Annotated in this window: 52 protein-coding genes, 3 tRNA genes, 1 other RNA gene and 5 pseudogenes (1 of these 61 only partly in view); 39 read left to right on the top strand and 22 right to left on the bottom strand. The window is 69.0% G+C overall.

All coding sequences use genetic code 11. The features are described from left to right. The 3 genes in view from EVJ50_RS00295 to EVJ50_RS00285 are tightly spaced (at most 10 nt apart) and all read right to left on the bottom strand, a layout consistent with a single transcriptional unit that may run on beyond the window. On the bottom strand, positions 1-428 hold the 5' end (the start) of the coding sequence (locus EVJ50_RS00295; protein WP_225322986.1) for a glycosyltransferase family 39 protein. The gene continues 1,390 nt to the left of window position 1, outside the view; only the first 428 of its 1,818 coding nucleotides appear in the window; the start codon lies at positions 426-428; the stop codon falls past the left edge of the window. Positions 429-438: 10 nt separating this feature from the next. After that, positions 439-1,530, bottom strand: coding sequence for a glycosyltransferase (locus tag EVJ50_RS00290; protein ID WP_150881849.1), 1,092 nt, complete (start codon positions 1,528-1,530; stop codon positions 439-441). Then, entirely contained in the window at positions 1,527-2,543 is a 1,017-nt protein-coding gene (locus tag EVJ50_RS00285; protein WP_150881848.1) for a DMT family transporter, read from the bottom strand. The genes EVJ50_RS00290 and EVJ50_RS00285 overlap by 4 nt, the downstream gene beginning before the upstream one ends. Before the next feature lie 64 nt (positions 2,544-2,607). Here EVJ50_RS00285 and sppA point away from each other — a divergent pair, with 64 nt between their 5' ends. From sppA to EVJ50_RS00235, 11 genes and pseudogenes are all read left to right on the top strand, one after another. Further along, positions 2,608-3,420 (top strand): signal peptide peptidase SppA, encoded by an 813-nt coding sequence (gene sppA / locus EVJ50_RS00280; protein WP_150881847.1) that lies wholly within the window; start codon positions 2,608-2,610, stop codon positions 3,418-3,420. Then, the gene (gene aroH / locus EVJ50_RS00275; RefSeq protein ID WP_150881846.1) at positions 3,417-3,797 is read left to right on the top strand and encodes a chorismate mutase; all 381 of its coding nucleotides are present in this window, start codon (positions 3,417-3,419) and stop codon (positions 3,795-3,797) included. The genes sppA and aroH overlap by 4 nt, the downstream gene beginning before the upstream one ends. Before the next feature lie 106 nt (positions 3,798-3,903). Then, a complete protein-coding gene (locus EVJ50_RS00270) occupies positions 3,904-4,497 on the top strand; it encodes a DUF2808 domain-containing protein (RefSeq protein ID WP_150881845.1) in 594 nt (197 codons plus the stop codon). Between the two features lie 53 nt (positions 4,498-4,550). Continuing rightward, positions 4,551-4,687, top strand: a pseudogene (rpmH, locus tag EVJ50_RS00265) (50S ribosomal protein L34). 19 nt (positions 4,688-4,706) lie between these two features. Beyond that, positions 4,707-5,096: a ribonuclease P protein component gene (locus EVJ50_RS00260; protein ID WP_150881844.1), complete on the top strand. Its 390-nt coding sequence runs from the start codon at positions 4,707-4,709 to the stop codon at positions 5,094-5,096. Then, a complete protein-coding gene (locus EVJ50_RS00255; protein ID WP_150881843.1) occupies positions 5,093-5,539 on the top strand; it encodes a PH domain-containing protein in 447 nt (148 codons plus the stop codon). Before EVJ50_RS00260 ends, EVJ50_RS00255 begins: the two co-directional genes overlap by 4 nt. A 91-nt stretch (positions 5,540-5,630) precedes the next feature. Next, positions 5,631-6,776, top strand: coding sequence for a membrane protein insertase YidC (gene yidC, locus EVJ50_RS00250; protein ID WP_150881842.1), 1,146 nt, complete (start codon positions 5,631-5,633; stop codon positions 6,774-6,776). Between the two features lie 6 nt (positions 6,777-6,782). Continuing rightward, positions 6,783-7,307, top strand: coding sequence for a DUF177 domain-containing protein (locus tag EVJ50_RS00245; protein ID WP_150881841.1), 525 nt, complete (start codon positions 6,783-6,785; stop codon positions 7,305-7,307). Then, positions 7,300-8,838, top strand: coding sequence for an AAA family ATPase (locus EVJ50_RS00240; RefSeq protein WP_150881840.1), 1,539 nt, complete (start codon positions 7,300-7,302; stop codon positions 8,836-8,838). The genes EVJ50_RS00245 and EVJ50_RS00240 overlap by 8 nt, the downstream gene beginning before the upstream one ends. An 81-nt stretch (positions 8,839-8,919) precedes the next feature. After that, a complete protein-coding gene (locus EVJ50_RS14440) occupies positions 8,920-9,084 on the top strand; it encodes a hypothetical protein (protein ID WP_191964804.1) in 165 nt (54 codons plus the stop codon). A gap of 46 nt (positions 9,085-9,130) precedes the next feature. Continuing rightward, positions 9,131-10,282 carry an aminotransferase class V-fold PLP-dependent enzyme gene (locus EVJ50_RS00235; RefSeq protein ID WP_150881839.1) on the top strand — a complete coding sequence of 384 codons (1,152 nt, stop codon included), beginning with the start codon at positions 9,131-9,133 and terminating at the stop codon, positions 10,280-10,282. A 37-nt stretch (positions 10,283-10,319) separates the two neighbouring features. Here the strand turns inward: EVJ50_RS00235 and EVJ50_RS00230 are convergent, their stop codons facing one another. From EVJ50_RS00230 to yidD, 3 genes are read right to left on the bottom strand one after another with little or no spacing between them, the layout of a single operon-like run. Next, positions 10,320-11,834, bottom strand: a complete 1,515-nt coding sequence (locus EVJ50_RS00230; RefSeq protein WP_150881838.1) for a UDP-N-acetylmuramoyl-L-alanyl-D-glutamate--2,6-diaminopimelate ligase — start codon at positions 11,832-11,834, stop codon at positions 10,320-10,322. 11 nt (positions 11,835-11,845) lie between these two features. Further along, on the bottom strand, positions 11,846-12,151 hold the full coding sequence (locus EVJ50_RS00225; protein ID WP_150881837.1) for a glutaredoxin family protein: 306 nt from the start codon (positions 12,149-12,151) through the stop codon (positions 11,846-11,848). Beyond that, positions 12,151-12,348 carry a membrane protein insertion efficiency factor YidD gene (gene yidD, locus EVJ50_RS00220; RefSeq protein ID WP_150884734.1) on the bottom strand — a complete coding sequence of 66 codons (198 nt, stop codon included), beginning with the start codon at positions 12,346-12,348 and terminating at the stop codon, positions 12,151-12,153. Before yidD ends, EVJ50_RS00225 begins: the two co-directional genes overlap by 1 nt. A gap of 183 nt (positions 12,349-12,531) precedes the next feature. On the opposite strand from yidD, the gene rpsD reads away from it, so the two are divergent. The 8 genes from rpsD to EVJ50_RS00180 all read left to right on the top strand — a co-directional run bounded on the left by rpsD (position 12,532) and on the right by EVJ50_RS00180 (position 21,476). Beyond that, positions 12,532-13,140, top strand: coding sequence for a 30S ribosomal protein S4 (rpsD, locus tag EVJ50_RS00215; protein WP_150881836.1), 609 nt, complete (start codon positions 12,532-12,534; stop codon positions 13,138-13,140). A gap of 100 nt (positions 13,141-13,240) precedes the next feature. Beyond that, positions 13,241-14,440 (top strand): PLP-dependent aspartate aminotransferase family protein, encoded by a 1,200-nt coding sequence (locus EVJ50_RS00210; protein WP_150881835.1) that lies wholly within the window; start codon positions 13,241-13,243, stop codon positions 14,438-14,440. Further along, positions 14,437-15,903 (top strand): PLP-dependent transferase, encoded by a 1,467-nt coding sequence (locus EVJ50_RS00205; protein ID WP_150881834.1) that lies wholly within the window; start codon positions 14,437-14,439, stop codon positions 15,901-15,903. Before EVJ50_RS00210 ends, EVJ50_RS00205 begins: the two co-directional genes overlap by 4 nt. Positions 15,904-15,982: 79 nt before the next feature. Continuing rightward, the gene (gene cysK / locus EVJ50_RS00200; protein ID WP_150881833.1) at positions 15,983-16,969 is read left to right on the top strand and encodes a cysteine synthase A; all 987 of its coding nucleotides are present in this window, start codon (positions 15,983-15,985) and stop codon (positions 16,967-16,969) included. A gap of 156 nt (positions 16,970-17,125) precedes the next feature. Then, entirely contained in the window at positions 17,126-19,180 is a 2,055-nt protein-coding gene (locus EVJ50_RS00195) for an EAL domain-containing protein (protein ID WP_191964803.1), read from the top strand. 70 nt (positions 19,181-19,250) lie between these two features. After that, positions 19,251-20,744, top strand: a complete 1,494-nt coding sequence (locus EVJ50_RS00190) for a PAS domain-containing sensor histidine kinase (protein ID WP_150881831.1) — start codon at positions 19,251-19,253, stop codon at positions 20,742-20,744. A 40-nt stretch (positions 20,745-20,784) separates the two neighbouring features. After that, entirely contained in the window at positions 20,785-21,183 is a 399-nt protein-coding gene (locus tag EVJ50_RS00185; RefSeq protein WP_150881830.1) for a response regulator transcription factor, read from the top strand. After that, positions 21,180-21,476, top strand: coding sequence for a circadian clock KaiB family protein (locus EVJ50_RS00180; protein WP_150881829.1), 297 nt, complete (start codon positions 21,180-21,182; stop codon positions 21,474-21,476). The genes EVJ50_RS00185 and EVJ50_RS00180 overlap by 4 nt, the downstream gene beginning before the upstream one ends. A gap of 19 nt (positions 21,477-21,495) precedes the next feature. Here EVJ50_RS00180 and EVJ50_RS00175 read toward each other — a convergent pair whose 3' ends face one another. The 8 genes from EVJ50_RS00175 to EVJ50_RS00140 form a co-directional block, all read right to left on the bottom strand. Next, positions 21,496-23,976 carry an EAL domain-containing protein gene (locus tag EVJ50_RS00175; RefSeq protein ID WP_150881828.1) on the bottom strand — a complete coding sequence of 827 codons (2,481 nt, stop codon included), beginning with the start codon at positions 23,974-23,976 and terminating at the stop codon, positions 21,496-21,498. Positions 23,977-24,065: 89 nt separating this feature from the next. Continuing rightward, a complete protein-coding gene (locus EVJ50_RS00170; protein ID WP_225322984.1) occupies positions 24,066-24,497 on the bottom strand; it encodes a response regulator in 432 nt (143 codons plus the stop codon). Between the two features lie 17 nt (positions 24,498-24,514). After that, positions 24,515-26,449 carry an ATP-binding protein gene (locus EVJ50_RS00165; RefSeq protein WP_150881826.1) on the bottom strand — a complete coding sequence of 645 codons (1,935 nt, stop codon included), beginning with the start codon at positions 26,447-26,449 and terminating at the stop codon, positions 24,515-24,517. 107 nt (positions 26,450-26,556) lie between these two features. Beyond that, entirely contained in the window at positions 26,557-27,441 is an 885-nt protein-coding gene (trpC, locus tag EVJ50_RS00160) for an indole-3-glycerol phosphate synthase TrpC (RefSeq protein WP_150881825.1), read from the bottom strand. Between the two features lie 63 nt (positions 27,442-27,504). After that, complete coding sequence (locus EVJ50_RS00155; protein WP_150881824.1) at positions 27,505-28,965, bottom strand: dihydrolipoyl dehydrogenase; 1,461 nt, start codon at positions 28,963-28,965, stop codon at positions 27,505-27,507. Continuing rightward, entirely contained in the window at positions 28,962-29,774 is an 813-nt protein-coding gene (locus EVJ50_RS00150) for an RNA methyltransferase (protein ID WP_225322983.1), read from the bottom strand. The genes EVJ50_RS00155 and EVJ50_RS00150 overlap by 4 nt, the downstream gene beginning before the upstream one ends. Positions 29,775-29,818: 44 nt before the next feature. Next, positions 29,819-30,067 carry a hypothetical protein gene (locus EVJ50_RS00145; protein WP_150881822.1) on the bottom strand — a complete coding sequence of 83 codons (249 nt, stop codon included), beginning with the start codon at positions 30,065-30,067 and terminating at the stop codon, positions 29,819-29,821. 111 nt (positions 30,068-30,178) lie between these two features. Next, a tRNA-Leu gene (locus tag EVJ50_RS00140) sits at positions 30,179-30,262 on the bottom strand. 180 nt (positions 30,263-30,442) lie between these two features. Here EVJ50_RS00140 and murA point away from each other — a divergent pair. From murA to EVJ50_RS00115, 5 genes are all read left to right on the top strand, one after another. After that, entirely contained in the window at positions 30,443-31,744 is a 1,302-nt protein-coding gene (gene murA, locus EVJ50_RS00135; RefSeq protein WP_150881821.1) for a UDP-N-acetylglucosamine 1-carboxyvinyltransferase, read from the top strand. 25 nt (positions 31,745-31,769) lie between these two features. Then, a tRNA-Leu gene (locus EVJ50_RS00130) sits at positions 31,770-31,851 on the top strand. A 50-nt stretch (positions 31,852-31,901) separates the two neighbouring features. After that, a complete protein-coding gene (locus tag EVJ50_RS00125; RefSeq protein ID WP_150881820.1) occupies positions 31,902-33,080 on the top strand; it encodes an aspartate aminotransferase family protein in 1,179 nt (392 codons plus the stop codon). A gap of 7 nt (positions 33,081-33,087) precedes the next feature. Next, on the top strand, positions 33,088-34,320 hold the full coding sequence (locus tag EVJ50_RS00120; RefSeq protein WP_150881819.1) for a folylpolyglutamate synthase/dihydrofolate synthase family protein: 1,233 nt from the start codon (positions 33,088-33,090) through the stop codon (positions 34,318-34,320). A 161-nt stretch (positions 34,321-34,481) separates the two neighbouring features. Continuing rightward, positions 34,482-34,940: a pentapeptide repeat-containing protein gene (locus EVJ50_RS00115; protein WP_191964905.1), complete on the top strand. Its 459-nt coding sequence runs from the start codon at positions 34,482-34,484 to the stop codon at positions 34,938-34,940. Positions 34,941-34,946: 6 nt separating this feature from the next. Here the strand turns inward: EVJ50_RS00115 and EVJ50_RS00110 are convergent, their stop codons facing one another. Genes EVJ50_RS00110 through EVJ50_RS00100 form a run of 3 tightly spaced genes read right to left on the bottom strand, consistent with a single transcriptional unit; the run spans position 34,947 to position 38,093 of the window. Beyond that, complete coding sequence (locus EVJ50_RS00110) at positions 34,947-36,329, bottom strand: FAD-binding oxidoreductase (RefSeq protein WP_150881817.1); 1,383 nt, start codon at positions 36,327-36,329, stop codon at positions 34,947-34,949. Between the two features lie 34 nt (positions 36,330-36,363). After that, positions 36,364-37,620, bottom strand: a complete 1,257-nt coding sequence (locus tag EVJ50_RS00105) for an amidohydrolase family protein (RefSeq protein ID WP_150881816.1) — start codon at positions 37,618-37,620, stop codon at positions 36,364-36,366. Continuing rightward, on the bottom strand, positions 37,617-38,093 hold the full coding sequence (locus EVJ50_RS00100) for a DUF4359 domain-containing protein (protein WP_225322979.1): 477 nt from the start codon (positions 38,091-38,093) through the stop codon (positions 37,617-37,619). The genes EVJ50_RS00105 and EVJ50_RS00100 overlap by 4 nt, the downstream gene beginning before the upstream one ends. Positions 38,094-38,144: 51 nt before the next feature. Between EVJ50_RS00100 and EVJ50_RS00095 the strand changes: the two genes are divergently transcribed. After that, positions 38,145-38,217 (top strand) — tRNA-His (locus EVJ50_RS00095). 6 nt (positions 38,218-38,223) lie between these two features. Here the strand turns inward: EVJ50_RS00095 and EVJ50_RS00090 are convergent. Beyond that, entirely contained in the window at positions 38,224-39,318 is a 1,095-nt protein-coding gene (locus EVJ50_RS00090) for a DUF1611 domain-containing protein (RefSeq protein WP_150881815.1), read from the bottom strand. Further along, positions 39,305-40,417, bottom strand: a complete 1,113-nt coding sequence (locus EVJ50_RS00085; protein WP_150881814.1) for a dipeptide epimerase — start codon at positions 40,415-40,417, stop codon at positions 39,305-39,307. Before EVJ50_RS00085 ends, EVJ50_RS00090 begins: the two co-directional genes overlap by 14 nt. 87 nt (positions 40,418-40,504) lie before the next feature. On the opposite strand from EVJ50_RS00085, the gene glsA reads away from it, so the two are divergent. The 6 genes from glsA to ftsZ all read left to right on the top strand — a co-directional run bounded on the left by glsA (position 40,505) and on the right by ftsZ (position 47,653). Next, positions 40,505-42,379, top strand: a complete 1,875-nt coding sequence (gene glsA, locus EVJ50_RS00080; protein ID WP_150881813.1) for a glutaminase A — start codon at positions 40,505-40,507, stop codon at positions 42,377-42,379. A 32-nt stretch (positions 42,380-42,411) separates the two neighbouring features. Next, entirely contained in the window at positions 42,412-43,833 is a 1,422-nt protein-coding gene (miaB, locus tag EVJ50_RS00075; protein ID WP_370455625.1) for a tRNA (N6-isopentenyl adenosine(37)-C2)-methylthiotransferase MiaB, read from the top strand. A 64-nt stretch (positions 43,834-43,897) separates the two neighbouring features. Next, positions 43,898-45,052 (top strand): D-alanine--D-alanine ligase family protein, encoded by a 1,155-nt coding sequence (locus tag EVJ50_RS00070; protein WP_150881811.1) that lies wholly within the window; start codon positions 43,898-43,900, stop codon positions 45,050-45,052. Further along, a complete protein-coding gene (locus tag EVJ50_RS00065) occupies positions 45,049-45,459 on the top strand; it encodes a hypothetical protein (protein ID WP_150881810.1) in 411 nt (136 codons plus the stop codon). Before EVJ50_RS00070 ends, EVJ50_RS00065 begins: the two co-directional genes overlap by 4 nt. Continuing rightward, positions 45,447-46,286 (top strand): FtsQ-type POTRA domain-containing protein, encoded by an 840-nt coding sequence (locus EVJ50_RS00060; RefSeq protein ID WP_150881809.1) that lies wholly within the window; start codon positions 45,447-45,449, stop codon positions 46,284-46,286. Before EVJ50_RS00065 ends, EVJ50_RS00060 begins: the two co-directional genes overlap by 13 nt. 251 nt (positions 46,287-46,537) lie before the next feature. Further along, the gene (ftsZ, locus tag EVJ50_RS00055) at positions 46,538-47,653 is read left to right on the top strand and encodes a cell division protein FtsZ (protein WP_150881808.1); all 1,116 of its coding nucleotides are present in this window, start codon (positions 46,538-46,540) and stop codon (positions 47,651-47,653) included. Positions 47,654-47,791: 138 nt separating this feature from the next. On the opposite strand, the gene ffs is transcribed toward ftsZ, so the two are convergent. After that, positions 47,792-47,888: signal recognition particle sRNA small type (gene ffs / locus EVJ50_RS00050), an RNA gene on the bottom strand. A gap of 37 nt (positions 47,889-47,925) precedes the next feature. Here ffs and panB point away from each other — a divergent pair. Beyond that, entirely contained in the window at positions 47,926-48,747 is an 822-nt protein-coding gene (panB, locus tag EVJ50_RS00045; RefSeq protein ID WP_150881807.1) for a 3-methyl-2-oxobutanoate hydroxymethyltransferase, read from the top strand. Here the strand turns inward: panB and EVJ50_RS00040 are convergent. After that, positions 48,668-49,863 (bottom strand): annotated as a pseudogene (locus tag EVJ50_RS00040) (coproporphyrinogen-III oxidase family protein); the annotation flags it as partial. The gene panB and the pseudogene EVJ50_RS00040 sit on opposite strands and share 80 nt — an antisense overlap. A 137-nt stretch (positions 49,864-50,000) precedes the next feature. Between EVJ50_RS00040 and EVJ50_RS00035 the strand changes: the two are divergent. The 7 genes and pseudogenes from EVJ50_RS00035 to EVJ50_RS00010 all read left to right on the top strand — a co-directional run bounded on the left by EVJ50_RS00035 (position 50,001) and on the right by EVJ50_RS00010 (position 55,519). Continuing rightward, positions 50,001-51,081, top strand: a pseudogene (locus tag EVJ50_RS00035) (PIN/TRAM domain-containing protein). A 29-nt stretch (positions 51,082-51,110) separates the two neighbouring features. Next, positions 51,111-51,788, top strand: a complete 678-nt coding sequence (locus EVJ50_RS00030) for an ATP-dependent Clp protease proteolytic subunit (protein WP_150881806.1) — start codon at positions 51,111-51,113, stop codon at positions 51,786-51,788. Positions 51,789-51,836: 48 nt separating this feature from the next. Next, positions 51,837-52,444, top strand: a pseudogene (locus EVJ50_RS00025) (ATP-dependent Clp protease proteolytic subunit). Between the two features lie 72 nt (positions 52,445-52,516). Next, positions 52,517-53,512 carry a ketol-acid reductoisomerase gene (ilvC, locus tag EVJ50_RS00020; RefSeq protein ID WP_150881805.1) on the top strand — a complete coding sequence of 332 codons (996 nt, stop codon included), beginning with the start codon at positions 52,517-52,519 and terminating at the stop codon, positions 53,510-53,512. An 8-nt stretch (positions 53,513-53,520) separates the two neighbouring features. Continuing rightward, positions 53,521-53,946 carry a hypothetical protein gene (locus EVJ50_RS00015; protein ID WP_150881804.1) on the top strand — a complete coding sequence of 142 codons (426 nt, stop codon included), beginning with the start codon at positions 53,521-53,523 and terminating at the stop codon, positions 53,944-53,946. Positions 53,947-54,434: 488 nt separating this feature from the next. Continuing rightward, positions 54,435-54,602: a hypothetical protein gene (locus EVJ50_RS14435; protein ID WP_191964802.1), complete on the top strand. Its 168-nt coding sequence runs from the start codon at positions 54,435-54,437 to the stop codon at positions 54,600-54,602. Continuing rightward, on the top strand, positions 54,599-55,519 hold the full coding sequence (locus EVJ50_RS00010) for a CobD/CbiB family cobalamin biosynthesis protein (protein WP_370455535.1): 921 nt from the start codon (positions 54,599-54,601) through the stop codon (positions 55,517-55,519). Before EVJ50_RS14435 ends, EVJ50_RS00010 begins: the two co-directional genes overlap by 4 nt. A gap of 112 nt (positions 55,520-55,631) precedes the next feature. Here the strand turns inward: EVJ50_RS00010 and EVJ50_RS00005 are convergent. Continuing rightward, positions 55,632-56,001: pseudogene (locus tag EVJ50_RS00005) on the bottom strand (sugar transferase); the annotation flags it as partial. Positions 56,002-56,016: the final 15 nt, after the last annotated feature.

Genomic DNA, 56,016 nt, shown 5'->3' with positions numbered 1-56,016 from the left:
AGCGGCGAGAGGGCGAAGGCCAGGGCCGCGGCCAGGGCCGTGCGGGCGGGATGACGGGCCCGGCCCTGGGGCCATCGCTGCAGAACGGCCGCGATGACGGCCATCAGCAGCACGGTGGACAGGGCCGATGGCAGCCGAGCGGCCCAGGTGCCGAGGGGATCCCAGAAGGCCCGTGCCGGCAGGGCGTAGCCGGAGGCCATCAGCCAGTACACCAGCGGAGGCTTGTCGTATCGGGGCAGGCCGTTCACCCGCGGGGTGAGCCAGTCACCGGTCTCGGCCATGGCCCGGCCGGCGGCGGCGAAGAGGGGTGGGGTCTCATCCACGAGTCCGCTGCCCCCGAGGGCGGCCACGAACAGCAGCAGGCCGAGCGCGATGGTCAGGGGCAGCACCCAGGGGCGTCCGGAGCGGCTGGGGCGCGCTGGGGGCACGGCGGCGGATTCAGAGCGGCGACCCTATCGCCACCCCCCGGCCGAGCAGCCAGCCCTCGACCCGTTCGGCGAAGGCCTCCCGGGAGCAGTGCCGTTCCGCCCAGCGCCGCACGCCAGCCCGATCCAGCTGTCCGACCGTCGCAACGGCCTGGGCCATGGCGGGAACGTCATCGGCAGCCACCAGGAGTCCATTCTCACCGGGTTGGACCAGCTCTCCGGGCCCGCCGCGGTCGTAGGCGATGACCGGCACGCCGCAGGCCATGGCCTCCACCACCACGTTGCCGAAGGCCTCGTTCCACTTGGGGGTGTTCAGCAGCGCCAGGCAGCGGCCCAGTCGGGCCTGGAGGAGCTCCGTGGGCAGGAAGCCGCCCCACTCGAGGGTGCCGGCAGGCACGGAGGCCTCCACCGCCGCGGCGTAGGCGGTGTCCTCGAGCCGGCCCCAGATGCGCAGGGGCAGGCCGGCGAGCGCCGCAGCCCGGGCGGCATCCTCCAGGCCCTTCTCCGGAGCGATGCGTCCCACCCAGCCCAGCACGGGATCGGGCTGCTCGGTGAGGCTGTAGGCGCTGAGGTCGAAGCCGTTCCCCAGCACCGTCGGAACTCCCGGAAGTTGAAAGTCGGCCGCCTGGCTGCGGGTGTGAAAGGCCAGCCGCGAGAGGTCCCGGCGCGCGACGGTCTCGATCGCCGCATCCATCGCCTCGGAGACCGAGCCCATGCTCACCAGATGGTGCAGGGGTGTGCGCAGATGGGGCGTGAGCCAGAAGGGCAGCCAGTCGTAGGCGAGGTTGAGCACCCGGTCCATGCCGTCCGCGCGCTGGAGGGCGCGATCCCACAGGCCGGCGAGCACCGCGCCGTGGGGCATGGTCACCGGTTCATCCCGCTGCCGGTGCTGCCAGCTGGGCTGGAGAGCGCCGGCACAGAGCTCCAGGGCGGCCCCGGCACAGCAGGGCGGCAGCCGTGACCCCTCCGGCGCCAGCACCGTGACGGCATGCCCGCGCTCCAGCAGACCGGCCACCAGTGACACCAGGGTCAGCTCCACCCCTCCGCCGGCTCCCGAACCGATGGCGCCGGTGGGGGTGCTCACGACCAGGAGCCTGAGGGTCACGGCTGCAGCGCCTCCTCGGGTTGTGACGCCGCGCCGCTCAGGGCCACCTCGGCAGGCCGGGTCCCGCCCGCGGTGCCCCCCGACCAGAGGCGGGCCCGCTGGTGAATCAGCAGCACGGACAGCAGGGCCAGGAGCACACCGAGCCACTGCAGCGGGTGCAGGCGCTCACCGAGCAGCAGCACGCCGCAGATCAGGGCGAAGACGGGCGTGAGAAAGGTGAGCGAGGTGAAGCTGGTGAGGCTGCCGCGCCCGGCGAACCAGAAGAACAGTCCGTAGGCGATGGCCCCGCCGAACAGGCTGGCGTAGGCCATCAGTCCCCATTCCGCCGGTCCCCAGGGGGGGAGCAGCGTCGATGCCGTCTGCGCGGGCGGACCGACGGTCAGGACATGGGCCAGCAGCAGGGGCAGTGAGCCCGCGAGCATGTGCCAGGCCGTGACCGCCACCGGATCGCTGTGGCGGCAGGCATAGCGGCTGAGCACGGTTCCGCTGGCCATGGCCAGCGCGGCCCCAAGCATCAGCAGCGTGCCGCCGGCTCCGGCGGTCAGAAAACCGGCGCTTGGTCCCTGCAGCCACCACTCCTGCAGAACCGGCGCCGGCAGCCCGAGACAGGCGATGGCGACCAGCCCGAGAGACAAACCGAACCAGCCGACCGGATTGATCGGATCGGCGAACAGCAGGCGGGCCAGCAGCGCCACCATCAGGGGCTGGGAGTCGATCAGAACCGAGCCCAGTCCGGCTCCGGTGAAGCGGAGTCCCTGGGCCAGCAGTCCCTGGAACAGGGTGGCGTCCACCACGGTGAAGGCCAGGCACCACCCCAGATCGCGCGGGTCCAGCCGCCAGGAGCGCCCGAGCAGCGGCAGGGTCAGCAGAAGCAGCAGGCCGGCCGGAAACAGGCGCAGCCCCGCCACCAGCCAGGGGCCACCGCTGCTGACCAGAGGGGCCATCGCCGCCATGGCCGTTCCCCAGAGGACGAACGGCAGCACCATCAGCATCCAGATCAGCGGTGCCGGCATCGGACGGGCTGCCGTGAGGGCCTCGTGGCGCCCCTTTCTAGGATCGGCCCCCCGACAGAAGCAGATGGTCTGGCCCTGGCGTCGCAAGAGCCGCCGTCGCATGGCGCGCATCTGCGTGGAGGGTCCGATCGCCGCTGGCACACGCGATCGGGTGCTCAAGGCCCTGCGGCAGGTGGAGGAGCGCGAGTGCCCCGCCCTGCTGCTGCGGGTGGACAGCCCGGGCGGAACGGTGGGCGACAGCCAGGAGATCCACGCCGCCATCCTTCGATTGCGGAAGAAGGGCTGCCATGTGGTCGCTCACTTCGGCAACATCTCCGCCTCCGGTGGCGTCTACGTGGGCGTGGCCGCCGAGAAGGTGGTCGCCAATCCGGGCACGATCACCGGGTCGATCGGCGTGATCCTTCGCGGCAACAACCTCTCCCGGCTGCTGGAGCGGGTCGGCATCCGCTTCGAAACGGTCAAGAGCGGCCTCTACAAGGACATCCTGTCGCCGGACCGGGCCCTGACGGATGACGAGCGGCGCCTGCTGCAGGAGCTGATCGACAGCAGCTACGACCAGTTCGTGAGCGCGGTGGCCGAGGGGCGCGGTCTCAGTGCTGAGGCGGTGCGGGCCTTCGCCGACGGCCGGGTGTTCAGCGGTGCCCAGGCCCTGGAGCTGGGCCTGGTGGACGAACTGGGCGATGAGGACCATGCCCGCCGGCTTGCGGCCCGCCTGGCTGGCCTCGATGAGGACGACACCCGCCCGATCACCTTCGGCAAGCAGAAGCGTCGCTTCGCCGGGCTGATTCCGGGCCGGAGCCTGCTGACGGATCTGCAGGGCAGCCTCAGCCTGGATCTCGCCTGGAGCGGGCAGGTTCTGTGGCTCTACAGGCCATGACGGAGCCCCTGCGGCTGCGGGCCCTTCGCGGCGCGACCACAGCCGAGGAGAACAGCAGCGCCTCGATCGCCGCCGCCGTGCAGGAGCTGCTGGCGGCCCTGATCGAGAGCAACGGTCTGGAGGGACCCCGCGTCGTGTCAGTGACCTTCAGTGTCACCGCCGATCTGGATGCCTGCTTCCCGGCCGCGGTTGCCCGCCGCTGGGCGGGATGGAACGAGGTGGCCCTGCTCGACTGCCAGCAGATGACCGTGGCGGGCGACCTGCCGCGCTGCATCCGCCTGCTGGCCCACGTCTGGATGGAGCCGCAGCGGCAGCCCCACCATCCCTATCTGCGGGAGGCGATGCGACTGCGACCGGACAGATCCGGTCACAACTGACAGCTCAGGCGCCGCCCACGCGGCCGACCTGACCCGCCCGGGTCTCCCTGAGAATCACGGGAACCAATTCTCAGGCCCCGCTCCACCGCCCTCCACCACCGACACCATGCGCTCCAGCCTTCACCGTCATCGCTCCCCCTCCAGCTGGTGGCGCCGGCTCGCCCTCGGTCTGGGTGCCCTGGGCCTGGCCACGGTCGCTCCGATCACCGCTCCCGCCGCCCTGGCCCAGGGCACGCCGAGCCTGTTCGAATTCCGCTGGGACAACAACCGCGACTACCGCAAGCTCTACTACTTCTCCACTTCGACCAATCGGCGGGATCGGGCCGATTACTACCTGGTGCTCAAGGAGAAGGATCGCAAGACGGCGATTCTCAAGCTCACCGTGACGGTGCCCGACTACTTCGACGCCAAGATCGATCCGGAAAATCTCAAGCTCTGCAGGATGCAGCTGGGCGGCATGCTCTCCCGCACCCGCTGCCTGGAGGAACTCCCGGCCGTGTTCGAGGTGAATGAATCGGGTTCGGCGATCGAGATGTTCCCGGAGACTCCCATCCCGGACGAGGGGACCATCGGGATCGTGATGCGCATCTTCAACCCCAGCGACAGCGGCATGTTCCAGTTCAATGCCCTCGCCCAGGCGCCCGGTGATGTGCCGATGGCGGGCTATCTCGGCAGCTGGCTGATCCAGATCGATCCCTGAGGCAGCCGCTGATACCATCATCGATTCGACGCTGACGTGAGGCACCGCAGACCATGACCAAGCGCACCCTCGGGGGACCAGTCGCAAGCGCAAACGCGTCTCGGGCTTCAGGGTTCGCATGCGCACCCACACCGGCCGGCGCGTGATCCGTTCCCGCCGCCGCCGCGGACGGGCCCGACTGGCCGTCTGATCCGGGATCGATCCGCACTGTGGCCCTGCCACCGTCGCTGCGCCTGCGGGGCCGACGCTGCTTCGATCGCCTCTACCGCCGCGGGCGGGTCCGGCAGGGCCGCTTCATGACCCTCAGAACGGTGTCGGCCCGGCCCAGCGGCCTGAAGGGCGAGCTCAGAGCCGCTCCCACGAGCGCCTGGCGCTGCGCTGTGGTGATCAGCGGCAAGGCCTGCAAGGGCTCCGTGCACCGCAACCGGCTGAGACGTCTGCTTCACCAATGGCTCAGCAGCCGCCTGATCGGGAGGGAGGTTCAAAGCGATGGCCGCTGGCTGATGCTGAGCCTCAAACCCGGCTGCCGGGATGCGGCGGCTGCGGACCTGCTGGAAGAATGTGAGCGACTGCTACTGGATGAGGGGGTGACGGCATGACGGAACAGAACACCACGGCTGCGGGTCCCGCCGGGTCCGGCTCGGAGACCGTCTTCTACGAGGGGGGCCCGGCCCGGGGTGACCTGATCGTGAACCTGATCTTCGGGCTCACCGTGATCGGGCTTCCCTTCGCGGTGGGCGCCGCGGTGCGCGCCCTCTGGCTGCGCTTCCGTATCACCAGTCGCCGTGTCTCCGTGACCGGAGGCTGGCGGGGACGCGACCGCTCCCAGGTCGCCTACAGCCAGATCAGGGAGGTGCGCAGCGTGCCGCGCGGCCTCGGGGCCTGGGGGGACATGGTTCTGGTTCTGCGCGACGGCACCAAGCTGGAGATGCGCTCCGTGCCCCGCTTCCGCGAGACCGAGGCCTACATCCTTGAGCGCATGCAGGCCCGCGGCTCCTCATCGAGCCGGCCAGAGGCGTCCCCCCAGGGCTTCGCCGCCTGAACCGCACCGCCGGGCCAGCCCCGGCGGCCACATCCCTCACTCCGCTCGGGCACACTGAAGCGGCTCCCTCACCCCCACCACTGACTCCGCCGTGATCGGCTTCATCTCGGACAACCTGCTGCTGCCCATCCTGGATTTCTTCTATGGATTGGTGCCCAGCTACGGGCTGGCGATCATCGCGCTGACGGTGGTGATCCGCCTGGCGCTCTTCCCGCTGAGCGCCGGATCGATCCGCAGCGCCCGGCGGATGCGCATCGCCCAGCCAGTGATGCAACAGCGCCAGGCGGAGATCAAGAGCCGCTTCGCCAACAACCCACAGAAGCAGCAGGAAGAGCTCGGCAAGCTGATGAAGGAGTTCGGTAGTCCGCTGGCCGGCTGCCTGCCCCTGCTGGTACAGATGCCCATCCTGTTCGCCCTGTTCGCGACGCTGCGGGGGTCACCGTTCGCCGATGTTCCCTACAACCTGAACATCAAGGTCCAGTCGCCGGAACAGATCGCCTCGGCGGAGATCAAGCCCTTCACCTCCGCCAGCCATTCCATCTTCTACAGCGAAACCGAGCATGTGCCGGTGATCGCCAGCCTTCCCGGCGGCAATCGTCTGGCGGTGGGCGATCAGGCCACCGTTCTGCTGGAGACCCGGGATGGCAAGCCCTACGCCGAGGTTCTGAGCAAGGCCAGCCGGCCCGAGGGACTCAGCCCGAGCTGGAGCGTCAGCCGCGGTGAGGATGTGGTGTCCGTCTCCGACGATGGAACCATCACCGCCCTGGCCACCGGCGATGCCACCGTGGACGTGACGATCCCCGGCCTGGCGGCGCGCAGCGGCTTCCTGTTCATCCGGGCTCTCGGGCAGGTGGGCTTCTACACCGATGGCGCCATCAACTGGGACATCGCCATCCTGGTGGGAGGCTTCGGTCTGACGCTGTTCGTCTCCCAGCTGCTCTCCGGCCTCGGCATGCCGGCGAACCCGCAGCAGTCCACGGCGAACAAGATCACGCCGGTGATGATCACCGGGATGTTCCTCTTCTTCCCGCTGCCGGCCGGCGTTCTCCTCTACATGGTGATCGCCAACATCTTCCAGGCTCTCCAGACCTTCCTGCTCACGCGCGAGGCCCTGCCCGACAACCTGCAGGCCATCCTCGACAAGCAACTGGCCCAGCAGGCCACACCGGCGACGGCCGGGGCCGGTGTCGGCATGTCGGACACCCGCCTCCCCTTCGAGCCGAAGGGGCGCAAGTGAGCCGCCATGGCTACCCGGCTGGTTCCCGTTCCCCTCAGGGAGATCGCCCAGGCTGACGAGGGCCGCCACTGGATCGTGGACCAGCGTCTCGAGGGCATCGAGACGCTGACCCCGGTCCGGGGATCCCTCACCGCTCGCCACCTGGGCTCAGCCCTCGAGCTGGACGCCGATGTGGAGACGATCGTGACCCTGCGCTGCGATCGCTGCCTGAACCGCTTCAACCGCAGCCTCTGCTTCCGCGGCCGCGAGCTGATCGCGATCGAGAGCGCCCCCGCCGGCGGTGGGGACCCCTGGCCGAGCTGGGGTGAGGGCGATGAGCTGATCGAACGGATCGGAGCCGGCGAACGCTTCGATCCCGCCCAGTGGCTGTTCGAGCAGCTCCATCTGCAGCTGGCGGTGGTGAACCGCTGCGGCGAGGAGTGCACCGGTCCGCCCCAGCCGCCCGAACCGACAGCGGCCCGGCGGCTCGACCCCCGCTGGCAGGCCCTGGCCGGGCTCGGCCTCCTTCCGGAGGACACCGGCGATGGCTGAGGCGGCGGCCGGCCAGCAGCCGAGCTGGAGCGAGCACCTGGATCTGCTGATCCGCGCCCGCACGCCCATTCTCTGGATCCGCACCATCGAGGAGGAGCGAGCCGAGCGGCTGCTGAAGGAGGCGGCCCGGCGCCTGGGCGGGCGATCGCTGCTGCGCTGGGATTTCATCGGCGGCCTGGAGGGTCTGCCGAACCGCGGCGGCGAGGCCGCCCGGCAGCCGATGCAGGCGCTGCAGGCCCTGGATTCCCTGCCGCCGGGTGATGCGGCCATCCTCCTGCTCACCGACTTCCACCGCTACTGCGAGGACCCCGGTGTGGCCCGGCGCCTGCGCAACCTGTCCCGGCAGCTGCCCTCCCGACCTCAGACCCTCGTGATCACCGCCGCCCGCTGGGAGCTTCCGGGCGATCTGGAGGAATGCGTGACCCTGCTGGACCTGCCCCTGCCGTCGCAGCAGGAGATCCGCACCCTGCTGGGGGCCATCGCCACCGCCAGCAGCCAGACCCTGCCGCCGAGCACCCTGGAGGCCCTCAGCCAGGGCTGCAGCGGGCTGACCGAGCAGCGGGTGCGGCAGATCGCCGCCCGGGCCCTGGCCCGGCGGGGCCGCCTCGATCACGACGACCTGGAGGAGGTGCTGGAGGAGAAGCGCCAGGCGATCGCCCGCAGCGAGCTGCTGGAGTACTGCCCCACCCAGGCCACCCCGGCCGACATCGGCGGACTGGAGGTGCTCAAGACCTGGCTCGATCAACGCCACCAGGCCTTCAGCGAGGAGGCCCGCAGCTACGGCCTGCCGCTGCCGCGCGGGGTGCTGCTGGTGGGCCCCCAGGGCACGGGCAAATCGCTCACCGCCCGGGCCGTGGCCCACAGCTGGTCGATGCCGCTGCTGCGGCTCGACGTGGGGCGCCTCTTCTCCGGCCTGGTGGGCGCCAGTGAGGCCCGCACCCGGGAGATGATTCAGCGGGCCGAGGCCATGGCCCCCTGCGTGCTCTGGATCGATGAAATCGACAAGGGGTTCGCCTTCGGCGAATCCGGCCGCGGCCGCGGCGATGGCGGCACCAGCCAGCGGGTGCTGGCCAGCCTGCTGACCTGGATGGCGGAGAAGACCAGCGCCGTGTTCGTGGTGGCCACCGCCAACGGCATCGACCGCCTGCCCCCGGAACTGCTGCGCAAGGGCCGCTTCGATGAGATCTTCCTGCTGGAGCTGCCCAGTGCCGGCGAGCGCCGCGCCATCCTCGATCTGCATCTGCGCCGTCGCCGGCCGCGGCACACCATCCCCCTTGAGGTGGTGGTGGGCCGCACCGAAGGGTTCTCCGGCGCCGAGCTGGAGCAGACGGTGGTGGAGGCGATGCACCTGGCCTTCGCCGAGCAGCGCGAGTTCGGCGAGAACGACCTGATCCAGGCGGCGGCCCAGCTGGTTCCGCTGTCGCGCACGGCGCGCGAGGAACTGGAGTCGCTGCAGCGCTGGGCCTATGGAGGACGGGCACGGGCCGCCTCCGTCCACAGCGACGCCATGTCGCCAGGTAACGAACCCTGACGCGGGATTACGAAGCGCAGCGTTCCTCAGGGTCCGCCAGGAGGGTCTCCTTACCGTCCAGTCAGTCCTGAACAGACCTCCGTGGGCCAACGCGCATCCGAACTCACCACCCAGCTGGCCGTGGCCAGCCTCGGCGCCGGTGTCATCACCACGGTGGCGGTGGCCCAGGGTCAGAACCCGCTCACGGCCCTCGGCATCACTCTGTTCTCCGCCGTGGCGGCGGTGATGGTGGGCCAGGTTCTCTGAGCGAGAGGCCGCCATCACTCCATCCCCTGGGTCCCTCCGCGACCAGATGCCGGCACTCGCCGGCAAGACCTATCTCAACTACGGCGGGCAGGGCCCCCTGCCCGACCCATCCCTGGACGCGATGGTCGCCAGCTGGCGCACCATCCAGGAGCTGGGGCCCTTCTCCACCGCCGTCTGGCCCTTCATCGACCGGGAGCTCTCCCGGCTGAGAGGCCTGCTGGCCTCCCGCTGCGGGGTGCGCCCGTCGCGGGTCGCCTTCACCGAAAACGTCACCAGCGGCTGTGTTCTGCCCCTCTGGGGTCTGCCGTGGGAACCCGGCGACACCATCCTGATCAGCGACGCGGAACATCCCGGTGTCGTGGCCGCCTGCCACGAGTTGGCCTCGCGCGAGGGTCTGCACATCACCTCGCTCCCGGTCACCCGCTGGCGGGGCGGCCTCGATGAGCAGGCGGACACCGATCAGCAGGTGCTGGGCGCACTGGAGGAGGCCCTCACCGCCAACACGCGGCTGGTGGTGCTGTCACACCTGCTCTGGAACACCGGCCAGGTGATGCCCATTGCGGCTGTGGCCGAGCGGCTGGCCGAGCATCCCCGCCAGCCCTGGCTGCTGGTGGACGCCGCCCAGTCGATGGGCAGCCTGCCGGTGGCCGCGGCCGCCTCCCAATCCGACATCTATGCCTTCACCGGCCACAAGTGGTGCTGCGGCCCAGAGGGCCTCGGCGCCGTGGTGCTCTCAGAGCGCCTGCTCAGCCAGGCCAGGCCGACGCTGATCGGCTGGCGCAGCCTGCGGGACGAGCAGGCCGCCAACGAGGGTTTTCATGAGGATGGTCGACGCTTCGAGGTGGCCACTTCCTGCACGCCCCTGTTCTCCGGGCTGCGCACCTCCCTCGAGCTGCTGGACAGCCAGGGGGCCTGTGATGAACGCAGCCGCCGCATCCAGCAGCTGAGCGGTCAGCTCTGGCAGGCCCTGGCCCGCACCGACGGCCTCCAGCCCCTGCTGAGCGGCCCGCCACCGGCGGGGCTGGTGAGCTTCCGCGTGGAGGGCCGCGAACCACCGGCGGTGGCGCGGCGGCTCGGGGAGCAGGGAATCTGGCTGCGCCATCTCGATCACCCCTCCTGCCTGCGGGCCTGCACCCACATCACCACCACCCAGGAGGATCTGGACCGGCTCCTGAGCGCCCTGACGGCGATGCTCTGAAGCCGGGAGGCCCGGGGCCGCAGGGGCCAGGGTCCTCTCAGGCGCGGGAGCGCAGGCGGAGCCGCAGGGCCTTCTCGGCCTCCTCCCGGTCGTCGAAATGGATCTTGGTGCTGCCGATGATCTGGTAGTCCTCATGGCCCTTGCCGGCGATCAGCACCAGGTCGTCCGCTCCCGCCTCGGCGATGCCCAGGGCGATCGCCCGGGCCCGGTCCCCCTCCACCGTGGTGCCGGCGGCATCGGGGACCCCGGCCATCACGTCATCGAGGATCCGCTGGGGGTCCTCCGTGCGGGGGTTGTCGGAGGTCACCACGATCCGATCACTGAGGCGGGCCGCGATCGCCCCCATCTGGGGCCGTTTGCTGCGGTCGCGGTCTCCGCCGCAGCCGAAGACGCAGATCAGCCGCCCCCGGGTGAAGGGCCGGGCCGCCTCCAGGGCCTTTTCCAGACCATCGGGGGTGTGGGCGTAGTCCACCAGCACGGCGGGCAGGCTGTCGCACACGGCACCGGCCACCTGCACCTGCTCCATGCGCCCGGCCACACCGCGGAAGCTGGGCAGGCCGCTCACCACTCCCTTCAGGGGATGGCCCCGCTGCACCAGGGCACCGATGGCCTGCAGGGCATTCATCAGGTTGAACCGGCCCAGCAGGATGGAACGGAACGGGGCGCTGCCGGCTGGGGTCACCACCGTTCCGCTCACCCCGTCCTTGGAGAACTGCAGATCGCGCAGATGCAGCTCGGCCCCCGGGTCCTCCAGTGAGGAGCGCCAGCAGGCATCGCCGAGATCGGCCGCCAGCCGTCGCCCCCAGTCGTCATCGCTGTTCACCACCGCCCGCACGCCGTCGCCGCGCAGCAAGGGGGCATGGAACAACCGGCATTTGGCCTCGAAATAGGCCTCCATGCTGGGGTGATAGTCGAGGTGGTCCTGGCTGAGGTTGGTGAACACCGCCCCGGCGAAATCACAGCCGCGCACGCGCTGCTGGTCGAGGGCATGGGAACTCACCTCCATCGCCGCCACGCAGGTGCCGGCCTCGGCGGCGAGGGCCAGCTGGGCCTGCAGCTGATCGGCGAAGGCGGTGGTGTGCTGGGCGCTGGTACTGGTGCCGGGCCAGCGGTTGACCATGGTGCCGAACAGGGCGGCCGGTTTCCGCACCGCCTTGCTCAGGTGCTCGATCAGATGGGTGGTGGTGGTCTTGCCGTTGGTCCCCGTCACCCCGATCAGCTGGAAGCGGGAGGAGGGGTGATGCCAGAAGGAGGCGGCCAGCAGGCCCGCCCAGGCGGCCACCGGTTCCTCCACCACCACGACGGCATCCGGGTGGCCGGGGGGCCGCTGCGCGGCGGCGGCCGGGCCGATCACCGCCGCCGCGGCTCCGGCCTCCAGGGCCTGGGGCCAGAAGCAGCCGCCGTCCACCGACTGGCCGGGCAGACCGAGAAACAGCGTTCCCGGCCGCACCATGCGGGAGTCGCAGGTGACGGCCCGCACCTCCGCATTGGCGAGGCCCTCGGGAACGGCCAGCCCGACCGACCGGAGCAGGGGATGGAGCATCTGGCTCACCGCGGGCTGCCTCAATCGCTGGATGGAGGCCCCAGTCTGGCCTGCGCGGCTGTGGCCATCGCCCGCTCGAGCCAGCGGCCGAGCGCCTCCCCCTGCAGCCGGGGCGAGGGCCTGGGCAGATCCCGCCAGCCGCCACTGCCCGGATCGGCGGCCGCCAGAACCGGCACCTCCAGGTCGTAGCGCAGCCGCAGGGCGGGATCGGCATCGATGCGGCGCACCTCCAGCGGCCAGGGCAGCTCTAGCCGGCGCAGCCGCTGCTCCAGCTGCTGGCAGAGGCAGCAGCCCGTGCGGCTGAACAGCACCAGGGTCAGGGCCATCAGTCGGGCACCGGGTCGCAGCCGCAGGGCGTGAAGGGATGGCAGCGCAGCAGCCGGCGCAGAGTGAGCCAGCCGCCCCGCCAGAGGCCATGGCGCTCCAGCGCCTCAAGCGCATAGGCGCTGCAGGAGGGGATGAAGCGGCAGCGGGGAGCCATCAGGGGGGAGATCCAGCGGCGATAGGCCCGCACGAGGGCCATGGCCGGCCAGGCGAGCCGCACCGCGACGGGCGGTATGGTGCTGGATTGGCGTGCGCTCTGCTCACGGGTCATCCGCCTGCCTTCGATCCGCTGTCCAGCTTGCCTGAGGTCAGCGGTCGTCGGTTGGTCCGGACCGGCACCCCGGAGCCCCGCCAACCGTTCCATCGCCCACTGTTTCCGCCCATGTCCAGATACCGCGGCCCTCGCCTGAGGATCACGCGGCGCTTGGGAGACCTCCCCGGTCTCACCCGTAAGTCCGCCAAGCGGTCTTATCCCCCCGGTCAGCACGGCCAAGCCCGTCGCAAGCGCTCGGAATACGCCATCCGCCTCGAGGAGAAGCAAAAGCTTCGCTTCAACTACGGCATCTCGGAACGCCAGCTCGTGCGCTACGTGAAGAAAGCGCGCGCCCAGGAGGGGTCCACCGGCACCAACCTGCTCAAGCTGCTGGAGAGCCGCCTCGACAACGTCTGTTTCCGTCTCGGCTTCGGGCCCACCATCCCCGGCGCCCGGCAGCTGGTCTGCCACGGCCACGTCACCGTGAACGGCCGTCTGGTCGACATCGCCAGCTACCACTGCAAGTCCGGCGATCAGATCGCCATCCGCGAACGCAAGCAGAGCCGCAAGCTCGCCGAAGGCAATCTCGAATTCCCCGGCCTGGCCAACGTGCCGCCGCACCTGGAGCTGGACAAGCCCAAGCTGCGCGCCAAGGTCGTCGGCTCGGTGGAGCGCGAATGGGTTGCGCTCGAGATCAACGAACTCCTGGTGGTGGAGTACTACTCCAGGAAGGTCTGACCCCGGGACCGAACCACCTTCGGGGGAGCGTCAGCCGCTGCCGGCGCCCCCCGGACCACCTCCTTCTTTCCTCTCCCCTGCGGGGAGCTCCGCCGCTGCCATGACCCGCCCGGACGTCGATCAGTCACCGGCGAGCGAGTCCGGCCCGGCACCCGGTCCGGCCACAGCGGCTATCCATCAGGGAGAGACTTACAGCGCCGAGACCGGAGCGGTCACCGCACCGCTGTTTCTCTCCTCCACCTTCGCCCACGGCAATCCGGGCGGATTCGACTACACCCGGTCGGGCAACCCCAACTTCCGCATCCTCGAGGGGGTGCTGGCCGGCCTGGAGGGCGCCCGGCACGCCACGGTGTTCGGCTCCGGCGTCAGCGCCATGACCGCCGTGCTCTCCTCGCTGCGCCAGGGCGACCGGGTGCTCTGCGAGGAGAACCTCTACGGCTGCACGGTGCGTCTGCTTGAGCAGGTGTTCGCCCGCTTCGGCGTCGAGGCCGAGTGGCTGGACTTCACCGCGGTCGACTGGCCGGAGCGCTTCAGCGCGCTCACCGCCGCCGCCCCCCCGGCTCTGATCTGGCTGGAGAGTCCCACCAACCCCCTGCTGAAGGTGATCGACCTGGCGGCGGTGAGCGCGCGGGCCCGGGCGATCGGCGTGCCGGTGCTGGTGGACAACACCTTCGCCACACCCCTGCTGCAGCAGCCCCTGGCGCTGGGCGCCACCCTCTCGCTGGCCAGCACCACGAAGTACGTGAACGGCCATTCGGATGTGCTGGGTGGCGTGGTCTGCAGCAACGATCCGGCCTGGCAGGAGCGCCTCCGCTTCGCCCAGAAGGCGCTCGGACTGCAACCCTCCGCGTTCGACAGCTGGCTGATCAGTCGCGGCGTGAAGACCCTCTCCCTGCGCCTGGAGCGCCAGTGCGCCAATGCCGCCGCCGTGGCCGAGGCCCTGGCCGCCCACCCCGCCGTGGCCGCGCTGCGCTACCCCTTCCGGGCGGATCATCCCCAGCAGGCCCTGGCCCGCAGGCAGATGCGCCAGGGCGGGGCGATGATCACGGCCACCCTGCGGGCCGGTGAGGATCAGGCCTACGGCTTCTGCAAGGGTCTGCGCTACTTCACGATGGCCGAGAGCCTCGGTGGCGTGGAAAGCCTCGTCTGCCACCCGGCCACCATGACCCACGCCGCTGTGCGGCCTGAGGTGCGCCGGCGCCTGGGCATCGACGCCGGGCTGGTGCGTCTCTCCATCGGGGCCGAGGACAGCGCGGATCTGATCGCCGATCTGCAACGCGGGCTCGACCGGCTGGGGTGAGCGGCCGCAACCTGCTGCTGGATCCCTGCTGGCAGGCGATCGACCTGGGGCATCCCCTGCCGGACAGCCCCCACGCCGTGTCGGTGGCGCTGCCGCGCTGGCGCGATGTGGTCGCCTATGAGGAGAACGACCCGGCCTGCCGGGCCGCCCTGCGCACGGCCTACCCGCGCTTCGTGATGCACCCGCTGCTGCGGGAGGTGGCCGAGGCCGCCCTGGCGCAGACCTCCTTCGCTTCCGCCTGGCCCTTCCCCAGCCAGGCCGCGGCGGAGCTGGCCAGGGCCCACTGCCTTCGGGTGAGCCCCGGGAGCCACACCGCGGTCGTGCCGAGCGGGAGCCTCTGGTGCCTGCTGGCCGCCGCGGACGCCACGCCGGCCGCCACCGCCTTCTGGCAGCACACCGGCCTCGGCGCCTCCTCGCGGCTGGCCGCCCAGGCCCTCGGCCGGGAGCCGGTGCCGCCGGCGGACCACGGCCGGTGGGCCCGGCGGCAGCTGCAGCGGCGTCTGGCCGCGATCCACGGCGGCAGGCCGGAGCGGGTGCGACTGCTGCCCTCCGGCATGGCGGCGCTCGATCTGGGCCTGCGGGCGATCTCCGCCCTGCGGCCCGGCCGCCCCACCCTGCAGGTGGGCTTCCCCTACGTGGATGTGCTCAAGCTGCCCCAGGTGATCCACAGCGGCGGCGAGCTGGTGCTGAACGGCGAGCCGGAGCGGCTGGCCGAGGCCCTCGATCGCGTCGAACCCGCGGCGGTGATCGTGGAACTGCCGAGCAACCCGATGCTGGGCTGCGTGGATCTGCCGGCCCTGGCGGCCCTCACCCGGGCGCGGGGCATTCCCCTGGTGGTGGACGACACGATCGGTTCGTCGCTGAACATCGAGACCCGGCCCCATGCCGATCTGGTGTTCACCTCCCTCACCAAGAGCTTCGCCGGCCGGGGCGACATCCTGGCCGGCAGCCTGGTTGTGAGCGAGGACTCGCCCTGGCGCGAGCCTCTCACCGCTCTCACCGCCGAGCCCGCCGCCGAGCTGAGCGATGCCGACGCCATCGCTCTGGAGCGGGCGTCGCGAGATGTGGCGGATCGGGTGGCGCGCCTCAACCACCACTGCGCGCTGCTGGCCGCACGGCTGGAGGGCCATCCGGCCGTGGCGCGCGTGCTGCACCCGGCCGCCAGCCCGGCCTTTCGCCGTCTGCTCCGTCCCGGAGGCGGCAGCGGCTGCCTGCTCTCGTTCGAGCTGCGGGGCGGAGAGGCCAGTGCGGCCCGGGTCTACGACAGCCTGCGGGTCTGCAAGGGGCCCAGCCTGGGCACGCCCTTCACCCTGGTCTGCCCGTACGTTCTGCTGGCTCATTACCACGAGCTCGCCTGGGCCGAAGGCTGCGGTGTGCCCCGCTCCCTGCTGCGGGTGTCGGTGGGACTGGAACCGCCCGAGGAGCTGTGGCAGCGGTTCGAGAGCGCCCTGGAGCGGGCCTGAGGCGAGCCGAAGCGGGTCCTGCGGCGCAAGCGACACAGGCCACATAGCATCGGAACATCCTGTGCGACAGCGCCGCCCAATGGCTCGCATCTACGACGACAACAGCCTCGCCATCGGCAACACACCCCTGGTGAAGCTGCACTCGGTCACCAGCAACGCCAAGGCCACGGTGCTGGCCAAGATCGAGGGGCGCAACCCCGCCTACAGCGTCAAGTGCCGGATCGGCGCCAGCATGATCTGGGATGCGGAGAAGCGCGGCGTTCTCACCAAGCGCCACACGATCATCGAGCCCACCTCCGGCAACACCGGCATCGCCCTGGCCTTCACCGCGGCGGCCCGCGGCTACGAGCTGGTGCTCACCATGCCGGAATCGATGTCGATCGAGCGGCGCAGGGTGATGGCCGTTCTCGGCGCCAAGCTGATCCTCACCGAAGCCTCCAAGGGCATGCCCGGTGCGATCGCCAAGGCCCGTGAGATCGCCGCCAGCGACCCGGACAAGTACTTCATGCCCGGGCAGTTCGAGAACCCGGCCAACCCCGAGATCCACTTCAAGACCACCGGCCCGGAGATCTGGAACGACTGCGACGGCGCCATCGATGTGCTGGTGGCCGGCGTCGGCACCGGCGGCACCATCACCGGCGTGTCGCGCTACATCAAGAACGAGGCCGGCAAGAACATCCTCTCGGTGGCGGTGGAACCCAGCCACAGCCCGGTGATCAGCCAGACCCTCAACGGTGAGGACCCCAAGCCCGGCCCCCACAAGATCCAGGGCATCGGCGCCGGCTTCATCCCCAAGAACCTCGACCTGAGCCTGGTGGACCGGGTGGAGCAGGTCACCAACGACGAATCGATCGCCATGGCCCTGCGTCTGGCCAAGGAGGAGGGCCTGCTGGTGGGCATCTCCTGCGGCGCCGCCGCCGCCGCCGCCATCCGCCTGGCGGAACAGGACGAGTTCGCCGGCAAGACGATCGTGGTGGTGCTGCCGGATCTGGCCGAGCGCTACCTGTCCTCGGTGATGTTCGAGAACGTGCCCTCCGGCATCGTCGAGGCACCGTCCCTGGTCTGAGGCAGCGCCGGTGGGCGCGCGTCGCCCATCGGCTGCATGGTTCGGTTGGCACCACTCCATCCACGGGCTAGACCGAGATGAGGGGAGGGACTGCCCACCTCCTCTCGAAGCCGCTCGGGCGGGATGCAAGCCACATGCAAGAGGACGAGGGACCCGTTGACCGGCCCGCAATCTGGTCGGGGCGAGCATGGTGAGCGCGCACCCTCCAGCGGTGAGCTGGACGCCCTGTTTCAGGCACTGCCCATCCCCCTCTGGTGGCTGGACTGCTCGGCGCTGAACCAGCGGCAACAGAGCGGAGTCCGACCGGTGGCCGCCAACCCGGCCGCCCGTGCTCTGCTCGGATGCGCGGACTCAAGCGATGCTCTGGCGGCGGTGCAGAGCCCTGAGGACTCCAGCCTTGGAGGGGCCATCGGGACGGTTCTGCTGCACCTGTGTGATGGGCGGCCGCCAGCAGCGGTGTCCGCCGTGCTGCCGGCAGCCAACGGCAGGGAGCTGACGGTGTCTGTCGGCGCGGTCGCGCTGCCGGTCCAGTCGCAGCCGTGGGACCGGATCTGGCTCTGGCTGGCGCCGACGAGTGATGTCACGCAGCCATTGGCTCGCCGAACAACGGGAACCACCGTTCTGGTCTGCCGGGCCGAGGTGGATGACTACGAGAAGCTGCGGGGCCTGTGGACCTCGGAGGCGGTGCATGAGGTGATGGCCGCCACCGTGAACCGGGTCAGGGCCATCCTGCGCGAGGAGGATTCCGTGCGGCGGGTCGGCAGCCATGGCCTGACCATGACGATCCAGGGCCTGGAGAAGGAAGCGGATGGCATCAGCCTGGTGGAGCGGATTCTCGACACCACAAGCCAACCCATCCAGCTGGACGATGGCGAGGCCAGGATCTCGCTCAGCATCGGGGCAGCCTCCAGCGATCAGAGCATCGGCCAACCTCAGGCGCTGCTGAACAGTGCAACGCTCGCCCTGGGCGAGGCCAGGCTGAATGGTGGGAACCGAATGGCGTTCTATGACGCCAGCTGGGGCAACGCGCGGATCGACCGTCAGCAGCTCTGCGATGCGATCGAACGCGGCCTGGAGAATGGCGAGTTCACCCTCTTCTATCAGCCTCAGGTGGATCTCGTCAGCAGAGAGATCCTGGGGCTTGAAGCCCTGATTCGCTGGCAGCATCCTGAGAAGGGCCTGCTGCTGCCGGGAGCCTTCCTCCCAGTGATCGATGACACGGCTCTGGCCGTGGAGCTGGGCGAGTGGGTGCTGGACGAAGCGCTGAACCAGCTGAAGGCATGGATGCGGCAGGGCCTCCTGATGAAGGCGGCCGTGAACATCAGCAGCGCGCACCTGCTGGCCGGAGACTTCCCAAGGCGGTTGAGGAAGCGACTCGACCAGCATCCGGAGATCAATCCGGCAGACGTCGAGATCGAGATTCTTGAATCAACCGCTTTCTCGGATTTCGAGCGAGCTCAGGACATCATCCTGGAATGCCACCGGCACGGGGTTCGCTTTTCCCTCGACGACTTCGGGACTGGCTATTGCTCGCTCGCCTATTGCAGATCCCTCCCCGTCGATCAGCTCAAGGTGGACCAGAGCTTCGTGCGAGACATGCTGCGGAACCCAACCGACATGGAGATCGTTGAGAGCATTGCCCAGCTGGCCGATGTCTTCGGCATGGAGGTGATCGCGGAGGGCATCGAGGATCCGGAGCACGCCGTGATTCTCCCCTCCCTCAACTGCCATCGCGGTCAGGGCTACGCGATCGGGCGACCGATGCCGCCAGGTCATCTCCGGGAATGGATCGAAGCCTGGACCAGCGCACCGGGGTGGGGCACACAGATGGAGGTGTTCAATCGCTTCAACATCCAGCTCGTGATTGCAGCCCATTGCCATCTGGCATGGATCGATCAACTGCTGAAGGCCCTGGCCGACCATGATTCGGCGCAGATCCGATCGCTGGCTCGCACAGGCTGCCCCTTCCGCACCTGGTATGCAGGCCGGGGCAAAAAACGCTACGGGCACCTGCCTGGCTATGGCGTGATTGGCGAGATCCACCGGCAGTCGGAACGGATGGCACGGCAACTGATCGACGGATCCGGGCCGGCGGGCAGCACGACACGAGCGGATGTGATTGAGGTGATGACGGGGCTGCGCGCCGAGTTCGTGAGCAGCCTGGCCGGGCTGCTCAGGAGCCTGCGGGAGGATGGCCCCTACCCCAGCTAGGTGGATCAGGTGCTCACCATCGGGCAGGCCAATCTGTCGTTTGTACGGTTCATGAAGAGTGGAAGTAACAATGGATATCAAGGCGAACAGTGAGGCAGCTGCAGCAGGCGCCGGCCTTGCTTCAGCAGCGGTGGCCACAGCTGTGCTATCCGCGAAGGGGGCCTGGATTGAGATGAACAGGTCTTTGCAGGCCTGGCTCGGTGTGGAGCAGAACCCACCGATCGGCATGTCCTGGGAGGATGTGACACATCCGGATGATCGGGAGAGGGATCGTCAGCAGATCGATCGAATGGCTCGTGGGCACATCAGAGGCATCACCATCCACAAACGCTTCATCAGAGCCGATGGCGGGGTTCGACCCGCTGCGGTGACCATCGCCGTCCTGGAGAACGACGCACAGCAGCATCCCAAAGCGCTGCTGGCCCTGATCAGCGATGAAGCCGATTTTGCCGACTCGGCCCCCGCTGCTGCCGGCTCGGACCACGCCCAACTGGAAGCACTGTTCGACGGCATGGATGATGTGATCTATGTCTCCGATCCCGACAGCTACGACCTGCTCTATGTGAATGCCGCCTTCAAGGCGGCCTGGGGCGATGATGTAGTGGGCAGAAAATGTCATGAAGTTCTGCAGAATCGGGACTCGCCCTGCCCATTCTGTACGAACAAGTACATCTTCAACGAGAATCTGGGCCAGACCTACCGGTGGGAGTTCAGGAACGAGCAGAACAAGCACTGGTACGGCATCGCCGACAAGGCGATCCGCTGGTCCAATGGCAAGATGGTTCGGTTGGAACTAGCACGAGACATCACAGACAGCAAGACCATTGGCGACGAGCGGCTCAGGCTGGAGAAGTTCACGTCGCTGGGCCATCTCACCGCGGGCCTGGCCCACGAGCTGAACAATCCATTGATGGGCATCATCAATTTCGCCCAGTACTGCCTGAAGAAGACCGATGCCACTGACAGCCGTCACGAGGTTCTGAAAGACATCGAACACGAAGCCAGACGCTGCGCGGCCATCGTGAAAGATCTGCTCTCGTTCTCACGCCACCATGCCAGCAGCGAAAACGTGGCTTACGACGTCAGCCTCAACACACTGGTGGATCAGGTGCTGAGATTGCTGCAGTACCGAGGGCGGAAGGAGAACATTGCGATCGAGGTCGACGCCGGGCGGGAGACGATCGGAATCCGAGCGGATCCGAACGCCATTCAGCAGGTTCTCATCAATCTTCTCACCAACGCCTTCGATGCCGTGACTGGGTGCGAGACCAGACGGGTGCGGATCGGACTCTCTCGCGACAGGGATCATGCCGTTCTGGAGATCGAAGACACGGGGCCAGGCATTCCCGCGGATCAGAGAACACACATCTTTGACCCCTTCTACACCACAAAGCCGGAGGGAAAGGGTACGGGACTGGGCCTCTCCACCTCTTGGTCGATCATTCAGGAGCACAAAGGCACGATCGACTGCTTCAGCCGCGAAGGCCACGGCACCACCATGACCGTGCGGCTTCCCAGCGCCGGGGCATCCCATCAGGCTGCTGCTCGGCAACCGGCGGGCTAGTGTTGTTTTGGCACGAGACCGTCATCCAGCCGGACCAGAGATGACCAAAACCGTTCTGGTGATTGATGACGACGCCTCCGTCCGCAAAGCGTTTGCCCTGAGTCTCTCTGACGAAGCCGATCTGGAGGTGGTGCTCGCGGCATCCGGCGAGGAGGGGCTGGCCGCCGCCCGATCCAGGCAGCCCTGTCTGATTTATCTCGATCTTCGGATGCCGGGAATGAACGGCGTGGAAACGCTGCGGCAGCTCCGCAGGCAGGGTTATTCCGGTCGGGTGTACATCGTCACGGCCTTTCACAAGGAATTCTTCCAGGATCTGGCTGCAGCCCGGTCGGAGCAGATCAGCTTCGATCTGGTCATGAAGCCTCTGGAACGCGACCAGATCATCAGCATCACCCGGGCCATCGTTGATCAGGCCACCACGGTGCTGCCCCCGTCATGAAAGCCAAGCTGCGCCTCTATGTGACTGGGATAACCCCGACAGCCGAGGCCCTGGTTGGGCAATTGCGGAGCCTGCTGGAGGAGAGTCTGGGATCCGACTTTGAACTGGAGGTGCTGGACGCCTTCGAGCACCCGGAGGCTCTGATCGAAGATGCCATCGTGATGACGCCGACGCTGGCACGAATCCTGCCACCGCCGACGATTCACATCATCGGGGACCTATCGAACAAGGCCCGAGTGCTCGCCTCGCTCGATCTGGATCTCGACCCTGATGCTGCCGCATCCGACGGATGAGCCCACTTCCACGCTCCCCTCAGGCCAGAGCTTTCTCCAGCTGGGTGGCCTGAGAGCGGATGTACGCCTCCGTCTCCTCGGCGGAGAGGGGCCTGGCGAACAGATAGCCCTGACCGAGACCGCAGCCCAGCGTCTGGAGGCGATGCATCTGAACGCGGGTCTCGATACCTTCCGCCACCACGTCGAGCTCGAGGCTCCGGGCCAGGGAGATGACGGCGCAGGCGATGCGCAGATCCCGTTCGTTGCTCTCGATGCCCCGCACAAATGACTTGTCGATCTTGAGCGAACTGATCGGGAACTGCTGCAGGTACTGCAGCGACGAATAGCCGGTTCCGAAGTCATCGAGGCTGAGGTGGATGCCCAGGTCCTGGATGTTGCGCAACACATGGGTGGCCAGCGCCACGTTCGTGATCAGGCTGGTTTCGGTCACCTCAAGGTGCAGGAGCCGGGGCGGGAAGCCGGTGACATCCAGCACATCCCGGATCGACTGCAGCAGTTCCGGATCGAACAGTTGCTTGGCCGACAGATTCACGTTCAGCGTGAAGGCGTGCCCTCCCGGATGCAGCCCCTGCCAGCGCAGCAGATCGCGGCAGGCCGATTCGAGAACCCACAGGCCGATGGGGCCGATCAGGCCATTGTGCTCGGCGATCGGAACGAGTTCATGCGGACTGATGGTTCCCAGCTGCGGATGCTGCCAGCGCAGCAGGGCCTCGAATCCGATCAGACGGCAGTCGTCAGCCAGGTTCACAATCGGCTGGTAGGCCAGGATCAACTCACGCCGGGAGATGACCTCCTCCAGACCGGCCTCCAGCGTGAGCAGACGACTCGACTGGGCCGACATGGAGGCATCGAAGACCCGGTAGCCGTGCTTGCCGCCGCGCTTGGCCTCGTACATGGCGATGTCGGCATCGCGGATCATGCTTTCCGCGGTGCGGTACGTGCGGCTGGAGAACACCACACCCACACTCGCCGAGCCGGCCACCGTTTCGCTGCCGAGTGTCACCCGGGAGGAGAGCGCCCGGACCAGGCGCTCGATCATGGTCAGGGCATCGGCCTGGTTGTCCAGATCCTCCAGCAGCACGAGGAACTCATCTCCACCGAGACGGGCCACATGATCGGTGGCGCGCACACCCTGCTTGAGGCGGCGGGCCACTTCGCTCAGCAGCTGATCACCGGCGGCGTGGCCGAGACGGTCATTGACGTTCTTGAAGTTGTCGAGATCAATGAACAGCAACACGAAGAAACGGTTCGGATAGCGCTGCTGCCATTGCAGACAGGTCTGCAGACGCTTCAGGCTGCAGACCCGGTTCTCCAGACCGGTCAGGCTGTCGTGCAGGCTGGTGAACAGCAGCGCGTCCTCGGACGACTTGCGTTCGGACATGTCGCGACCGCTGCCGTAGAGAAGCCCCTGCTCGGGAACGGGCACCAGATTCCACGACATCCAGATGCGATGGCCGAAGGAGCCCTGGCATGGTCGCTCCATCTGCTCGACGGAGTGATGATTCTCCAGCCGTTCCCGGGCTTTGCAGAGCAGCGGGTGCTGGGGATCGTGAAACAGCGACCAGAAGGTCCGCCCCACCAGATCGTGACTCTGGAAGCCGAGCGTGCGGCGCCAGGCCGGATTGACACGGAGGATGGTGGCGGAGGCATCCGCCACGAAGAGACAGTCGCCTGAGAGCTTGAAGAAGCGATCGAGTTCCGCCTGGGCCGCGCGCACCTCGCTCACATCCCGGACGATGCCCAGCCGCAGCCGGTGGCGCTGCGCCTGATCGAGCGTCACCTGATAGTCGGAGAGCGAGAAGGTGCGCAGATTCCGGTCCTGGGGATGCTTGAGCAGGAAATCGATTTCTCCGCTCTCCTCCGCACCGTTGTCGCCATGGTTGCCGGCGAGCTCCATCAGGTGGGTGAGATGGTCGGCGGCATCGGTGGGCACCGTCCAGCAGGTGGCGTCGCCACTGTTGCCACCGCAGAGGTCCCGCACGGCGCGGTTGGCGAACAGCAGACGGGTGTCGTTGTCGGTGATGAAGATGCCGTCGGACAACCCCTCCAGCGCCGTGGTCATCAGGGCGATGTTCTGGCGGTCACGCTGCCGGTCCAGCGCATGAAGGATGGAGCGCTCGAGCAGGGTGACCGTGAGCTGGGGCCCCTTCTCCAGATAGTCGGCGGCGCCGAGATCCATGCAGCGCTGATCCACCTGATCATCACCGGCGCCGGTGAGCATGATCAGCGGGCAGGTGCAGCCGTCGCGCTGGATCTCCACCAGCAGATCCAGGCCGGAGACCCCGCCGAGGTTCACATCCAGCAGCACCAGATCGATGGGGGTGCCGGAGAGCAGTCCGCGGGCCTCGGCCCCTGAGGCGGCCCAGATCAGCTCCGCGTCGAGCCGGCGGCTGTCACTGAGCAGGTCGCGGGTGATGATGAAATCGTCTTCGTCATCATCCACCAGCAGGATGCGGAGCGGGCCATGGTCGGTTGAGGCCGCCGGTCCAACGCTCTCCACGGCACCACCACAGCAGTGTTGTCAACGTAGCCAGCGCGCCGACCCGCCGTCCTCGGCCGGACAGCCATCGTCACGAGAGGGGTGATCCCTCAGCGTTGCGGCGGCAGCGACACAAGGTTGAACCAGTAGTTGCCGAGGTCGGCCATCATGCTCACCAGGCGGTCGAAACCGATCGGCTTGGTGATGAAGGAGCTCACACCCAGGTCGTAGGTCTTGAGGATGTCCTCCTCCGCCTGTGAGGTGGTGAGCACCACCACCGGGATGCGCCGCAGATCCGGATCCGCCTTGATGCAGCGCAGCGCGTCACGCCCATCCATGCGAGGCATGTTCAGATCCAGCAGAATCAGATCCGGCCGGGGCGAGGTCTCCGCATCCTGATACGCCCCCTTGTGTCGCAGATAGGCGAGAAGCTCCTCTCCATCTCCGACGCACTTGAGCTTGTTGGGGACGCGGTTCTGGGCCAGGGCGTCCCAGATGAGCAGCCGGTCGTCCTCATCGTCGTCCGCCAGCAGAATGAGCACGGGGTCCAAGGGTGATCTCAAGAGCTGATGGGCGTTGCCGCATGAACGGGCATCTGAAGCGTGAACGTGGACCCCTGATCGGGACTGCTCTGCGCCACAAGGGTGCCGGAATGGCGTCTGGCAATTTTACGGCAGATCGCCAGACCGATTCCACTGCCTTCATAGGCCTGGCGACCGTGCAGACGCTTGAACGGCATGAAGATCGCCTCGGCGTAGCGGGCTTCAAATCCGATGCCGTTATCACTCACGCTGATCTCGCAGCGCTGCGGGCCCGGTCCGCTGAGGCTGCGGGAGCTGATCTGGATGTGTGGCGCCACATCGGCACGCCGAAACTTGATCGCATTGCTGAGCAGGTTCTGAAACAGCTGCCGCATCTGATTGGCATCGGCATCCAGGTGCGGTAAGGGGCCCACATCCACCTCGGCACCGCTGCTCTCGATGGCGATCTCGAGGTCCGAGAGCACACCATCGACCACCGCGGCCAGATCGGTGGGCTCGAGCGGCCGGGCCTTGGTCTGCACGCGGGAGAAGGTGAGCAGATCATTGATCAGTTCGCGCGAGCGCAGGGCCGCACTCATCATGCGTTTGAGATAATCCGCCTCGCGATCCTCGAACCGGTCGGCGCAGGCGCTCTGAAGCCGCTCGCCGAAGGCGAGGATCTTGCGCAGCGGTTCCTGCAGATCGTGGGAGGCCACATAAGCGAACTCCTGCAGCTCCTCGTTGCTCTCCTCCAGCCGCTGCTTGGCCTGCAGCAGCCGCTGTTCGGCCGCCTTGATCTCCGTGATGTCGCGGCAGGTGTAGAGGCGCGAACCGGCGCCGATCGCCACCGCCTTCACCGTCACCAGCAGCTCATGGCTGCCGCCCTGCTCATCGAGAACGCTGCAGCCGATGTTGCTGAGTTCTCCCATCTCCTCCAGCTGCTTCTCCTCGAACAGATCCTCACCCAGCAGTGAGCTCACGCTGCTGAACTGGGCCACCGCCGCAGGCGAATAGCCGAAGATCGTGGACACATTGGGGCAGACATAGGTGAAGTCGCCCTGCCGGTCCGCCACGAAGACCGCATCGGAGATGCTGGCCAGAACGGCCGAATACATGCTGCGCTGCTCCTCCAGTTCGCGCAGGGCCGCCCGCTTCTCGCTCACATCCTGCACGGCCGCCAGGCAGTACTTGAGCTCACCGGAGCTCTGACGCACGCCGCGCACCGAGAGCACCGCATCGATCGCGCCGCGGTCACGCGTGAGCAGGCGCTGTTCCAGCTCCGAATCCTCGAACGAACCGCTGTCCAACCCGCGCAGGCGGTCGAGCACCTCCGGCCCGGCATCGGGAGCGGCCAGAGCGCCCCAGGAGAGGGAGCCCAGGTCGCCGCGATCCAGTCCGAGCATGTCGCAGAGACGGGCATTGACCCGCAGCCAGCGGCCGTGCGGCCCGGTGCAGGCCAGTCCGATCGCGGACTGGTCGAACAGGCTGTTCGAGAACTCCAGCTCGTCCCGGAGGCTCTGGGAGGTCTGGCGGAGCTGCTGCGAGTCCTCCTCCAGCTGGCGATTGAGCGCCGCCAGCTCGGTCGGGGTGGGGATGGTGAGGGCCTGGGGCATGATCCGCCACAGCACAAAGGCGGTGTAGAGCGACACCAGGGCCGTAAGCGCCTTGAGCGCACCGGAGAGCCAGTAATCGGGATGCCAGAGCGTCCACACCTCCAGCACGTGGGTGATGCCGCAGGAGACGATGAACAGCCCGAACAGCCAGAACACCCAGGCGAAGGGCAGGTCTCTGCGGCGCCGCAGGAAGGTGGCCAGCGCCACCGGAATGCTGAAGTAGGCGATGGCGATCAGGCTGTCGGAGAGCACGTGCAGGCTCACCAGGTCCGGGCGCCAGAGGTAGCAGTGCCCGTGGGGAACGAACTGGGCCAGCAGGGTCTGGGCTGCAGGCCCCGCCAGGGCAGCGACACTCCCCATCGATCCACCCCCTCGGCCGGCTTTCCTTCATGGTGCGAAGGCCCGGCTGACCCCAGCCGGGTGGCGGGGCAAGCTTCACAAAGGCAGGGACACAGCGGAGTAGAGCCTCAGCCGCTGATCAGGATCTCCAGGGCCTGCTGCACATCGGGCTGCCGCATCAGGGCCTCACCCACGAGCACGGCATCGGCGCCGGCGCTGACGGCGCGGTCGAGATCCTCCCGGCTGAACAGCCCGGACTCACTCACCGCCAGGATTCCCGCCTCGCGCAGGCGGCCGCCGTGGCGCTCGAGCAGCCGTTCGCTGGTGGCCAGATCGGTCTGGAAGCTGGTGAGATCGCGGTTGTTGATGCCGATCAGATCCACACCACCCAGCGCCAGCGCCCGCTCCATCTCGGCATCGTCGTGCACCTCCAGCAGCACGGCGAGTCCGAGGGTGCGGGCCACCCGCAGCAGGTATCCCAGATCGCGATCGCTGAGGATCGCGGCGATCAGCAGGGCGGCATCGGCGCCGGCGGCGCGGGCCTGGTACAGCTGATAGGGGCTGAGGATGAAGTCCTTGCAGAGCAGGGGGCGATCGGTGCTGTCCCGCACGTCGACCAGCACATCGAAACCGCCCTGGAAGAAGGCCCGGTCGGTGAGCACCGACAGGCAGCTGGCTCCCCCGGCGCTGTAGGCCTCGGCGATCGCCCGCGGCTGGAAATCCTCCCGGATCACGCCCTTGCTCGGGCTGGCTTTCTTGATTTCGGCGATCACCGCCGGCTTGCGGCAGCTGGCCCTCAGAGCCGCCACGAAATCCCGGGTGGGGGGCAGATCCTGCACCTGACGCCGCAGCGACTCGAGCGGCACCTTCTCCCGGGCAGAGGCCACCTCCCTGTCCTTCGCCCAGACGATGCGCTCGAGGATGTTCCGCGGCTCCGCGTCGGGATGGGGAACGGCGTATTGCAGATGGGCCACCTTGACCGGTGGGTTGGGCGGGCGGCGACGGATCTCCATGGGATCGGTGCGGGGAGCGGCAGGCAGCGGCAGGGGTGAGAACGGTGAAGCGGGCAGGTGGGCTCAGACGAGCTTGGCGGCCGCCTGGCGGTAGGCCACCTCCACCACCTCGCTCAGGGTCGGGTGGGTGTGCACCTCATGGATGAGATCCCGCACCGACTGGCGCCGGGCCACGGCGTTGGCCACCTCCTGGATCAGGTCGGCCGCGTGCAGGCCGAAGATGTGGGCGCCGAGCACCTCGCCACTGTCGCGCCGGAAGAGCAGCTTCATCAGCCCGTCGCTGCTGAGCTCGGCCAGGGCCTTGGAGTTGGCCTTGAAGTAGCTGCGCACCGTGCCCAGTTCGAAGGACTCCTCCTCGGCCAGGGCCTTTGCGTCGGCCTCGCTGAGGCCGACCGAACTGATCTCCGGATGGGTGAAGGTGGCGGCGGGGATGGAGCGGTAGTCGATGCGCCGGTCGGCACCCAGGATCGTGTCCACGGCCACGCCGCCCTGGGCGGCGGCGGTGTGGGCAAGCATCATCTTTCCGGTCACATCGCCCACGGCATAGAGGTGGGGCACCACCTCGCCATCGGCGAGAACGCGCAGGCTGTCGTCCACCGGGATGAAGCCCCGGTTGGTGCTCACATTCATGCTGGCCAGATTGAGCTCGGCACTGACCGGAACCCGTCCGGTGGCCACCAGCACGGCATCCACCTGCAACTCCTCCACCGGCTCGCGGCTGACCATGTCGACCAGTTCGATCGTCACCGGTGAACCGGGGGTCACCGTCTTGGCCAGCACACCGGCGCGGGCATCGATGTCGCGGCCGTCGATCAGGCTGCGGGCGGCGAGCTTGGCGATGTCGGGATCGAAGGTGGGCATCACCCGGTCCAGCGCCTCGATCATCGTGACCTCACAGCCGAGCGCCGTGTACACATCGGCGAACTCCAGGCCGATGTAGCCGCTGCCGATGATGGCGATCCAGGGAGGGAGCCACTCCAGATTCACCGCTTCATCGCTGGTGAACACCGTGCGGCCATCGGTGCTGATGCCGGGCGGCACGAAGGGATCCGAGCCGGTGGCGATCACCACATCCCGGGCGCTGAGCACCCGGTCCACTCCGTTCGGCTCCCTCAACCCCACCTTCTGGGAGCCCTCCAGCCGGCCGCGGCCCCGCAGGATCGTGACCCCGGCCCGTTCGAGCGTGCGGGTCAGATTGGTGCGGATCGTGGCCACCAGCTGATTGGCGTGCTCGGCGATGCGGCGCCGCTCGAAGCGCACGGGCGCGGCGTGGATGCCGAAGCCGCGCAGATGGTCCGCATCCGCCAGCTCCCGCACCCGCCCACTGGCGGCCAGCAGCGCCTTGGAGGGCACGCAACCGCGGTTCACGCAGGTGCCGCCCATGTCGCCGGCCTCGATGATCGCGGTGCGCAGGCCATGCTCCGCGGCGTGCTTGGCGGCATCGAAGCCGCCGTAGCCCGCTCCGATCACCACCAGGTCGTAGTCGAAACCCGGGGTCTGATCGCCGCCCTGCTCGCTGCTCACCCTGACTGCTGCATTGCAGGGGTCATTGTCACCTGCAGCCTCTGGCGCTGCCGCTCCAGCAGCAGCGGGGCAGCCGCGATCGCGACGTTCAGGGATTCCACGGACGGATCGTGGGGCACGGTGACCCGCTGCTCCAGCGCGGCCAGCAGCGCCGGATCGAGCCCGCTGCCTTCATTGCCCAGCAGCAGCACGGTGGGGCGCCGCCAGTCGAGCTCCCAGTAGGGCCGCGGGGCCGGCTCAGCGCCCGGGGGCAGGGTGCCGACGATCTGCAGGCCGGCGGCGATCGATCCGGCCAGCGCCTGCTGCAGCTCTCCGGTGGCAGCGAAGCGCCGGGCGGGCAGGTGCAGCGCCGCGCCCGCCGAGGCGCGCAGCACCTTCGGCTGCCAGGGATCGGCGCCTCCCAGCAGCCAGAGCGCCTGCACCTGCGCCGCCCGGGCCAGGCGCATCAGAGTGCCGAGGTTGCCGGGATCCTGCAGCCGGTCGAGCACCAGAACGAAATCCGGCGCCGCCGGTTCCGCCGGCAGGCTCTCGGCCCGCAGCACCGCCACCACGCCATCCGGGCTCACGGTGGTGGCCACCGTCTCCAGGACAGGAACCGAAACGGGCTGGAGAGTCAGTCCCGAGGAGGCTCCGGCAGCCGCCCGCTCCAGCAGGGAGCGGTGGGAGGCGATCCATGCCTCGGTGGCCAGGATGCGCTCGGGATGCAGGCCGAGCGCCAGCGCCTCAAGGACGAGATTGGAACCCTCGAGCAGCAGGCACTGCTCAGCCTGCCGGTGGCGGCTCTGATGCAGGCGCCGCAGCCGCACCACAAGCGGATTACGGCGGCTGCTGATCGGATCGGGGGTGGAGAGCGTCAGAAGCTGCGGTGGCGTCTGACCTTCATCGCTCCCTTCATGATCAGATCCTGCTCATGCAGATCGAGGCCCTTCACCGACGCCACCTCACCGGCCAGCCCTTCGGCCTTGAGATTCTCGATCAGCTTCTTCATCACCTCGTCCTCCACGGCCGCCTCATCCATGGCATCGGGTGTGAGGAACTCCAGGAAACGGCCCACCTTCGAGGCCACCACCTCGGAGGCATTGCTGATCTTGAGCACGATCATCGGGAGGGCGCTGCGATGCGTTCAGCCCTCATTCAACGCCACCCATCGCGTGGGAGTGGTGGAGAGCTGGCAGACCTCAACAGAGGCGGGAGATCAGTGGTTCGAGTGAAGTGCGGATGGGGAGACTTGAACTCCCACAGCATTGCTGCCACTAGTACCTGAAACTAGCGCGTCTACCGATTCCGCCACATCCGCGTGGCAAGGCCCCAGGGGATCGACTGCGATTCCTGTGACGGCAACGACCATAGGTCATGGCCGTCAGCCGGGCGGCAGATCGGCCTCCCCGACAGTGCTCAAGCCAGTTTCGGGGCCGGCCGTCTAGACGATCTCAAAGCGTCTTGTCAATATGCCGCTGTCATCAGAGCACGACGCGATATGACTGCGGTCGCCACCCCGTCTCAGGGCGTTCTCACGCCCCACCTTGAGATCGTGGGCGGCCGACCCCTGGCCGGCTCGATCCAGGTGAGCGGCGCCAAGAATTCGGCGCTGGTGCTGATGGCCACCGCGCTGCTCTGCGACGAGACCCTGACGCTGGAGAACGTGCCCCAGCTCACCGACATCGGTGGCATGGGCGAGGTGCTCTCCGCTGTTGGGGTTTCGGTGGAGGACCGCCGCAACGGGACCCTCGTGCTGGACGGCTCCGGCGTGAGCCATGCCGCCCTCCCCTACGAGCTGGTCAACGGCCTGCGCGCCAGCTTCTTCTGCATCGGCCCGCTGCTGGGTCGGCTGGGGATCGCCAAGGTGCCGATGCCGGGCGGCTGCAAGATCGGCGCCCGCCCCATCGTTGAGCATGTGCGCGGCCTGAAGGCCCTCGGTGCCGCCATCAGCATCGAGCACGGTGTCGTCTCGGCGGCGGTGCCGGGCACGAGCCGCCGTCTCACCGGTGCCCACATCACCCTCGATTGCCCCAGTGTGGGCGCCACCGAGACCCTGCTGATGGCGGCTGTCCTCGCCCGGGGCACCACCGTTCTGGAGAACGCCGCCCAGGAACCCGAGGTCACCGACCTGGCCAATCTGCTGATCGCCATGGGTGCCCGCATCCAGGGGGCGGGCACGGCCGTGATCACGATCGAGGGCGTGGAGCGGCTCGGCGGCACCCGCTACGAGGTGATCCCCGATCGCATCGAAGCCGGCACCTTCCTGCTGGCGGCGGCGATCACCCGCTCCTGCCTGCACGTGAGCCCGGTGGTGCCGGAGCACCTCAGCGCCGTGCTCACCAAACTCCAGGACTGCGGCTGCACCATCGAGCGAGACGGCCGCGGCCTCACCCTCCGGGCGGACGAGATCCATGCCGTGGATCTGCGCACCCAGCCCTTCCCTGGCTTCCCGACCGATCTGCAGGCCCCGTTCATGACTCTGCTGGCCACCGCCAAGGGCACCAGCGTGGTGAGCGAGACCATCTACGAAAACCGCATGCAGCACGTGGCTGAACTCCAGCGGCTCGGAGCCTCGATCCGCACCCAGGGCAGCACCGCCTTCGTCGAGGGGGTGCCCCGCCTCAGCGGCGCGCCCGTCACCGGCAGCGATCTGCGCGCCTCCGCCGCCATGGTCCTGGCCGGGCTGGCCGCCGAAGGCACCACCCAGGTGCAGGGGCTGCAGCATCTGGACCGCGGTTACGACGACATCGAGGGAAAACTGCGCGGTGTCGGCGCCAGCATCACCCGCTTCAACCCCTGAACCGACCCCTACAGTCGCTCCCTGGGGGAGCGTGCCGGAATTGGTAGACGGACTCGACTCAAAATCGAGCGCCTTCGGGCATGTGGGTTCGAGTCCCACCGCTCCCACTGCAGCGCCCCCTGCTCCCATCACGTCCGAGGCGCCGGCGGGGCCCCTGATGGACACCTACTCCCGCTTCCCGGTGGCCTTCCGCCGCGGTCGCGGGGTGTGGCTCTGGGATGAGCGGGGTCGCCGCTACCTCGATGCCGTGGCCGGCATCGCCACCTGCACCCTGGGCCACAGCGCTCCCGCCCTGCGGCGCGCCCTCGGCAGGCAGCTCCAGGCTGTGCAGCACGTCTCGAACCTCTACCGGATTCCGGAGCAGGAGGCTCTCGCCGCCTGGATCTGCGAGCACAGCTGCTTCGACCGGGTGTTCTTCGCCAATTCCGGCGCGGAGGCCAACGAGGCCGCGATCAAGCTGGCGCGCAAGCACGGCCACGAGCGCCTCGGGGCCGACCGGCCCGTGATCCTCACGGCCCGGGCCAGTTTTCACGGCCGCACCCTGGCCGCCGTGAGCGCCACGGGGCAACCGCGGTATCACCGCGGCTTCGAGCCGCTGGTGAGCGGCTTCCGCTTCTTCCCCTACAACGACATCGCCGGCTTCGACGCCGTTCTCGACGCCGTCGATCCCGATGCGGGGACGCCGGTGGCCGTGCTGGTGGAACCGCTTCAGGGTGAGGGCGGTGTGCATCCCGGCGACCCGGCTTTCTTCGCCCACCTGCGCCGCCGCTGCACGGAACGCGGCCTGCTGCTCATCTTCGATGAGGTGCAGATCGGCATGGGCCGCAGCGGCGCCCTCTGGGGATACCAGAAGCTGGGGGTCGAGCCCGACGCCTTCACCCTGGCCAAGGGTCTGGGGGGCGGCATCCCGATCGGCGCACTGGCGGTGAAGCGCCACGCCGACCACTTCGTGCCGGGTGACCATGCCAGCACCTTCGGCGGCAATCCCCTCGCCTGCCGCGCCGGGCTCACGGTCGCCGGGGAACTGATGCGCCGCGATCTGGTGGCCCACTGCGAGAGCATGGGCGTGCTGCTGAGGGAGCAGCTGGACCAGCTGGTGCAGCGTCATCCCTCCCGCCTGGCCGGCACCCGCGGCTGGGGGCTGCTGCAGGGTCTGGTGCTTCAGCCCGGCGAGCTCAAGGCCCCCGCGATCGCCGCCAGGGCTCTGGAGGAGCGTCTGCTGGTGGTGCCGGCCGGTCCCGACGTGGTGCGTCTCGTGCCTCCTCTCACCATCGGCCCCCGCGAGCTGCAGGAGCTGGTCCGCCGCCTGGAGCGGGCGATCATCGCCCTGGGCTGAGGCCCCGATGGAGTCCGCCGATGCGGCCATCGACGCACTGATCGAGCCCTTCGCGCGGCGCGGCGTTCAGCTCGGCCTCGATCGGCTCAGCGCCGCCCTCACCGATCTGGGTGACCCCCAGCAGCGCTTTGCAGCCCTGCAGGTGGCGGGCACCAACGGCAAGGGATCGATCTGCGCCCTGCTGCGCGAGGCCCTGGTGCAGCACGGGGTGTGCACGGGCCTCACGATCTCGCCCCATCTGGTGAGCTGGTGCGAGCGTCTGCAGGTCAACCGGGACCCGATCCCGGCCGCTGCGCTGGCCGCACTGCTGCAGGAGATCCAGCCCACGGCGCTCCGGCACGCGCTGACGCCGTTCGAGACGGTGATCGCTGCCGCCTTCGTCTGGTTCGCCCGCGGCGGCGTCGAGCTGGCGGTGCTGGAGGTGGGTCTCGGCGGCCGGCTCGATGGCACCACCGCCCACCCGCAGCGCCCCGTGCTGGGCTTCGGCTCGATCGATCTCGACCATCAGGAGCATCTGGGCTCCACCCGTGCCGCCATCGCCCGCGAGAAGGCCGGCATCCTCAGCCCCGGAGCGGTGGCCTTCAGCGCCCGGCAGCATCCGGAGGTGGCCGAGGTGCTCGAGCGGGAGGCCGGGCGCGTGGGCGCCAGCCTCCACTGGGTGGAGCCTCTCGAATGGCCCTGCGGCCTGCCCGGCGCCGTGCAGCGCTCGAATGCCGCCGTGGCCCGGGCGATGCTGAAGGCTCTGGCTCCCCTGGGCTGGAACCTGAGCGAGAGCCTGATGCGGCGGGCCTTTCTCGAGGCTCGCTGGCCCGGCCGCCTGCAGCCCTGGCAGTGGCAGGGCCGCGCCCTGCTGCTGGACGGCGCCCACAACCGTCCGGCCGCCCGCAGCCTGCGCCGGGAGCTGGATCGGCTCCATCCCGGCCCCCTGAACTGGGTGCTGGGCATCCTGGCCAACAAGGATGGTCCCGGCATCGTCGCCGAGTTGATCCGCCCCGGTGACCGGGTCTGGCTGGTGCCCGTGCCGGGGCACCGCAGCTGGTCGCGGCAGGACCTGCTCGCTGCGATGGACGGCGCCGCCGTGCCGATCGAGGCCGCGGCAACGCTGCAGTCCGCTCTGGCGCAGGTTCCGGCTCCTGCTCGGGGCGTGGCATCCCTGGCTTCGGATCCGCCCGCTGCGGTGGTGGCCGGCTCCCTCTATCTGATCGGCAGCCTGCTCCGGGACGGGTCGTCTCTCCGATAGTGAGGACCCCGAGCCGTGTCGCCATGTCCGAGCCCACCGCCGTCTCCCCCCGCACCGGGCGCCGCCGCCGCCGGCGGCTGGAACTGCTGCCGCTGCTGCTGGGTGCCGTGCTCTGGCTGGTGGGCCTCGGCGGCACCGTCGCCCTGACCCCCGCCGCCGCGATGGCGCTGGACACCTCGGGCGGCGCCGGATTGCAGGAGCGGGCCCTCTTCCAGGACCGGGTCGACTACACCCTCACCGATCAGAGCGGCGTCGACTTCAGCGGTCAGGACCTGAACAACGCCTCCTTCGCCGGTGTGAGCGGCCGGGGCGCCCGCTTCACCGGAGCCGATCTGCACGGAGCGATCCTCACCCAGGCCTCCTTTCCCGAGGCCTCCTTCGCGGACGCCGACCTCTCCGATGCCCTGATGGATCGGGCGGATTTCCGTGGCGCCGATCTCAGCGGCGCCCTGCTGCAGGGTGTGATCGCATCGGGCAGCCGCTTTCAGGGCGCGCTGGTGGATGACGCCGATTTCAGCGACGCCCTGCTGGATCTGGCCGTGGTGCGGGATCTCTGCCGCGACGCGGAAGGGCAGCATCCCACCACCGGCGTGGACACCCGCACCAGCCTGGGCTGCTGATCCGCCTCAGGACGATGGCCGCGGGCCCGTCCAGCCCCGGAGTTTGCCGGGGTTGAGCAGGCCCGCGGGGTCAAAGCGGTGCTTGGCCTCCACCTGATCGGCATCCACCACCCCGAGGCCGCCATCCTCCACCGTGAGCACATGGGGGTTGAAGATCACGGCACCGTGGCTGCGGCAGTCCTGCATCAGCGCCTCCAGGGCCTCCGCCCCGCTCCAGCGCAGCAGGGGCAGGCCAGCCAGCCGAGCCGCGCCCTGCTGACGCACCGCCTCCAGGTGCCACAGCAGCTGGCCCTGCCAGCGCGCCCGCATCTCGCGCAGCATCGGAGCGGGGTCGGGCGGCAGGAGCATCTGCAGGTAGGTCCAGCCGGGGTCGTGGGCCCGCATGTGCAGGGTGGTGTGGTTCCAGCACAGCTCCCGCAGGGGGCGGGCGGAGCCCGGCTGTTCCGGCCGCTGCAGGATCACGGTCCCCCCCTGGGCCGGCAGCCACTCCTCCAGGAAACGGCTGCCGCACGGATCCACCAGAAGGGCCAGCCGCGCTCCGGCCACCGGGGGGCAGCCCGCGGGCCAGGGCAGCCGGTCGCACACGCCGCGCTCGAAGACCGCCAGCTCCTGCAGCTCGATCGCCGCGCCGGCCAGGGCCTGGCTGAGATCCAGAGCCGCCTCCAGATCGGCCACTTCCACCACCAGCTCATGCCACCTCTCCGCCGGTGCGGTAGCCAGACGCAGGGCCGTGATCACCCCGTTGGTGCCGTAGGCGTGATTGATCGGGCGGCTGGCGGCGGCATCGAGCCTCAGCCGCCTCGCGTCCGGCTCCATGGTCACCAGCTCGAGACCCAGCAGATGACCGGGATCCCGGAGGAAGCCCCAGCGGATCGAGCCGATGCCGCCGGAGCCCCCGGCGATGAAGCCACCGATGCTGGCGGTGCGCCAGGTGCTGGGCATGAGGCGCAGGCTGCGGCCGCAGCCCGCCAGCTGCTGCTCCAGCCGGGCCATCACGCAGCCGGCCTCCACCTCCACCACACCGGTCTCGGCATCGATGGAGCGCACCGCATCCAGGCGGGAGCAATCCAGCACCACGCCGCCGCGCAGCGGCACGCACTGGCCGTAGTTGCCGGTGCCGGCTCCCCGCACCGTGAGCGGCACGTCATGAGCGGCGCAGGCGGCCACCAGGCGCTGCACCGCATCCACGCTGCCGGGCCTCGCCACGAGCTGGGCCCGGCAGCCCAGCAGGAGATCCGAGAGGGCCGGTGAGTAGTCGTGGCAGTCGCGCGAGAGGCGCTCCAGCTCCGCGGGCCGGCGCAGCAGGGTGAGCGCCGGGATTGCCTCCAGAGCGCGGGCGAGATCCTCGATCGCGGCCGCAGTGGGCGGCGGCGGCAGCGGGGCGGACATGGACTCCGGCCAGAACGGCGGCACTCCGGGAGGTCTACCGCAACCAGATGCCACAGCGCAGCACGCGGCGGGCCGGGGGCCGGGCCAGCAGGTCCGACCAGTCGCGGGCCTCCAGCGCCACCAGATCCGCCGGAGCCCCCTGACGCAGCACACCGTCCCAGTCCTGCCGGAGGATGCGCGCGGGTGCCGTGGTGAAACAGGACAGGCCCAGGCGGCTCCAGGGCAGGAGCTGGGCTGCCGGCACCGAGAAGCGCAGCAACTCGATCGGATCGAGGTCGCCGCCCGGGAACCAGGGATCCTGCACGTTGTCGCTGGCCACCGCCACCGTCACGCCCGCCTCCTGCAGCTGGGCGATCGGAGCCAGCGGACGTCGCACCGGTGTGCGGCCGGGGCGGCGACCCAGCAGCCAGAGGTTCGTCAGCGGCAGGGCCACCACCGCGATGCCGAGGGCCTCCAGCCGCTGCGCCAGGCGCCCGCAGGCCCGATCGCTCATCAGGCCCATGCTGCAGGCGTGGCTGCAGGTGATCGGACCGGTGGCGGGCAGGCCCCGCCGCCGGTCCCGCTCGAGCGCAGCGGCGAGAGCCAGCAGACCACGGCCGGGATGGTCATCGCCTTCATCGATGTGCAGGTCCATCCCGAGCCCGCGGCTGCGGGCCAGCGCCAGCAGAGCCTTCAGGCCGCCGCCACGACGGGGATCGCGCGGAAAGGGAGGGCCGACCACGCCGCCCAGCAGCCCGCCGGCGGCGGCCACCCGATCGGCCAGCGCCACGCCGGCCGGCGTGGACCACTGATCCAGGGGCACCATGGCAACCAGGTCCAGCTCGATCCGGCCGCGCCACTGGCGCCGCAGCGTCGTGAGGGCATCCCAGCTGGCCGCCGCACCGGGGCCGAGGCTGTCCACATGGCTGCGGATCGCACGAACGCCGTAATGCCAGGCCCGCTCCAGCGCTGCGTTGGCGCGGGCGTGGACCGCCTCCGCGGTTCGCAACCCATGCTCCTGCATGTTGGCCGCCAGAGCCCCGTCCATCGAACCCTCACGGTTGGGGTGCTCCCTCCAGGTGAAGACCTTGTCGAGGTGGGCATGCGCCTCACAGAAGGTGGGCAGCACCAGGGGTGCGCTGAGGTCGGAGGGTTCCGGCAGCGGCTGCACCTGCTGCAGGCGGGCCTCGCGCCACCTCAGATGAACGGCCTGCCAGCCGTCCCCGTGGCTGGTGGCCGGGGCCGGTGCCCGTGGATCCAGGAGGCAGCGGGGAACACGGGCCCGGAGCTCACCGCTGCAGGGGTCGCTCACCGGTTGCGCGCCTGTCCGGATGACGACTCCGAACCGGTGCCGGCCTGGCCATCGGACGCGTCATCGTCCTGATCGAGGCGGGGAAGGGTGTGGAAGCGACCCGCCACCGCCAGGGTGGTGACGCTGAAGCGCGGCAGACGCAGTCCCGGCAGCAGAGCCTGACCACCCAGCTCGGTGGCATAGAGGCTGAACAGACCCAGATTGACCCGGCGGGTGTGGCTGCGGGCGAGGCGTCCGAGCGCCGAGCGCTGGTCCTGCACCAGGCGCTCGCAGTCCTGAGCGATCAGCTGAAACAGCAGCGGCAGCCCTCCCCGGCCGCAGAGGTCCTCACTCAGATGGCGGGCGATGCGCTCGCCGGCGTAGTCCTCGAAGGCCTGCGGGTCCGGATTGCTCATCACCAGAGCGGTGGCGGAGAGGGCCAGGGCCGCGGCCCCGGCGATGGAGAGCCCGAGGGAGGCTCGCGACGCGCTCACAGCGGCCTCACAGGGGTTCCGGTGTCGATTGGGTAGATTGTCACCGACATGGCGGGCGTCGCCAAGTGGTTAAGGCAGCGGCTTGTGGCGCCGCTATTCGGGGGTTCGAATCCCCTCGCTCGCCCTTTCGTCATCCCTGGCTCTCCAGCAGCGCCTCGAGGATCCGATCCGCCCCATGGCGGACCGGATCGTCGCAGACCAGGCCCAGCTGATCCTCGTGCCGGTGACACGCGGCACGAGCCTCGGTGTCCCCGAGCCCTGAGGTGTTGAGAGCCAGCGCCCGGACGCCCGGCGGCGTGGAGCCCGCGGGGATGGCCATCGCCGCCACGGCCTCCACGGTCGACCGCAGGACATCCAGCGGGGGAATCGCCACGCCGGGCACACGGTCAACACCCGTCTGACCGGCCCGGTGCACCATCAGCAGGTCGGTGGGCTGGCTGCCGCGCAGCAGCGGCAGGGTGGCGCTGGAGCCCGGATGGCAGAGGGAGCCCTGGCCCTCCACCAGCACCAGGCCATCGGGGGCCAAGTCGGCGGCGGTGCCGAGCACAGCCCCCTCCACAGCGCCGGGGGCGTAGTCCACCCGCACGGCATCGAGAGCCACGCCACGGCCTGAGATCAGGATGCCGGCCTGGCCGGTGCCCACGAAACGGGCGGCCACACCCCGGCGCCGGGCCGCCGCCAGCACCTCCAAGCAGGCGCTCATCTTTCCCACGGCCATGTCCGTGCCGATGGCCAGCACGCGGCGCTGCGGCAGCCCGGCGGCCCGGGCGGCAGCCACCGCCAGACCGGGCGGCTCCCGGCGCAGATCCCAGATGCGCTCGAGGGGGACCCCGCTGGCCCGCACCTCCTCGTCGTCCGCCAGCCGCGTGTGGAGGCCGTTGGCCACACAGAGGCCGTGGCGAAGCGCCGCCAGCACATCCCGGCGCAGCGGCCCGCTCAGGCGCCCCCCCGATGGCGCCAGGCCGATCACCGCCACCTCGGGGCGCCGGCCCAAGGCCTGCTCGATCGAGGCCACGACGGGCACCTCCCGCGCCACACCGGTGAGGGACTGGAGATCCCCGCCCGCATGCTCCGGATCCACAACCGCCACGATGGGCCCGCTGCGGTAGCGCAGCATCGCCAGGCCGGTCTTGCCCCCCAGGCCCTTCAGGCCGCCGTGCTGAAGCAGCACCACACGGTGGTGATCGCGCAGCGGCGGGAAATCCGCCGGGTCAGGAGCGGGCATCGGCGGGCTCATCCCGTGTCCGGCTGTCCATCGTGATGCCCAGGCCGATGCCATGGGGTGGACTGAGGCGATCACCCTGCAGGGGCAGGCCCCGGAACGGGTCATCCAGCAGATTGAGGTGGCTGTCCAGGTCGGGCCAGCGGGCGAGCGGCAGCAGCTGGGCCGCCGCACCGTTGAGCAGCCCGCCGTCGGAATAGCAGCCCAGCATCACCGAGAGGCCCAGCCGGCGAGCCGTGCGGGCCATCAGCAGCCCCTCGCTCAGCCCGCCGCTCTTGAGCAGCTTGATGTTGATGCCGTCCACATGGGGTGCCAGCCGCAGCAGATCCTCCAGATCCCAGCAGCTCTCATCGGCCACCAGCGGCATCGGGCACTGCGGATGCAGGGCCGCGAAGCCGGCACTGTCGTGCCGCGGGTCCGGATCGGGCGGCAGGGGCTGTTCCAGCAGGCTGACGCCGCAGCGCACCAGATCCGGCATCAGACGGAGGGTGGATTCCACGGTCCAGCCGCCATTGGCATCCACCTGCAGCTCCAGGGGCTGCCCGTGCTCCTCACGCCTGCGCTCCAGCGCGCCGGCCACGGCATGCAGCAGCAGCCGGTCATGCCCTGGGCCATCCGAACTGCCCAGCTTGAGCTTGATGCGGCTCGCCGGCAGCTGGGTCCACCAGCGCTCCAGGCGGGAGAGAACGGCCCCCACCGTGCCCAGACCGAGCGTCACGCTGGTGGCCAGCTGACCCGTCTCGCTCTGCAGTCCCCAGAGCTGCCAGAGGGGCCGATTCAGCCAGCGGGCCCACCAGTCGAGCAGAGCCAGATCGAGGCCGCAGCGCGCCGGCGGCGACAGGCCGGCCAGAAGCGACTCGAAGGCCTGGGGCATCCGCGGATCCAGGCCACCCAGATCGGGCGGCAACGCCTTCAGCTCAGCGGCCACGGCATCGGTCTCATAACCACGATGACCGGTCTCGAAGCCACCGGTTTCCCCGATGCCCACCAGGCCCTCATGGTCCAGCCGAACCTCCAGATGGGTCACGGCCGACGTGGTGCCCCGACTGATCGCCAGAGGCACGGCCTTGGTGAGGCGAAAGGGGCGGATGCGGATCAGCATCGGCGCGGGCCCTGGCAATGAGACCGGGTCTCAACCTGCCACAACCTTCCCTTGCGGGAACCTGGAAGGCCGCCTCCGGATCGCGCCATGCCCACACCTGCGGCGACGTCCTCGCTGATCCAGGGTCTGCTGAATGAGGTCCATCAGAGCCTCATCGGCCGGCGCGACGGCCGGCTGGCGGACTACATCCCCGAGCTGGCGCGGGCCAGTCCCGATGCCTTCGGCATTGCGGTGGCCACCAGCGACGGTCGTCTGTACAGCGTCGGCGACAGCGAGACACCCTTCACCATCCAGTCGATCTCCAAGCCCTTCAGCTACGCCCTGGCGCTCTCGCTCCTCTCTCCCGAGAAGATGCTGCAGAAGGTGGGGGTGGAGCCATCCGGAGAGGCCTTCAACGCCATCAGCCTCGATCCGGACAGCGGGATTCCGATGAACCCGATGATCAACGCCGGTGCCATCGCCACCACGGCCCAGATCTGGGCGCACGACCCCGATGGCGCCGAGGCCGGGCTCCTGGCCTTCTACGCCGGGCTGGCGGGCCGGCCCCTGGAGGTGGACGAAGCCGTGTTCCGCTCCGAACGGGACAGCGGCCACCGCAACCGGGCCATCGGTCACCTGCTACGCAATGCCGGGATCATCGAGACCGACCCCGAGGCCTCGCTGCAGCTCTACTTCCGTCAGTGCTCGGTGCAGGTCACCTGCCGGGATCTGGCGGTGATGGCCTCCTGCCTGGCCTGCCAGGGACGCCATCCCTTCCGCGGCACCCGGGTCATCGATCCGGAACTGAGCAGCGCCGTGCTGGCGGTGATGGGCAGCTGCGGCATGTACGACTACAGCGGCCAGTGGCTGCACACGGTCGGAATGCCGGCCAAGAGCGGTGTGGGAGGCGGCCTGCTGGCGGTGGTTCCGGGCCAGCTGGGCCTGGCGGTGTACTCGCCACCCCTGGATGCCTACGGCAATTCGGTGCGCGGGGTCGCGGTCTGCGAGGAGCTCTCACGGCGATGGCAGCTGCATCTGTTCGACCAGCCGCCCCGCTCAGGCACCACCATCCGTTCCGCCACCACCGCCTGCACGCGGCATTCACGGCACTGGCGCGACCGGGCGGAATGCGCCGTGCTGGATCGGTGCGGGGATCGCATCCGGGTGCTGCAGGTGCAGGGAGTGCTCGACTTCGCAGCCACCGAGGAGCTGCTGGCCTACATCGAGCCCTGCGCGGAGCCGGGCAGCTTTCTCGTCCTCGATCTGGCTGGGGTGCTGGACGTCTCACGCATCGGCATCGACCTGCTGCGGCCGGCGTTCGAGACACTCCACCGCAGCAGCGTCACGGTTCTGCTCTGTGGCCTGGGCCATCTGGCGGATCCGCTGCAGGAACTGCTCCGCATTGAGAACGTGGCCGTGTACCCCGGTCTCGATCCCGCCATCGAGGCGGCCGAAACACTCCTGCTGGAGGACCGGAGCAGACCGGATGACGCTGATGACCGGACAGGGCCGGAGGCTGGCGGTGCGGCCGATCTCCTCGGCCAGCTGCCCGATCCCTGCCCCGGCCAGCTGGCGCGGCTGATGGAGGTGCGCTGCTACGCGGCGGGCGAGACGGTCTGCCGCGCAGGGAGTGAGGCCGATGCCCTGTTCGTGATCGAGGCCGGCAGCTTCAGTGCGGTGCTCGATCGTCCGGGCGCGCAGCGGCCGGTGCGGCTGGCCACCTTCGGACCGGGGGTGTGTTTCGGCGAAGTCGCCTTCGTCACCGGCAGTCGCCACGGTGCGGACGTGGTGAGCGAGACGGAGGGCTGCTGCCGTGTGCTGAGCCGCGCGGTGTTCGAGCAGCTCGAGCGGAGCGAATCGGCGCTGGCTCTGGCGCTGATGCGCCTCCTCTACCGGGAGACGGCCCGCAAGCTGACGCTGGCGAGTCAGCAGCTGAGCCTGCTGGAACAGCCGGAGGTGCAATGGCCCAGACTGCCCTCATGACCTCGACGCTGAGCCCTCATTCCGTCAGGCCCCTGAGCGGGCCGGCCGATCCGGAGGAGACCGGCGCCGCCGCCGGCAGGACCTACTGGATCACCACCTTCGGCTGCCAGATGAACAAGGCCGATTCCGAACGGATGGCCGGCATCCTGGAGTCGATGGGCCTGCGGCCGGCGGAGACGGAGCAGAGCGCGAGCGTCGTTCTCTACAACACCTGCACCATCCGCGACAACGCCGAGCAGAAGGTCTACAGCCACCTGGGGCGACAGGCCCAGCGCAAGCGCCTGGACCCGAGCCTGACCCTGGTGGTGGCCGGATGCGTGGCCCAGCAGGAGGGTGCCGCCCTGCTGCGGCGGGTGCCCGAGCTGGATCTGGTGATGGGTCCCCAGCACGCCAATCGGCTGGAAACGCTCCTGCAGCAGGTGGCCAACGGTCAGCAGGTGGTGGCGACCGACGAGCACCACATCCTCGAGGACATCAGCACGGCCCGCCGCGACAGCAGCGTCTGCGCCTGGGTCAACGTGATCTACGGCTGCAACGAACGCTGCACCTACTGCGTGGTGCCCGCGGTCCGGGGCAGGGAGCAGTCGCGGCTGCCGGCGGCGATCCGCTCCGAGATCAAGGGGCTCGCCGCGCGGGGCTACCGGGAGGTGACCCTGCTCGGGCAGAACATCGATGCCTACGGCCGCGACCTGCCCGGCAGCACGCCGGAGGGTCGACACGCCCACACCCTCACCGATCTCCTCCATGCCGTGCACGACGTGGACGGGATCGAACGGTTTCGATTCGCCACCAGTCACCCCCGCTATTTCACCGATCGGCTGATCGACGCCTGCGCCCAGCTGGACAAGGTCTGCGAACACTTCCACATCCCCTTCCAGAGCGGCGACGACACCATCCTCAAAGCCATGGGCCGTGGCTACACGGTCGCCCGCTACGAGCGGATCATCGAACGCATCCGGCAGCGCATCCCCGATGCCTCCATCAGCGCCGATGTGATCGTGGCCTTCCCGGGCGAAAGCGACGAGCAGTTCCGGCGGACCCTGACCCTGATCGACCGCCTGGGCTTCGATCAGGTGAACACGGCGGCCTACTCACCGAGGCCGGGCACGCCGGCGGCCACCTGGCCGGATCAGCTGAGCGAGGAGGTCAAGGTGGCACGGCTGCAGGAGCTCAATGCCCTGGTGGAGCGCTCGGCCCGATCGCGCAGCCGCCGCTACCTGGGACGCTGCGAAGAGGTGCTGGTGGAGGGAGCCAATCCCCGCCGCAGCGATCAGCTGATGGGCCGCACCCGCACCAACCGGCTCACCTTCTTCCCGGCCCGGCTCGCCGATGGCACGGCGATCCCCACCGGCGCGCTTGTGCAGGTGCGGATCGAGGAGACGCGCCCCTTCTCCCTCAGCGGCACGGCCCTGGCGTTGTCCCCTGAACCGAAGCATCAATCCTCGGGGGGCTGACGGACGCGGCAGCGCTGATACCTTTGGCCGACCCAGGTCTGCGGCGCCAGGCCGCAGTCGCCGCATGCCTTTCGCTCCCCCCCTCTCCATCGGTCTTCTGTTCGGCGGCGCCTCCGGGGAGCATGCGGTGTCGATCCGCTCGGCCCGCACGGTGCTGCAGGGGCTGAGGGATCCGCTCAACAGGTCCCGCTATCGGGTCATTCCGATCTACATCGACCGCCAGGGAGGCTGGCAACCGCCGGAGGTGGCGGAGACCGTGCTGGAGCGGGGGGAGCCTGATGAGCCGGCCGCCGCGGCCGAGACGCCATCCGGCTCGCCTTCCGACTCATCCGAAGCCTCTCCCCGAGCGGGCTTCCGGGGTCTGCCCGCCGCCGCCGAGGCCGTGCAGGTCTGGTTCCCCGTCCTGCACGGCCCCAACGGAGAGGACGGCACCGTTCAGGGACTGTTCACCCTGATGGGAACGCCGTTCGTCGGCTCGGGGGTGCTGGGGTCGGCCATGGGCATGGACAAGCAGGCCATGAAGGCCGCCTTCGCGGCTGCCGGGCTGCCCCAGGTGCCCTATCGATCCTGCGACCGCACGCGGGTGATGAGCGATGGCGAGGCGCTGGCCGCCGAACTGGAGCAGGCCCTCGGCTACCCCTGCTTCGTGAAGCCGGCGAACCTCGGGTCCTCGGTGGGCATCAGCCGCTGCAACAGCCGGGAGGAACTCCGCACGGGCCTTCTGGAAGCCTGCCGTCACGATTCCCGTCTGGTGGTGGAGCAGGGCGTCAGCGCCCGAGAGCTCGAATGCGCCGTTCTGGGCGGCCGGCGGCTGGAGGCCTCGGTGGTGGGGGAGATCCGCTTCGACGCCGACTGGTACGACTACACCGCCAAATACAGCGACGGACTGAGCCACTGCCTGATCCCGGCCGAGATCCCGGACGGCATCCGTGAGCAGATCCGCCGACTGGCCGTGGCCAGTTGCCGGGCCGTGGCGGCCAGCGGACTGGCTCGCGTTGACTTTTTCTACGAGCCCGGCGTGGAGCGGTTGTGGGTCAACGAGATCAACACCCTCCCCGGATTCACATCCCAGAGCATGTACCCGATGCTCTGGCAGGCCTCCGGCGTGCCCCTGCCGGAACTGGTGCACCGCCTGATCCGGCTGGCCCTGGACGACGATGCCGCCGCGCCGGCCAGCGAGGATGGGGCGGCCGTCGGGGTCACCCCCGCATTGCCATGACCCAGGGTCTCCTCTGGCTTCCGCTGCTCCTGTTCTTCGTTCTGCTCACCGCCCTGGGCTGGCTGGAGCGACGGCGACAGGGCCTGTTCCGAACCTGGGCGACCGGCTCGGAACTGGCCAAGCTCGACGGCCAGGGAGCGGCGCGGCTGAAGGACGGTCTGCTGAGCTGGGCGAGTTTCGAAGCCGGCAAGCTCAACCCCCAGGGTGAATTCCGGGTCCGTCAGCTGGAGCTGCTGGAGCTGCTGGCCCTCGACACGGGCGAAGCGCCCCTGACCGAGGAATCCCAGGGCCAGTGCCGGATCCGCCTGGTCGGGGCGGGACAGCAGGCGGATGTGCCCTTCGCCGATGCCGACCGGGCCCGGCTCTGGATGGATGAACTGATGGCCCGCTGCCGATGCGATCTGTGACGCCCCCGGTGCGATCGCGGGTCCGCTCCCCCGGCGCTGAACGGCGCCGGCTGATGCGCCGCCAGAAGCAGTGGGAGGGCCTGGCCAACGCCTGGCGGCTGCTGTTCTTCCTGGCCGCGGCCGGCGGCCTGGGAGTGCTCGTGCTGGATCAGGGCTGGCAGCTGAGCCGTGCCGACCAGGTGGTGGTGAGCGGCAGCGAACGGCTCGGACGGGAGCGGGTGCTCGAGGCCCTGGAGCTCTCCTTCCCCCGCACCCTGCTCGATCTGGTGCCCAGCGAAGTGGAGGAGCGCCTGGGCACCATGCTTCCGGTGCAGGAGGTGCACGTGCAACGGCGGATGCTGCCCCCACGCCTCATGGTCCGTCTCACGGACCGGGATCCCCTGGCGCACGCGGAACGTCCGACCCGCTCCGGCGTGGAGGCGGGGCTCGTGGACGGCGCGGGGCACTGGATGGACCGCTCTCTGCTGGCTGCCGGCGAGGAGCCTCTCACCTCGATCCGGGTGCTGGGCTGGCAGCAGCGCTATCGCCCCACGCTCGAGCAGGTGCTGGAGCGTCGCGACGGCATGGGCAGCCCGCTCTCAAGAGTGCGGTTCGAGAGCAATGGCGAGCTCTGGCTGAGCACCGAGGCCCTGGGCGATGTGCTGCTGGGCTCCGATGACGGTCGCCACCCGGAGCGACTGGCCGTGATGCGGCACCTCACGAGCAAACTGCCCCAGCAACTGAGCGGACGCCGGCTCGTGAGCATCGATCTCACCGATCCCGAGCAACCGGAGCTGGGGATTGCGGCGAAGCCAGCCAGTGCCTCTGCACAAGCGGAAACCGACTGATCCACACGGCCACCGCGCGCCGGCGCAACGGATCCTCAGGGACGTGAGGCACACATCCGTCAAGAGCGAGGGCAGATCCTCAGGCACCGGGGTTGCATTTCCACGCAAATCGGGCAACTGGCTGGGATCTTTCGGAAAACCGAAGCCAATGACGACATAATGCTGCGGAACTCGAATGGTGTGGCCCACAGGTGCAGACGGACACCACGCTTCCCATTCCCCTTGCGACCTCTGATCCCGAGCATGCGGCGATGACCCACGCCAACGGCAGCCCCAACGGCATCGTTCCCAGTCAGAGCGCGAGGATCGAGGTGATCGGGGTCGGAGGTGGTGGCAGCAATGCGGTCAACCGCATGATCGCATCGGATCTCGAAGGTGTCGGCTACCGGGTGCTCAACACCGACGCCCAGGCTCTGCTCCTCTCGGCAGCCCAGCACCGCATCCAGCTGGGCCAGAAGCTGACCCGGGGGCTGGGAGCCGGCGGCAACCCGACCATCGGGCAGAAGGCGGCCGAGGAGTCGCGCATGGAACTGCAGCAGAACCTGGAAGGCGCCGATCTGGTCTTCATCGCCGCGGGCATGGGTGGGGGCACCGGCACGGGTGCCGCCCCGGTGGTGGCCGAGGTAGCCAAGGAGGTCGGCGCGCTCACGGTCGGCATCGTCACCAAACCCTTCTCCTTCGAGGGCCGCAAACGGCAGCGCCAGGCCGATGAGGGCATCGCCCGCCTCGCCGAGCATGTCGACACACTGATCGTCATTCCCAACGACCGTCTGCGGGACACGATCTCCGGAGCACCGCTCCAGGAAGCCTTCCGCTCAGCCGATGACGTACTCCGGATGGGCGTCAAGGGCATCACCGACATCATCACCCGACCCGGCCTGGTCAACGTGGACTTCGCCGACGTCCGTTCGGTGATGAGCGAGGCCGGTACGGCCCTGCTGGGTGTCGGTGTCGGGTCCGGGCGCTCCAGAGCGGTGGAAGCCGCTCAGGCCGCCATCAGCAGCCCCCTGCTCGAGTCCGCCCGCATCGATGGAGCCAAGGGCTGTGTGATCAACATCAGCGGTGGGCGCGACATGACTCTCGAGGACATGACAACAGCCTCGGAAGTCATCTACGACGTGGTGGATCCCGAGGCCAACATCATCCTCGGTGCCGTGGTGGATGAGCGGCAGGAGGGAGAGATCCATGTGACGGTGATTGTCACCGGCTTCGAAGGCAGCGAGAGCTATCGCTCCGAGCGGCCGGCCCAGCCCCACTTCTCCACCGTGCCCACATCGGCTCCCAGCACTCCGGCACTCGGCGAGGGGGCCGGAGCGGCCATTCCGGAGTTTCTGCGCAAGCGCAAGGAACGTCCCGATCACCCTTGAGATGCATTCAGGAGTCAGAGTTCTGTGGATCTGACTCCTGAATATTCAATTCAATGTCCACCGTGATGCGAACGAAGAGCCATGCACCATTAGCTGGATCGGCGCTTGTTCGCTGAACGCAGCAGCTCCGGTGAAATGGGTGACTCGGAGTCCACGCCTGCTCTGAGCATCCCGTGTGGCTGCTCCCTTCCGGTCCTGACCAGATTTGGGCGTCGGAACCGCATGGGTCCGAGTCAGTCAAATGCTAGCAAGGGCGCTGGTGGTTCTCTGCCGTGCGTCCTGACGATCTGATCCGATACAAACGCCACGGCCGGCCGATCCTGGCGCTCACGGCCTGGGACGCTCTCTCGGCCCGGTGGGTGCAGGACTCCGGTGCCGATGTGCTGCTGGTGGGAGATTCCCTGGCCATGACCGCCCTGGGCCATGCCACAACCCTTCCGGTCACCCTGGAGGACATGCTGCACCACTGCCGGGCTGTAGGGCGCGGGCTCCTGCCCCCGCCCCATCTCCAGCCGCTGCTGATCTGCGATCTGCCGTTTCTGAGCTACCAGTGCGGACCGGATGACGCGGTGGCGGCCGCCGGCCGCGCCCTCAAGGAGGCGCCGGCGGCCGCGGTGAAAGTGGAGGGCGCCGAGCCCGAGATCCTGGAGGTGATCGACCGGCTGGTGCGGATGGGCATCCCGGTCATGGGCCACGTCGGCCTCACGCCCCAGTCGGTGCATCAGCTCGGCTACCGCCGCCAGGGCGGCGATCCGGTGAGCCAGGAGCGCCTGGAGCAGCAGGCACTGGCCCTTCAGGCCGCCGGCTGCTTCGCACTCGTGCTGGAGCACATCCCCTCAACCCTGGCCGGCCGACTGCGCCATCGCCTGAGCATCCCGGTGATCGGCATCGGTGCCGGTGACGACTGCGACGGCCAGGTCAGGGTCAGCGCGGATCTGCTGGGCCTCAGCGAGGCCGCCCCGCCCTTCAGCCCGCCACTGCTGGAGGGGGGTCGGCTGTTCGGGGAGACCCTGCGGGACTGGGTTCTTCAGCAGCAGCAGCATCCGGCCACGCATCCCACCAGTCGAGCAGCTCCCGCAACGGGCCATTGCTGAGGGCCATTCCCTCCGGTTCGCTGAGCCACCAGCGCCCCCCGGCACGCTGCAGCAGGCCGCTCTGGAGCCAAGGCTGCCAACGCTGGATCAGGTCGGCCAGGGCGGCGGGTTCAATGGCGCAGGCCTCAGCCAGCCGGCTCAGGTGCACCCCCTCCCGGCGCCGGAGTCCCACCAGCACCTGCTCATCGAAGGGCAGCAGCGCCAACAGGCCGGGTTCAGGAGCCTCTGATGGGGTCAGCCGATCCCGCAACCAGGCCTCGTAGGCAGCTCGGGTCCGGGGCCGGCTCTCCCTTGTGCCCGCAGGGGCGCTGGTGGCTCCCAGCCCGAAGCCCCACCAGCCGGCGCCGCTCCAGTAGACGCGGTTGTGGCGGGAGGCGTGCCCGGGCAGGGCGAAGTTCGAGATCTCGTAGTGGCCATAGCCGTGACGCGCCAGTGTGGCTGCGGTCTGGAGCATCAGGTCCGCCGCCAGATCCTCGTCGGGCAGTACCAGGGCGCCCCGGTCGCGCTGCCTGGCGAACACCGTGCCGGGCTCCACGCTCAGGTCATAGATGGAGAGGTGCGGAGGGCCGAGCGCGATCGCGCGGCAGAGCTGCTCATCCCAGCTGTGGCGGGTCTCGCCGGGAGCGGCCTGAATCAGATCCAGGCTCCAGCTGCGCAGGTCACCGCTCAGAAGGGCCTGCGTCAGCCAGCCTCCGGCCCGCTCCAGGTCAACGCGCCGGTGCCGCCGACCGAGACGCTCGAGCATGACGTCGCTGAAGCTCTGCCCCCGAGGCTGACGCGATTGATGCCGGCGTCCAGCATGCCCGCCAGGCGCGGACGGTCGAAGCTGGCCGGGTCCATCTCCAGGGTCACCTCCGCTCCGGGAGCCAGACCGAAGCGCTGCCGCAGGCTCCTGAGGATCCCGGCGATCTGATCGGGGGTACAGATGGAGGGTGTGCCGCCCCCCACGTAGATCGTGGAGAGCGGCGGTCCGTGCGGCGCGGCGTGGATCTCCCGTTGCAGCAGCTCCAGGTAGGCCTGCACCGAGCCGGATCGCCCCCCGTCCGCCCGATCGCCGAGGGGAACCACCGCGAAGTCGCAGTAGAAGCAGCGGCGATGGCAGAAGGGCACGTGCACGTAGGCACTGCGCGGCGGCCAGAGGCGGGGGCGGAGCCGATCACGAACTCACAACGCTGCGGCAGGGGCCCGGGCCGCACCGCGGGGAATGGGGCATGCTGCCCTCGTACCGCACGACATGGACCGGCACGCCTCTCATGGTGGAAGTCCTCATCCTGGTGCTGTTCCTGGTCTCGGGGGGGCGGCCGGATGGCTCGGCGTCGATCTGCTGCCCGAATCGATGCTGGTGCAGGTCACCAACCCGGAGGGGCTGCGCACGGTGATGGGGGGCTTCGGCGCCTTCTTCGGCCTGCTGGCGGGGGTCTTCTTCCAGCAGCTGCGCCAGAAGCTGATGCAGCAGGTGCGCACCATGCCCACCGACCTGCTGATCAGCCGGTCGGTGGGCCTGATCCTCGGACTGCTGGTGGCCAACCTGCTGCTGGCCCCGATCCTGCTGCTGCCGCTGCCGTGGGAGGTCATCCTGATCAAGCCGCTGGCCGCGGTGCTCAGCAACGTGTTCTTCGGGGTGCTGGGGTACAACCTGGCCGAGGTGCACGGCCGCACGCTGCTGCGGCTGTTCAATCCCGGCGCCGCCGAAGCGCTGCTGGTGGCCGATGGCGTGCTCACGCCGGCCTCGGCCAAGATTCTCGACACCAGCGTCATCATCGATGGGCGCATCCGTGCCCTGCTGGCCTGTGGCCTGCTCGAAGGGCAGGTGATCGTGGCCCAGTCCGTGATCGATGAGCTGCAGGCCCTGGCCGACTCAGCCAATGCCGAGAAACGGGGCAAGGGACGCCGGGGGCTGAAGCTGCTCACCGAGCTGCGCTCCACCTACGGCCGCCGCCTGGTGGTGAACAGCACCCGCTACGAGGGCGCGGGGGTGGATGACAAGCTGCTGCTGCTCACCTCCGACACTGGCGGGACCCTGCTCACGGCCGACTACAACCTGGCCCAGGTCGCCCGGGTCCAGGAGCTGCGGGTGATGAACCTCAGTGATCTGGTGATCGCCCTGCGGCCGGAGGTTCGCCCCGGTGACGAGCTCAAACTCAAGATCGTCCGCGAGGGCAAGGAAGCGCTGCAGGGGTGGGCTACCTCGAGGACGGCACGATGGTGGTGGTGGAAGGGGCGCGAGACCGCATCGGCCAGCGGCTGCCGGTGACCGTGACCGGCGCCCTGCAGACATCCGCCGGTCGCATGGTGTTCGCACGCTGCGACCACAGGCCCGCACACCCCCGCTAGGGTCGACACAGCACAACTCGCGAGCGGCGATGACGGTTTCGGCCCCTTATTACGGTGATTCGGCCGTGATGCGCACCCCGCCACCGGATCTGCCCTCCCTGATGTTGAAGGAGAGGATCGTTTACCTCGGACTGCCTCTCTTTTCCGACAACGACACCAAACGGCAGCTCGGCATGGATGTGACCGAGCTGATCATCGCTCAGCTTCTCTATCTGGAGTTCGACAATCCGGAGAAGCCGATCTATTTCTACATCAATTCCACCGGTACAAGCTGGTACTCAGGCGATGCGATCGGCTTTGAAACGGAAGCCTTCGCTGTCTGCGACACGATGCGCTACATCAAACCGCCGATCCACACGATCTGCATCGGCCAGGCGATGGGCACTGCAGCGGTGATTCTCTCGGCCGGAACCAAGGGTCAGCGGGCCTCGCTTCCCCACGCCTCGATCGTGCTGCATCAACCCCGCAGCGGCGCTCAGGGCCAGGCCACCGACATCCAGATCCGTGCCCAGGAGGTGCTGCACAACAAGCGCTCCATGCTCGAGATCCTCTCCAGCAACACCGGGCGCTCAGTGGAGGAACTGAGCCGCGACTCCGACCGGATGAGCTACCTCACCCCCGAACAGGCGAAGGACTACGGGCTGATCGATCGCGTTCTCGGAAGTCGCAAGGATCTCCCCAGCCCAGCCCCGGTACCGGTGGCCTGAGCCGCCATTCCCTCTTCCCTCCACACACCCTCAACAGACTTCCTGACCATGCCCATCGGCACTCCGAGCGTCCCCTACCGCCTTCCCGGCAGCCAGTACGAGCGCTGGGTCGACATCTACACCCGTCTCGGCGTCGAGCGGATCCTGTTTCTCGGGCAGGAGGTCAACGACGGCGTGGCCAACAGCCTGGTGGCCCAGATGCTGTACCTCGATTCCGAGGACAGCAGCAAGCCGATCTATCTGTACATCAACTCCCCGGCGGCTCGGTGACCGCCGGACTGGCCATCTTCGACACGATGCAGTACGTCAAATCCGACGTCGTGACCATCTGCGTCGGTCTGGCGGCCTCCATGGGTGCGTTTCTGCTCGCGGCCGGCACCAAGGGCAAGCGGGTGGCCCTGCCCCACAGCCGGATCATGATCCACCAGCCCCTCGGTGGCACGAGTCAACGGCAGGCCAGCGACATCGAGATCGAAGCGCGCGAGATCCTGCGCATGAAGGACATGCTCAACCGCAGCCTCGCAGGAATGAGCGGTCAGCCACTCGAGAAGATCGAGCGCGACACTGACCGCGACTACTTCCTCAGCGCTGCCGAAGCGAAGGACTACGGCCTGATCGACCGGGTGATCGAGGACCCCGACGCCGCGCGCAGCTGAGGCCCGGCCAGCCCGGGCCATGCAGGTCGCGCCGATACACTCATCGGTCTGTCTGCGCCTGCATTCCCACGGATGGCCACCCTGTACTACGACGCCGATGCTGACCTGAGCCTTCTCAACGGCAGAACGGTGGCGATCATCGGGTACGGCTCCCAGGGTCATGCCCATGCCCTGAACCTGAAGGACAGCGGCATCGATGTGGTGGTGGGCCTCTACGAGGGCAGCCGCTCGGCCGAGAAGGCCCGGGCCGACGGCCTTGAGGTGCTCAGCGTGGCAGAGGCCGCCGAGCGTGCCGACTGGATCATGATCCTGCTGCCCGATGAAGCGCAGCAGGCCGTCTACAGCGCCGAGATCGCACCGCACCTCAAACCGGGCAAGGTGCTCAGCTTCGCCCATGGCTTCAACATCCGCTTCGGCCTGATTCAGCCCCCGGCCGATGTGGATGTGGTGATGATTGCGCCGAAGGGCCCGGGCCACACCGTCCGCTGGGAATACCAGAACGCCCAGGGTGTCCCCTGCCTGTTCGCCGTCGAGCAGAACGCCTCCGGCCAGGCCCGCGAGCTGGCCATGGCCTACGCCAAGGCCATCGGCGGCACCCGCGCCGGCATCCTCGAGACCAATTTCAAGGAGGAGGCCGAGACCGACCTCTTCGGGGAACAGGCGGTGTTGTGCGGCGGCCTGAGCGCTCTGGTCAAGGCCGGTTTCGAGACCCTGGTGGAGGCCGGCTACCAGCCCGAGCTGGCCTACTTCGAATGCCTGCACGAGGTGAAGCTGATCGTGGATCTGATGGTCAAGGGCGGCCTGACGGCCATGCGGGAGTCGATCTCCAACACCGCGGAATACGGCGACTACGTGAGTGGCCCGCGCGTGATCACCGCCGACACCAAAGCCGAGATGAAGCGCATCCTGAGCGACATTCAGGACGGCACCTTCGCCCGCAACTTCGTGGCCGAGTGCGAAGCCGGCAAGCCGCGGATGGGCGAATGGCGTCAGCAGGACGCGGAGCATCCCGTCGAGCAGGTGGGTGAAGGTCTGAGATCGATGTTCAGCTGGCTGCGCGCCGCCTGATCGCCTGGGTGCGCTCGGGCGCCCGGTCCGCCGCATTGGCCTGGGGGTCCTCCCAGGCCGGATCCAGCCTGAGCCTGGCGGCAACCGCCTGGCTGGTGAGTGGCCTGAGCCGCTCGCCGCTGCTCAACGGCCTGCTGCCGGCGGTCGTCACCCTGCCGGCCCTGCTGCCCCTGCGGCCGAAACCCTCCGCCTACGGTCTCCAGCTACTCAGCCTGCTGATGCTGCTGGCCGCCAGCCTGGCCGGAGCCCGGAGCCTGCCAGCGCAGAACACGGTCTGGCTGATCGCCATCTGCTTCTTGCCAGCCTGCTGTTCGGGCTGGGGAGGGAGAGCAGTCAGCTGCCTCTGCAGCAGCGCCTGCTGGAGCGCCCCGGCGCAACGGCTGAGGGACTCCGGTCCGCAGCGGAGCTGGGCGGGCTGCTCGGATTGCTGCTGACCGCGCTGTTGTTTCCCGCCCCGGCCCAGTTCGCACCGGCCCTGGTGCTGTTGCTGCCGCTGGCCCTGAGCCAGAGCTCGCGCGCCGGGTCCGGGACGACAGCGATGGCAACGGCCGCCACCCGGACAGCATGCGGGCCAGGCTCAGTGGGGCCGGCCTGCTGCAGGGAGCCCTGTTCGGAGGCTGTTCGCCCTGCTGCCCCTGTGGGTGCGCACGGTGGATCAGGGCCGCTGCTTCGACTTCGCCATGGTGCTGGTGGCCTACGGACTCGGCCGGGCCCTCTGGGGAGTGCTTCCCGCCGGCATGCCCCGGCTCCGCTCCACGAGCGCCAGCTTTGCCGCCCTGGCGGCTCTGCTGGGACTCACTCAGCTGATGGCCGGCTGGAGCGCCGTGGCTCTGTTCGTTCCCATCGGCCTTCTCGCGGCCACGAGCGACGCAGCGTTGGCGGGAATCTGCCGGAGCGGACGGATCCCGGCCTGGCCTGGCAGGTGCTGCGCCGCTCGGGCGCAGTCGGCGGGCTGCTGGGAAGTGTGGCCATGGGTGCCATCGCCCAGGGCATCGGCCTCCAGTTGGCGCTGCCGCTGCTGCTGCTGCTCTTCCTGACGATGGCCGTGGTCCCCCACAGCTCGCGCCCCAGGCCCGGCGCGGTGCCGTGAAGCCATGGCACGAGCTCTGGAGCGCGCTGTGGCCCCTGGCACCGGTCCTGGCCGCCGTCGTCCTCGATGCCTGGATCGGCGACCCGCGTTCCTGGCCGCATCCCGTGCAGGTGATGGGGTGGGGCATCGAGCGCCTGCGCCACGGCGGGGAACGCTGGGCCGGCGATTCTCCGATCCGGCTGCGGCTGGCCGGCGGAGCAATCACGGCAGGCCTGGTGCTCGTGAGCGGTGGGAGCGGCTGGGTGCTGGAGCGCCTGGCCCTGCAGAGCCCCATCGGCTGGATCCCCCTGGTGGTGGCTTTGGCCAGTGCCCTCGCCTGGCGCAGCCTGACGGACGCGGTTCGGGGGGTGCTGGCCGCCCTGGCGGAGGACGACGGCAGCCTGAATGGCCCGCGCCGGCGACTGGCCTGGATCGTGGGACGGGACGTGGAGCGGCTCGATCGGGGCGGCATTCTCCGGGCCGCGGCGGAGACCGCCAGTGAGAACGCCGTGGACGGCGTCTTCGCCCCCCTGTTCTGGATGCTCCTCGGGTCGCTGGTCTGGCTGGCGGGAGCGCTGTGGATGCCGGGTCCACTGGCGCTGGCCTGGGCCATGAAGGCCGCCAGCACCCTTGATTCGATGCTGGGCTACCGGCGCGGGCGGCTGCGCTGGCTCGGGACCGCCGGCGCCAGGCTCGATGACGCCCTCGTCTGGCTCCCCGCGCGCCTGGTGCCCTCAGCCTGCCCCGGCGGCCGGGCTGTGGCGCGCTGGCTGCCGCTGTGCAGGCCGCTGCCCGCGATGGCCGGGCCGATGCCTCTCCCAACGCGGGCTCTCGGAAGCCATCTATGCCCGGTGATCGGGTGGAACTGGGCGGAGCCAACCACTACGGCGGCGAGATCACCATCAAGCCACCGGTGGGAGCGGGCGGCCGGTCGGTGACGCCCGCTGACATCGAGCGGATGCTGCTGCTGACCCGACGTCTGATGCTGATCTGGCTGGTGGGCGTCGCCGGCGTGGCTCTGGCAATCCCCGTCAGTGGATCAGGCTGATGTCAGTAGGCACCGCGATCCATCGGGAAGAGGATCACGCCAATGGTACGGATGATGATCGCGAGATCGAGCGCCACGTTGCGGTCGCGTGAGTAGCCAGATCGAGGCGCACCCGGCGCCGGTAGCTGAGGTTGTTGCGACCCGAAACCTGCCAGAGACCGGTGAGTCCCGGTCGGACCGAGAGCACCTCGTCCATGCAGGAGCCGTAGCGTTCCAGCTCGGCCGAAACGATGGCGCGGGCCGACCACGCTCATCTGGCCGCGGAGCACGTTCAGAACTGGGGCAGTTCATCGAGGCTGGAGCGGCGCAGAAAGACCCCGATCGGGGTGATCGGGGATCCCGCTTCAGCTTGAAGTCCCGTTGATACTCGGCCGCAGTTCGGGGACC

It is taken from the genome of Synechococcus sp. RSCCF101 (assembly GCF_008807075.1).
Classification (GTDB): domain Bacteria; phylum Cyanobacteriota; class Cyanobacteriia; order PCC-6307; family Cyanobiaceae; genus RSCCF101.
This window is presented reverse-complemented; position numbering and strand designations above follow the sequence as displayed.

What these genes read in the sequence shown, in the direction of transcription:
- EVJ50_RS00060 (WP_150881809.1), top strand. Translation starts at nt 45,447, where the DNA reads ATGCGATCTGTGACGCCCCCGGTGCGATCGCGGGTCCGCTCCCCCGGC.
- EVJ50_RS00030 (WP_150881806.1), top strand. Translation starts at nt 51,111, where the DNA reads ATGACGGTTTCGGCCCCTTATTACGGTGATTCGGCCGTGATGCGCACC.
- trpC (WP_150881825.1), bottom strand. Translation starts at nt 27,441, where the DNA reads ATGGAGATCCGTCGCCGCCCGCCCAACCCACCGGTCAAGGTGGCCCAT.
- EVJ50_RS00270 (WP_150881845.1), top strand. Translation starts at nt 3,904, where the DNA reads ATGCGCTCCAGCCTTCACCGTCATCGCTCCCCCTCCAGCTGGTGGCGC.
- glsA (WP_150881813.1), top strand. Translation starts at nt 40,505, where the DNA reads ATGCCCACACCTGCGGCGACGTCCTCGCTGATCCAGGGTCTGCTGAAT.
- EVJ50_RS00225 (WP_150881837.1), bottom strand. Translation starts at nt 12,151, where the DNA reads ATGGCCCTGACCCTGGTGCTGTTCAGCCGCACGGGCTGCTGCCTCTGC.
- EVJ50_RS00090 (WP_150881815.1), bottom strand. Translation starts at nt 39,318, where the DNA reads ATGCCCGCTCCTGACCCGGCGGATTTCCCGCCGCTGCGCGATCACCAC.
- rpsD (WP_150881836.1), top strand. Translation starts at nt 12,532, where the DNA reads ATGTCCAGATACCGCGGCCCTCGCCTGAGGATCACGCGGCGCTTGGGA.
- EVJ50_RS00120 (WP_150881819.1), top strand. Translation starts at nt 33,088, where the DNA reads ATGGAGTCCGCCGATGCGGCCATCGACGCACTGATCGAGCCCTTCGCG.
- EVJ50_RS00085 (WP_150881814.1), bottom strand. Translation starts at nt 40,417, where the DNA reads ATGCTGATCCGCATCCGCCCCTTTCGCCTCACCAAGGCCGTGCCTCTG.
- EVJ50_RS00125 (WP_150881820.1), top strand. Translation starts at nt 31,902, where the DNA reads ATGGACACCTACTCCCGCTTCCCGGTGGCCTTCCGCCGCGGTCGCGGG.
- EVJ50_RS00145 (WP_150881822.1), bottom strand. Translation starts at nt 30,067, where the DNA reads ATGATCGTGCTCAAGATCAGCAATGCCTCCGAGGTGGTGGCCTCGAAG.
- EVJ50_RS00165 (WP_150881826.1), bottom strand. Translation starts at nt 26,449, where the DNA reads ATGGGGAGTGTCGCTGCCCTGGCGGGGCCTGCAGCCCAGACCCTGCTG.
- ilvC (WP_150881805.1), top strand. Translation starts at nt 52,517, where the DNA reads ATGGCCACCCTGTACTACGACGCCGATGCTGACCTGAGCCTTCTCAAC.
- EVJ50_RS00285 (WP_150881848.1), bottom strand. Translation starts at nt 2,543, where the DNA reads ATGCCGGCACCGCTGATCTGGATGCTGATGGTGCTGCCGTTCGTCCTC.
- ftsZ (WP_150881808.1), top strand. Translation starts at nt 46,538, where the DNA reads ATGACCCACGCCAACGGCAGCCCCAACGGCATCGTTCCCAGTCAGAGC.
- aroH (WP_150881846.1), top strand. Translation starts at nt 3,417, where the DNA reads ATGACGGAGCCCCTGCGGCTGCGGGCCCTTCGCGGCGCGACCACAGCC.
- EVJ50_RS00115 (WP_191964905.1), top strand. Translation starts at nt 34,482, where the DNA reads ATGGCGCTGGACACCTCGGGCGGCGCCGGATTGCAGGAGCGGGCCCTC.
- EVJ50_RS00210 (WP_150881835.1), top strand. Translation starts at nt 13,241, where the DNA reads ATGACCCGCCCGGACGTCGATCAGTCACCGGCGAGCGAGTCCGGCCCG.
- EVJ50_RS00185 (WP_150881830.1), top strand. Translation starts at nt 20,785, where the DNA reads ATGACCAAAACCGTTCTGGTGATTGATGACGACGCCTCCGTCCGCAAA.
- EVJ50_RS00110 (WP_150881817.1), bottom strand. Translation starts at nt 36,329, where the DNA reads ATGTCCGCCCCGCTGCCGCCGCCGCCCACTGCGGCCGCGATCGAGGAT.
- EVJ50_RS00255 (WP_150881843.1), top strand. Translation starts at nt 5,093, where the DNA reads ATGACGGAACAGAACACCACGGCTGCGGGTCCCGCCGGGTCCGGCTCG.
- yidD (WP_150884734.1), bottom strand. Translation starts at nt 12,348, where the DNA reads ATGGCCCTCGTGCGGGCCTATCGCCGCTGGATCTCCCCCCTGATGGCT.
- EVJ50_RS00240 (WP_150881840.1), top strand. Translation starts at nt 7,300, where the DNA reads ATGGCTGAGGCGGCGGCCGGCCAGCAGCCGAGCTGGAGCGAGCACCTG.
- sppA (WP_150881847.1), top strand. Translation starts at nt 2,608, where the DNA reads ATGGTCTGGCCCTGGCGTCGCAAGAGCCGCCGTCGCATGGCGCGCATC.
- EVJ50_RS00235 (WP_150881839.1), top strand. Translation starts at nt 9,131, where the DNA reads ATGCCGGCACTCGCCGGCAAGACCTATCTCAACTACGGCGGGCAGGGC.
- EVJ50_RS00070 (WP_150881811.1), top strand. Translation starts at nt 43,898, where the DNA reads ATGCCTTTCGCTCCCCCCCTCTCCATCGGTCTTCTGTTCGGCGGCGCC.
- murA (WP_150881821.1), top strand. Translation starts at nt 30,443, where the DNA reads ATGACTGCGGTCGCCACCCCGTCTCAGGGCGTTCTCACGCCCCACCTT.
- EVJ50_RS00180 (WP_150881829.1), top strand. Translation starts at nt 21,180, where the DNA reads ATGAAAGCCAAGCTGCGCCTCTATGTGACTGGGATAACCCCGACAGCC.
- EVJ50_RS00245 (WP_150881841.1), top strand. Translation starts at nt 6,783, where the DNA reads ATGGCTACCCGGCTGGTTCCCGTTCCCCTCAGGGAGATCGCCCAGGCT.
- cysK (WP_150881833.1), top strand. Translation starts at nt 15,983, where the DNA reads ATGGCTCGCATCTACGACGACAACAGCCTCGCCATCGGCAACACACCC.
- EVJ50_RS00065 (WP_150881810.1), top strand. Translation starts at nt 45,049, where the DNA reads ATGACCCAGGGTCTCCTCTGGCTTCCGCTGCTCCTGTTCTTCGTTCTG.
- EVJ50_RS00190 (WP_150881831.1), top strand. Translation starts at nt 19,251, where the DNA reads ATGGATATCAAGGCGAACAGTGAGGCAGCTGCAGCAGGCGCCGGCCTT.